Source organism: Haloactinopolyspora alba, assembly GCF_003014555.1.
GTDB classification, from domain to species: domain Bacteria; phylum Actinomycetota; class Actinomycetes; order Jiangellales; family Jiangellaceae; genus Haloactinopolyspora; species Haloactinopolyspora alba.
Genome location: NZ_PYGE01000009.1, coordinates 57,672 through 114,434 on the forward strand (window position 1 = coordinate 57,672; position 56,763 = coordinate 114,434).

50 protein-coding genes and 1 pseudogene (2 of these 51 running past the window's edge) are annotated in these 56,763 nt (G+C 70.0%); 26 read left to right on the forward strand and 25 right to left on the reverse strand.

The window, feature by feature from the left end:
• The 5 genes from CLV30_RS13480 to CLV30_RS13500 form a co-directional block, all read left to right on the forward strand.
• A protein-coding gene (locus CLV30_RS13480) for an ATP-binding cassette domain-containing protein (RefSeq protein WP_106537872.1) crosses the window boundary here: on the forward strand, nt 1-351 show its 3' end. It extends 444 nt beyond the left edge of the window; only the last 351 of its 795 coding nucleotides appear in the window; its start codon lies beyond the left edge, outside the window; it ends in the stop codon at nt 349-351.
• 149 nt (nt 352-500) lie between these two features.
• A complete protein-coding gene (locus CLV30_RS13485) occupies nt 501-1,670 on the forward strand; it encodes an ABC transporter substrate-binding protein (protein WP_106537750.1) in 1,170 nt (389 codons plus the stop codon).
• A 9-nt stretch (nt 1,671-1,679) separates the two neighbouring features.
• On the forward strand, nt 1,680-2,555 hold the full coding sequence (locus CLV30_RS13490; RefSeq protein ID WP_106537751.1) for a branched-chain amino acid ABC transporter permease: 876 nt from the start codon (nt 1,680-1,682) through the stop codon (nt 2,553-2,555).
• Nucleotides 2,555-4,351, forward strand: coding sequence for a branched-chain amino acid ABC transporter ATP-binding protein/permease (locus CLV30_RS13495; protein WP_106537752.1), 1,797 nt, complete (start codon nt 2,555-2,557; stop codon nt 4,349-4,351). The genes CLV30_RS13490 and CLV30_RS13495 overlap by 1 nt, the downstream gene beginning before the upstream one ends.
• Nucleotides 4,348-5,070 (forward strand): ABC transporter ATP-binding protein, encoded by a 723-nt coding sequence (locus CLV30_RS13500; RefSeq protein WP_205740848.1) that lies wholly within the window; start codon nt 4,348-4,350, stop codon nt 5,068-5,070. The genes CLV30_RS13495 and CLV30_RS13500 overlap by 4 nt, the downstream gene beginning before the upstream one ends.
• 284 nt (nt 5,071-5,354) lie before the next feature.
• On the opposite strand, the gene CLV30_RS13510 is transcribed toward CLV30_RS13500, so the two are convergent.
• A complete protein-coding gene (locus tag CLV30_RS13510; protein ID WP_106537754.1) occupies nt 5,355-6,347 on the reverse strand; it encodes a sigma-70 family RNA polymerase sigma factor in 993 nt (330 codons plus the stop codon).
• Between the two features lie 494 nt (nt 6,348-6,841).
• Here CLV30_RS13510 and CLV30_RS13515 point away from each other — a divergent pair, with 494 nt between their 5' ends.
• Genes CLV30_RS13515 through CLV30_RS27550 form a run of 3 tightly spaced genes read left to right on the forward strand, consistent with a single transcriptional unit; the run spans nt 6,842 to nt 11,639 of the window.
• On the forward strand, nt 6,842-7,765 hold the full coding sequence (locus tag CLV30_RS13515) for a sugar phosphate isomerase/epimerase family protein (RefSeq protein WP_205740849.1): 924 nt from the start codon (nt 6,842-6,844) through the stop codon (nt 7,763-7,765).
• Nucleotides 7,753-8,901, forward strand: a complete 1,149-nt coding sequence (locus tag CLV30_RS13520) for a Gfo/Idh/MocA family protein (protein WP_205740850.1) — start codon at nt 7,753-7,755, stop codon at nt 8,899-8,901. The genes CLV30_RS13515 and CLV30_RS13520 overlap by 13 nt, the downstream gene beginning before the upstream one ends.
• Nucleotides 8,898-11,639, forward strand: a complete 2,742-nt coding sequence (locus CLV30_RS27550; RefSeq protein WP_106537755.1) for a glycoside hydrolase family 38 N-terminal domain-containing protein — start codon at nt 8,898-8,900, stop codon at nt 11,637-11,639. Before CLV30_RS13520 ends, CLV30_RS27550 begins: the two co-directional genes overlap by 4 nt.
• Nucleotides 11,640-11,874: 235 nt before the next feature.
• On the opposite strand, the gene CLV30_RS13530 is transcribed toward CLV30_RS27550, so the two are convergent.
• Genes CLV30_RS13530 through CLV30_RS13550 form a run of 5 tightly spaced genes read right to left on the reverse strand, consistent with a single transcriptional unit; the run spans nt 11,875 to nt 17,368 of the window.
• Nucleotides 11,875-13,086: a CehA/McbA family metallohydrolase gene (locus tag CLV30_RS13530; protein ID WP_106537756.1), complete on the reverse strand. Its 1,212-nt coding sequence runs from the start codon at nt 13,084-13,086 to the stop codon at nt 11,875-11,877.
• The gene (locus CLV30_RS13535; RefSeq protein WP_106537757.1) at nt 13,083-14,198 is read right to left on the reverse strand and encodes an ABC transporter ATP-binding protein; all 1,116 of its coding nucleotides are present in this window, start codon (nt 14,196-14,198) and stop codon (nt 13,083-13,085) included. The genes CLV30_RS13530 and CLV30_RS13535 overlap by 4 nt, the downstream gene beginning before the upstream one ends.
• Nucleotides 14,198-15,019, reverse strand: a complete 822-nt coding sequence (locus tag CLV30_RS13540) for a carbohydrate ABC transporter permease (protein WP_106537758.1) — start codon at nt 15,017-15,019, stop codon at nt 14,198-14,200. The genes CLV30_RS13535 and CLV30_RS13540 overlap by 1 nt, the downstream gene beginning before the upstream one ends.
• The gene (locus CLV30_RS13545) at nt 15,016-15,963 is read right to left on the reverse strand and encodes a carbohydrate ABC transporter permease (protein ID WP_106537759.1); all 948 of its coding nucleotides are present in this window, start codon (nt 15,961-15,963) and stop codon (nt 15,016-15,018) included. Before CLV30_RS13545 ends, CLV30_RS13540 begins: the two co-directional genes overlap by 4 nt.
• A complete protein-coding gene (locus CLV30_RS13550) occupies nt 15,941-17,368 on the reverse strand; it encodes an extracellular solute-binding protein (RefSeq protein ID WP_106537760.1) in 1,428 nt (475 codons plus the stop codon). The genes CLV30_RS13545 and CLV30_RS13550 overlap by 23 nt, the downstream gene beginning before the upstream one ends.
• Nucleotides 17,369-17,641: 273 nt before the next feature.
• Here CLV30_RS13550 and CLV30_RS13555 point away from each other — a divergent pair, with 273 nt between their 5' ends.
• Both CLV30_RS13555 and CLV30_RS13560 read left to right on the forward strand, forming a co-directional pair.
• Nucleotides 17,642-18,385: a GntR family transcriptional regulator gene (locus CLV30_RS13555; RefSeq protein WP_106537761.1), complete on the forward strand. Its 744-nt coding sequence runs from the start codon at nt 17,642-17,644 to the stop codon at nt 18,383-18,385.
• 160 nt (nt 18,386-18,545) lie between these two features.
• Entirely contained in the window at nt 18,546-22,625 is a 4,080-nt protein-coding gene (locus CLV30_RS13560; RefSeq protein WP_106537762.1) for a ThuA domain-containing protein, read from the forward strand.
• Between the two features lie 246 nt (nt 22,626-22,871).
• Here the strand turns inward: CLV30_RS13560 and CLV30_RS13565 are convergent, their stop codons facing one another.
• On the reverse strand, nt 22,872-24,674 hold the full coding sequence (locus CLV30_RS13565) for a bifunctional metallophosphatase/5'-nucleotidase (RefSeq protein ID WP_106537763.1): 1,803 nt from the start codon (nt 24,672-24,674) through the stop codon (nt 22,872-22,874).
• A gap of 295 nt (nt 24,675-24,969) precedes the next feature.
• Between CLV30_RS13565 and CLV30_RS13570 the strand changes: the two are divergent.
• Nucleotides 24,970-25,068, forward strand: a pseudogene (locus tag CLV30_RS13570) (transposase); the annotation flags it as partial.
• A gap of 503 nt (nt 25,069-25,571) precedes the next feature.
• Complete coding sequence (locus CLV30_RS13575) at nt 25,572-25,949, forward strand: PDDEXK family nuclease (protein ID WP_106537764.1); 378 nt, start codon at nt 25,572-25,574, stop codon at nt 25,947-25,949.
• Nucleotides 25,950-26,047: 98 nt separating this feature from the next.
• Here the strand turns inward: CLV30_RS13575 and CLV30_RS13580 are convergent, their stop codons facing one another.
• A complete protein-coding gene (locus CLV30_RS13580; protein WP_106537765.1) occupies nt 26,048-26,845 on the reverse strand; it encodes an IclR family transcriptional regulator in 798 nt (265 codons plus the stop codon).
• Nucleotides 26,846-26,987: 142 nt separating this feature from the next.
• Between CLV30_RS13580 and CLV30_RS13585 the strand changes: the two genes are divergently transcribed.
• Genes CLV30_RS13585 through CLV30_RS13630 form a run of 10 tightly spaced genes read left to right on the forward strand, consistent with a single transcriptional unit; the run spans nt 26,988 to nt 36,980 of the window.
• Entirely contained in the window at nt 26,988-28,448 is a 1,461-nt protein-coding gene (locus CLV30_RS13585; RefSeq protein WP_420841997.1) for an FAD-binding oxidoreductase, read from the forward strand.
• Between the two features lie 6 nt (nt 28,449-28,454).
• Entirely contained in the window at nt 28,455-29,678 is a 1,224-nt protein-coding gene (locus CLV30_RS13590) for an FAD-binding oxidoreductase (protein ID WP_106537767.1), read from the forward strand.
• Between the two features lies 1 nt (nt 29,679).
• On the forward strand, nt 29,680-30,942 hold the full coding sequence (locus CLV30_RS13595; protein ID WP_205740851.1) for a (Fe-S)-binding protein: 1,263 nt from the start codon (nt 29,680-29,682) through the stop codon (nt 30,940-30,942).
• Nucleotides 30,939-31,799 carry a phosphoenolpyruvate hydrolase family protein gene (locus CLV30_RS13600; protein ID WP_106537768.1) on the forward strand — a complete coding sequence of 287 codons (861 nt, stop codon included), beginning with the start codon at nt 30,939-30,941 and terminating at the stop codon, nt 31,797-31,799. Before CLV30_RS13595 ends, CLV30_RS13600 begins: the two co-directional genes overlap by 4 nt.
• Entirely contained in the window at nt 31,799-32,224 is a 426-nt protein-coding gene (locus CLV30_RS13605) for a cupin domain-containing protein (protein WP_106537769.1), read from the forward strand. Before CLV30_RS13600 ends, CLV30_RS13605 begins: the two co-directional genes overlap by 1 nt.
• 3 nt (nt 32,225-32,227) lie before the next feature.
• Nucleotides 32,228-33,091 carry a branched-chain amino acid ABC transporter permease gene (locus CLV30_RS13610; protein WP_106537770.1) on the forward strand — a complete coding sequence of 288 codons (864 nt, stop codon included), beginning with the start codon at nt 32,228-32,230 and terminating at the stop codon, nt 33,089-33,091.
• Complete coding sequence (locus CLV30_RS13615) at nt 33,088-34,176, forward strand: branched-chain amino acid ABC transporter permease (protein WP_106537771.1); 1,089 nt, start codon at nt 33,088-33,090, stop codon at nt 34,174-34,176. Before CLV30_RS13610 ends, CLV30_RS13615 begins: the two co-directional genes overlap by 4 nt.
• 30 nt (nt 34,177-34,206) lie before the next feature.
• Nucleotides 34,207-35,520 (forward strand): ABC transporter substrate-binding protein, encoded by a 1,314-nt coding sequence (locus tag CLV30_RS13620; protein ID WP_106537772.1) that lies wholly within the window; start codon nt 34,207-34,209, stop codon nt 35,518-35,520.
• Nucleotides 35,501-36,283 carry an ABC transporter ATP-binding protein gene (locus tag CLV30_RS13625; protein ID WP_106537773.1) on the forward strand — a complete coding sequence of 261 codons (783 nt, stop codon included), beginning with the start codon at nt 35,501-35,503 and terminating at the stop codon, nt 36,281-36,283. Before CLV30_RS13620 ends, CLV30_RS13625 begins: the two co-directional genes overlap by 20 nt.
• A complete protein-coding gene (locus tag CLV30_RS13630) occupies nt 36,273-36,980 on the forward strand; it encodes an ABC transporter ATP-binding protein (protein ID WP_106537774.1) in 708 nt (235 codons plus the stop codon). Before CLV30_RS13625 ends, CLV30_RS13630 begins: the two co-directional genes overlap by 11 nt.
• A gap of 20 nt (nt 36,981-37,000) precedes the next feature.
• On the opposite strand, the gene CLV30_RS13635 is transcribed toward CLV30_RS13630, so the two are convergent.
• A complete protein-coding gene (locus CLV30_RS13635; RefSeq protein ID WP_240723312.1) occupies nt 37,001-37,759 on the reverse strand; it encodes an IclR family transcriptional regulator in 759 nt (252 codons plus the stop codon).
• A gap of 134 nt (nt 37,760-37,893) precedes the next feature.
• On the opposite strand from CLV30_RS13635, the gene aceB reads away from it, so the two are divergent.
• Nucleotides 37,894-39,504, forward strand: a complete 1,611-nt coding sequence (gene aceB / locus CLV30_RS13640; protein WP_106537775.1) for a malate synthase A — start codon at nt 37,894-37,896, stop codon at nt 39,502-39,504.
• 102 nt (nt 39,505-39,606) lie between these two features.
• On the opposite strand, the gene CLV30_RS13645 is transcribed toward aceB, so the two are convergent.
• The 6 genes from CLV30_RS13645 to CLV30_RS13670 form a co-directional block, all read right to left on the reverse strand.
• Nucleotides 39,607-40,422 (reverse strand): serine hydrolase domain-containing protein, encoded by an 816-nt coding sequence (locus tag CLV30_RS13645; protein WP_106537776.1) that lies wholly within the window; start codon nt 40,420-40,422, stop codon nt 39,607-39,609.
• A gap of 51 nt (nt 40,423-40,473) precedes the next feature.
• Nucleotides 40,474-41,706, reverse strand: coding sequence for a Cmx/CmrA family chloramphenicol efflux MFS transporter (locus tag CLV30_RS13650; protein WP_205740853.1), 1,233 nt, complete (start codon nt 41,704-41,706; stop codon nt 40,474-40,476).
• 79 nt (nt 41,707-41,785) lie between these two features.
• A complete protein-coding gene (locus CLV30_RS13655) occupies nt 41,786-42,364 on the reverse strand; it encodes a TetR/AcrR family transcriptional regulator (protein ID WP_165358627.1) in 579 nt (192 codons plus the stop codon).
• A gap of 109 nt (nt 42,365-42,473) precedes the next feature.
• A complete protein-coding gene (locus CLV30_RS13660; RefSeq protein ID WP_106537778.1) occupies nt 42,474-43,298 on the reverse strand; it encodes a hypothetical protein in 825 nt (274 codons plus the stop codon).
• Complete coding sequence (locus tag CLV30_RS13665) at nt 43,295-43,861, reverse strand: RNA polymerase sigma factor (protein WP_106537779.1); 567 nt, start codon at nt 43,859-43,861, stop codon at nt 43,295-43,297. The genes CLV30_RS13660 and CLV30_RS13665 overlap by 4 nt, the downstream gene beginning before the upstream one ends.
• 76 nt (nt 43,862-43,937) lie before the next feature.
• Nucleotides 43,938-45,974: a M3 family metallopeptidase gene (locus CLV30_RS13670; RefSeq protein WP_106537780.1), complete on the reverse strand. Its 2,037-nt coding sequence runs from the start codon at nt 45,972-45,974 to the stop codon at nt 43,938-43,940.
• A gap of 87 nt (nt 45,975-46,061) precedes the next feature.
• Between CLV30_RS13670 and CLV30_RS13675 the strand changes: the two genes are divergently transcribed.
• Nucleotides 46,062-47,024, forward strand: a complete 963-nt coding sequence (locus CLV30_RS13675; RefSeq protein ID WP_106537781.1) for an aldose 1-epimerase family protein — start codon at nt 46,062-46,064, stop codon at nt 47,022-47,024.
• A 4-nt stretch (nt 47,025-47,028) separates the two neighbouring features.
• Here CLV30_RS13675 and CLV30_RS13680 read toward each other — a convergent pair whose 3' ends face one another.
• Genes CLV30_RS13680 through CLV30_RS13695 form a run of 4 tightly spaced genes read right to left on the reverse strand, consistent with a single transcriptional unit; the run spans nt 47,029 to nt 50,336 of the window.
• Nucleotides 47,029-47,847, reverse strand: a complete 819-nt coding sequence (locus CLV30_RS13680; protein WP_106537782.1) for a hypothetical protein — start codon at nt 47,845-47,847, stop codon at nt 47,029-47,031.
• A complete protein-coding gene (locus CLV30_RS13685) occupies nt 47,844-48,395 on the reverse strand; it encodes a hypothetical protein (RefSeq protein ID WP_106537783.1) in 552 nt (183 codons plus the stop codon). The genes CLV30_RS13680 and CLV30_RS13685 overlap by 4 nt, the downstream gene beginning before the upstream one ends.
• A complete protein-coding gene (locus tag CLV30_RS13690) occupies nt 48,392-49,264 on the reverse strand; it encodes a hypothetical protein (RefSeq protein ID WP_106537784.1) in 873 nt (290 codons plus the stop codon). Before CLV30_RS13690 ends, CLV30_RS13685 begins: the two co-directional genes overlap by 4 nt.
• A 43-nt stretch (nt 49,265-49,307) precedes the next feature.
• Entirely contained in the window at nt 49,308-50,336 is a 1,029-nt protein-coding gene (locus tag CLV30_RS13695) for a hypothetical protein (protein ID WP_106537785.1), read from the reverse strand.
• Nucleotides 50,337-50,358: 22 nt separating this feature from the next.
• On the opposite strand from CLV30_RS13695, the gene CLV30_RS13700 reads away from it, so the two are divergent.
• Complete coding sequence (locus CLV30_RS13700; RefSeq protein ID WP_106537786.1) at nt 50,359-50,619, forward strand: WXG100 family type VII secretion target; 261 nt, start codon at nt 50,359-50,361, stop codon at nt 50,617-50,619.
• A 15-nt stretch (nt 50,620-50,634) separates the two neighbouring features.
• Here the strand turns inward: CLV30_RS13700 and CLV30_RS13705 are convergent, their stop codons facing one another.
• The 4 genes from CLV30_RS13705 to CLV30_RS13720 are packed head-to-tail and all read right to left on the reverse strand — an operon-like array spanning nt 50,635 to nt 53,516.
• Nucleotides 50,635-51,504, reverse strand: coding sequence for a hypothetical protein (locus CLV30_RS13705; protein ID WP_129711012.1), 870 nt, complete (start codon nt 51,502-51,504; stop codon nt 50,635-50,637).
• A 39-nt stretch (nt 51,505-51,543) separates the two neighbouring features.
• Nucleotides 51,544-52,572 (reverse strand): hypothetical protein, encoded by a 1,029-nt coding sequence (locus tag CLV30_RS13710; protein ID WP_106537788.1) that lies wholly within the window; start codon nt 52,570-52,572, stop codon nt 51,544-51,546.
• Between the two features lie 45 nt (nt 52,573-52,617).
• Nucleotides 52,618-52,941 (reverse strand): DMT family transporter, encoded by a 324-nt coding sequence (locus CLV30_RS13715; RefSeq protein WP_106537789.1) that lies wholly within the window; start codon nt 52,939-52,941, stop codon nt 52,618-52,620.
• Nucleotides 52,938-53,516, reverse strand: a complete 579-nt coding sequence (locus CLV30_RS13720; protein WP_106537790.1) for a TetR/AcrR family transcriptional regulator — start codon at nt 53,514-53,516, stop codon at nt 52,938-52,940. Before CLV30_RS13720 ends, CLV30_RS13715 begins: the two co-directional genes overlap by 4 nt.
• A gap of 198 nt (nt 53,517-53,714) precedes the next feature.
• On the opposite strand from CLV30_RS13720, the gene CLV30_RS13725 reads away from it, so the two are divergent.
• Nucleotides 53,715-54,209: a DUF3145 domain-containing protein gene (locus CLV30_RS13725; protein WP_106537791.1), complete on the forward strand. Its 495-nt coding sequence runs from the start codon at nt 53,715-53,717 to the stop codon at nt 54,207-54,209.
• 252 nt (nt 54,210-54,461) lie between these two features.
• Here CLV30_RS13725 and CLV30_RS13730 read toward each other — a convergent pair whose 3' ends face one another.
• Together CLV30_RS13730 and fabF are read right to left on the reverse strand one after the other, a co-directional pair.
• Nucleotides 54,462-55,919: an acyl-CoA carboxylase subunit beta gene (locus CLV30_RS13730; RefSeq protein WP_106537792.1), complete on the reverse strand. Its 1,458-nt coding sequence runs from the start codon at nt 55,917-55,919 to the stop codon at nt 54,462-54,464.
• Nucleotides 55,919-56,763 carry the 3' portion of a beta-ketoacyl-ACP synthase II gene (gene fabF / locus CLV30_RS13735; RefSeq protein ID WP_106537793.1) on the reverse strand. It continues 415 nt past the right edge of the window, so the window shows 845 of its 1,260 coding nt (coding positions 416-1,260); its start codon lies beyond the right edge, outside the window; the stop codon is at nt 55,919-55,921. Before fabF ends, CLV30_RS13730 begins: the two co-directional genes overlap by 1 nt.

Here is a 56,763-nt window from a genome sequence, read left to right on the forward strand (position 1 = left end):
CAGCCCGTGGGCCAGTTGTCCGGCGGACAGCGGCAGTGCGTCGCGATCGCGCGGGCGGTGTACTTCGGGGCCCGCGTGCTGATCCTGGACGAGCCGACGGCGGCGCTGGGCGTCAAACAGTCCGGTGTGGTGCTCAAGTACACCGCGATGGCCCGTGACGCCGGGCTCGGCGTCGTGTTCATCACGCACAACCCGCACCACGCCCACCTCATCGGCGACCACTTCGTCGTGCTGAAGCTCGGGCGGACGAACCTGGACGCCGGCCGCGCGGACGTCACGCTGGACCAGCTGACCCAGGAGATGGCCGGAGGTGACGAACTGGGCACGTTGGAGCACGAACTCCGGCGATGAGCGACCCCCCATGATCATCGGCACTTTTCCGCTCATACGGCGGACAAGTGCCGATGATCATGGGGAGGAGGGGAGCGGTGAAATTCTGGCGATGATGTCGGCCGGGACCGCTATGCTGTGCCGCGCCCTAATCGAGGAGGAGGCGACGGATGCGGTGGTTCCGGACGGCAGCAGTGGCAGCGGCGGCGGTGACGCTGGCGGCATGTACGTCGGCGGACGAGACCAGCGCCGGACCGGAGGGTGAGCTCGTCGGCAGTGGCACCGGCGACGAATGCACCATCGACTCGCCGGTTCCGGTCGGCGCGGTGCTCAGCCTGACCGGTGCGGCGGCCAGCTACGGCGAGACGCAGCGCAACGGCCTGGAGCTGGCCGTCGACCAGCTCAACGAAGCCGGCGGGGTCACCTACGAGCTGACCGTCGAGGACGACCAGACCGACCCCAAACAGGGCATCACCGTCTTCGAGCAGTTCACCGGCTCCGACCCACAGAGCGTCATCATCGGCCCGACGCTGTCCAACACGGCCAAACAGACCGACCCGATCGCGCACGAGGCCGGCACGCCGGTGCTGGGCATCTCCAACACCGCCGAGGGCATCACCGAGATCGGCAACTACGTCTTCCGCGACTCGCTGACCGAGTCCGCGGTCATCCCCGAGACCGTCGCCGCCGCCACCGAGGCCTACGGGCTGCAGGACGTCGTCGTCATGTACAGCAACGACGACGCGTTCACCGAGTCCGGCTACGAGGCGTTCGCCGCGGCACTGGACGAGGTCGGCGTCGAGGTCAGCGAGACCATCACCTTCTCCAAGTCCGACACCGAGTTCCGTGCGCTGCTCGAGCAGGCGGCGTCGTCCGACCCGGACGCGCTGGTCGTGTCGGCGCTGATCGAGGCGGCGGTACCGCTCGTCACGCAGGCCCGCGAGGCCGGCATGCAGATGCCGATCATCGGCGGCAACGGTTTCAACAGCCCGCAGCTGATGGCCGACGCGGGTGACGCGGCCGAAGGGGTCGTCGTCGGTGCCGCCTGGAACTCCACCGCGGACGACCCGCTCACCACGGAGTTCATCCAGTCGTACGAGGACGAGTACGGCGCCCAGCCGGACCAGTTCGCCGCCCAGGCCTACGCCGGGATGACCCTCGTGGACAGCGCGGTGCGTGCCGGGTGCTCGGGGGAGCGGGAAGCGATCCGCGAGAATCTGGCCGGGCTCAGCGACGTGCCGACCGTGCTGGGTGAGTTCTCGTTCACCGACGGGCGCGACGCCGAGCACCCGGCGGTCGTCCAGGTCGTCGAGGACGGCTCGTTCGCGGTCCTCGAGTAGGTCGCGCGCATGCAGCAGATCGTCAACGGCGTCTTCACCGGTTCGATCTACGCCCTGTTCGCCATCGGGTTCACCCTGGTGTTCGGCATCCTGCACCGGCTGAACCTGGCCCACTCGGCCGTGTTCGCCGCGGGCGCGTTCATCGGCATCGAACTGGCCGAGAACGCCGGCATGCCGATCTGGCTGGCGATCCCGTCGGTCCTGGTCGCCGGGGGCGTGCTCGGCCTGGTGATCGAGCGGCTGGCGTTCCGGCCGCTCGGCGGACGGCACGACGCGCACTTCGCCGGCCTGATCTCCTCGATCGCTGTCGGCGCGATGTTCCTGGCGTTGCTGCAGGCGCGGTACGGCCCGGACACCCGGCGTTTCGCACCGGACACGTTCCCCCAGCATCGTTACGACGTGCTCGGGGTCAGTGTGTCCTTGCTGCAGCTGACCGTCGTGGCCGTGTCGCTGGTGCTCATGGTGGGGCTGTCGGTGCTGGTGGCGCGGTCGCGGCTGGGCCGCGCGATGCGGGCGGTGGCCGAGAACCCGCACGCGGCGCGGGTGCTGGGCATCAACGTCGACCGGGTCACCGCGGCGACGTTCGCGCTGTCGTCCGCGCTCGGTGCGGTGGCGGGTGTGCTGTTCGCGTTGAGTGTGAACAGCGCCCAGCTCAGCATGGGTTTCAACATCGAGCTCAAGGGCCTGGCGGTCATCATCGTCGGCGGCATGGGGTCGTTGAAGGGCGCGATGGTGGGCGGGCTGGCTCTGGGGCTGATCGAGGTGTTCGCGGTCACCCAGATCGGCTCGTCGTGGCGGGACGTCATCGCGTTCGGGTTGCTCATCGCGATCCTGCTGGTGCGCCCGCAAGGGCTGTTCGGCAGCCGCAAGGTCCGTGAGGTCTGATGTTCGCCGACTCGTCGACGACGTTCACGCTGATCGCGCTGACGGGCGTGTTCGCGTACTCGTTCTACGCGGTGCTGGTCGCCGGACAACTCAGTCTCGGCCAGGCCGGGTTCGCGTCGCTGGCCGCGTTCGCGTCCACCCAGGCCGTGCCGGACGAGCCGATGTTCGGGGTCGTCCCGCCGCTCGCGGTCGGCATCGTCGTCGGCATGGTCACCGGTGCCTTCGCGGCGTTCGTGCTCGGCCTGCCGGTCACCCGGCTGCGTGGTGTGTTCCTCGCGATCGCCACCCTCGGGTTCGCCGAGATGATCCGCATCGTGCTGATCAACCAGAGCTGGACCGGTGGTGCCCAGGGGCTGAGCGTTCCCAAGCTGGTCGGCCCGCCGGAGGCGTGGATCGCCGTCGGCGTGATCGGGTTCTGGTTCCTCCGCCAGGGTGGTTCCAAGCTGGGCCGGGCGCTGGCAGCCATCAGGGAGGACGAGCTGGCGGCGAAGGCCATGGGCATCGACGTCACCCGGTATCGGCTGGCCGCCTTCGTCACGGCGGGCGCGGTGGCCGGCCTGTTCGGTGTGCTGTGGGTGCACTTCTCCCGGTTCGCCGACCCGAACGAGTTCAGCTTCGCGTTCGCGGTGGACGGGCTGGTCACCACCGTCGTTGGCGGCTCGACGTTCTTCCTCGGGCCGTTGCTGGGCAGCGGGTTCTTCACCGCCGTCCCCGAGTTGCAACGTGCGGTGGGCATAGAGGCTGGCTGGCTGCGGCCGTTCATCGCCGGGGTGTTGCTACTGGTGGTGGTCCTGTTCCTGCCGGACGGATTCGGCGGGCTGGTGTCGAAGTTGGGCCGCCTCCGGCGGTGGGGAGGTCCCGTCCTCGCCCGCGGCTCGCTCGTCCCTCGCTCGCCGATGCCCGACCGCACCATGGACGGGACCTCCCCACCGCCGGCACTGCCCGCGCCGAAACTCCCACCGCCGGGCGACGAGGTCGTGCGGATGTCCGGGGTCAGCAAGGACTACGGCGGGGTGCATGCCGTCCGCGACGTCGACCTCGAGATCCGTGGCGGCGAGATCCTCGGGCTGATCGGCCCGAACGGCGCCGGTAAGACGACGCTGGTGAACATCCTCACCGGGATGACCGAGCCGAGTGCCGGCGAGGTCAGGGTGCTCGGTGTCCGTCTCGGCGGTTCGGTTCCCGCGCATCGGGTCGCGCTGGCGGGGGTGAGCCGTACGTTCCAGCACTCCAAGCTGTTCGAGCGGCTCTCCGTGCTCGACAACGTGCTGGTCGGCACGCACCGGGTGGCGCCGTCGACGTTGCTGCGGCGGATGCTCTTCCTGCCGTCCGCCCGGCGCACCGAACGACAGGTGCTCGCGTCGGCACTGGCTCGGCTGGAGCGTGTCGGACTGGCGGAGCGCGCCACGACGCCGGCCGGCGACCTCGCCTACGGTGACCAGCGACGGCTCGAGATCGCCCGGGCGCTGGCAGCGCAGCCTTCGCTGCTGGTGCTGGACGAGCCCGCCGCCGGGATGAACCACGTCGAGGCGGCCGAGCTGTCGGAGCTGATCCGCACGCTGGCCGACGACGGCATCACCGTACTGTTGATCGAACACAACGTGCGGATGGTGCTCGACACCTGCACCAGAGTCGTCGTCCTCGACTTCGGCGAGGTCATCGCATCGGGGGAGCCGGACGTGGTCGCGCGTGACCCGCATGTCGTCGAGGCGTACCTCGGTACCGCCGCCGAGGGTGAGGCCGAGCTGGCCGTCGAGACGAGCGCGCACGAAGCCGACGGTTCGGGGGAGCAGTGACGACCGACGCCTCTCCGGCCCTGCAGGTCGACGATCTCGTGGTCGCGTACGGCCGGGTGCAGGCCGTGCGCGGGGTGTCGTTCACGGTGCCGTCGGGCGGGCTCGTCGCGCTCGTCGGGGCGAACGGCGCCGGCAAGTCGTCGATCCTGAACGCGCTGGCGGGACTGGTCCGGCCGCGATCCGGGTCGGTGCGTTTCGGCGGTCGTGACGTCACGCGGCGGCCCGCTCACGAGTTGGTGGCTGCCGGGCTCGTCCAGGTGCCCGAGGGGCGTGAGGTACTCGCCACCATGACCGTGGACGAGAACCTGCGGCTGGGCGCGTGGCACCGGCGTAGCGACGCCGACGAGCGCATCGACGAGATGTACGGGCGGTTCCCGGTGCTGGCCGAGCGGCGCGCCCTGCAGGCCGGAGCGTTGTCCGGCGGTGAGCAGCAGATGCTTGCCATCGCCCGGGCGCTGGTCGCCGGGCCTAGCGTGCTGCTGATGGACGAACCGTCGATGGGCCTCGCGCCGAAGATCGTCGACGAGGTGTTCGCCGTGATCGCGGAGATCCAGGCGGCCGGGACGACAGTGGTGCTGGTGGAGCAGAACGCGCGCCGGGCACTGCGGGCCGCCACCTACGGATACGTGCTCGAGAGCGGCACCGTCGCGCACGAAGGCCCTGCCGACGACCTGCTCGCCGACCGCCGTGTGATCCAGGCCTACCTCGGCATCGAGTAGCTCACCGCGAGCGGTCGGAGATCGACGTGGGGTAGTGCCAGGTCCCCGTCCTCGCCTGCGGGTCGCTCGTGCCTTGCTTGACGCCCTCGATGATCAGGTGACAGCAGGGCCGGTTCTGCCGCCGAGACGTCACCTGATCGTCCAGTGTCCGGATGCTGGAGTCGATCAGGTGGACGCGGAAAGCGAAATGCCGCGCGCACTTATACCTGTGGTCACCTGATCGCCGCGTCACTGACGATCAGGTGACGAATTGGCGATCAGGTGACGGCAGGAGGCGCCGACGTTCAGCTGGCCCAGGCCATGAGCGACTCGTTGCGGCGCGGGTCCCGCAGCAGCATCAGCGCGTGCTTCTCGAGCTGGCGCACCCGTTCGCGGGACACGCCGACCTCGTCGGCGACGTCCTGCAGCGTGTGCTCGTGGCCGTCCTCGAGCCCGTAGCGCATGCCGATGATCTTCGCCTCGCGTGTGGGCAGCGAGTTCAGCACCGTGCGCAGCTGGTCGGTCAGCGCCTGCCGCTCGACCAGCTCGCTGGCCTGGATGACGTCGTCGTCCTCGATCAGTTCACCGATGTTGGACTCGCCGTCGTCGCCGATGGGTGTGTCCAGGCTGAGCGGGTCGCGCGAGACCCGGCGCAGCTCGCTGACCTTCTCGACCGGAAGGCCGGCCTCTTCGGCGACCTCCTCGACCGTCGGGTCGCGGCCCAGCAGGCGCTGCAGGTCGCGGTCGATGCGGTGCAGCTTGGCGACGGTCTCGGACACGTGTACCGGGAGCCGGACGGTCCGGGTCTGCTCGGCCAGGCCGCGCTGGATGGCCTGCCGGATCCACCACGTCGCGTAGGTGGAGAACTTGAAGCCCTTCGCGTAGTCGAACTTCTCGACCGCGCGGATCAGGCCGAGGTTGCCCTCCTGGATGACGTCGAGGAACGGCAGCCCGCGGCCGGAAAGCTTGCGCGCGACCGAGACGACCAGGCGTAGGTTGGCACGGATCATGTGATCGCGCGCGGAGTGACCGTCGCGGACGATGGCCTCGAGCTCACGGCGGTCGTTGTCGGACAGCTGGTTCCGGCGCTCACCCGCATCGGAGTTACCGGCGAGTAGCTGCTCCGCAAACACGCCGGCTTCGATACGCTTGGCGAGCTCGACCTCTTCCGCGGCCGTGAGCAGCTGCGTCGAACCGAGCTGTGCGAGATACCGACCGACCAGGTCGGGCTCGCCCTCGGAACGCGCGCTGTCACTGCGCCGCGGCTTGTCAGTGCCGCCGCCGGTCCGTGCTGCCATGCGTCCCCCTCGAGGTGTATCGTCGTCCCGGGACAGTACCCGGAAAGACTGGCGAACATACGTTCTCAACGCTCGAGACGTGCCAGAGATTCCGCGCAACCCTCTCAGCGTGCAACGATCTGGTCAAGCCAAACCGCACGCGCCGCAACTGGTGTGCGCACACGTCCCTGATGCGCGGGTCGTCGAACGACCTGGGCGACCCTGCCCAGCCGATCGTGCCCTGTGCGAACGGCAGCAGAGCCACACCCGCTGCCTGGGTCAACGCCTGCCTGTCGATGTCTATTCCCGGCGCGAGTGCGATGCGTCACGTCCTCGCAGAAAACACGGAAACGTGCGATCGCGGAACGTCCGTGACGTCTGTGCCAAGCACGGAGACTTCGGCGCCTCGGCATCCCGGACCTGGGTAGCTATGGCAGGCTGACTGTACGTACGGTTGTCAGGACAAAAGACGCATGTTCGCGACCCGCCAGGTGTGCCGGTCGCCGAGCTGCACCGTGACCACGACCAGTGAGGTGGCCATGAAGGGGATTGCCGGTGCGCCGGTGAGTTTCGGTGTGTTCGAGCTGACGGCGGACCAGCCGCTGCCGGAGCCCGAAGAGATCCTTGCTCCGTTGCGGGACGCCGGGTACGACGGCATCGACCTCGGCCCGGTGGGCTGGCTCGGCCGCGGTGAGCAGCTGCGGCAGCGGCTTCGCACCCACGGCATGGCGCTCGCCGGAGGCTGGGTCGATCTGCCGCTGACCGACGACGAGGCGTTCGCCGCGGCGCTGCCCGGGCTGGACGAGACGCTCGAGGTGTTCGTCGCGGCGGCGGAGGCGGACCGGGACCGGCTGCCGTTGCCGACCCTCGCCGACGCCGGTGACGAGATCCGGCGGGCCAACCCCGGCGGCGGGCCCGGTATCGGGCTCGACGAGGCCGGATGGGACCGGCTGACGCGGAACGTGGCGACCGCAGCCGACCGTGTCCGCAGGGCCGGGCTCGAGCCCACCTTCCACCACCACGCGTGCACGAACGTCGAGACCCCGGACGAGATCGACACGTTCCTGGCCCGCACCGACGTCGGGCTCACCCTCGACACCGGACACCTGATCATCGGCGGCGGCGACCCGGTGGACGGCTGGCGGCGCTGGAGCGACCGGATCAACCACCTGCACCTCAAGGACGCGCGCACCGACGTGCTGGCCCAGGTCGTCAAGGAGCGCGCGGGGATGCGCGCGGTGTGGGAGAGGCGCGCGTTCGTCGAGCTCGGCGCCGGCGACCTCGACGTGGCCGGGTTCATGGACGCGGTCGTCGCGGACGGGTTCGACGGCTGGTGCGTCGTCGAGCAGGACGTGGTGCCGTCGCCGTCCGACCCGCCCGGTAAGGCGGCCGACGACCAGCGGGCGAACCGTGAGGCGCTGCGCCGGTGGCTCCCGTGACCGACCGGATGCGCGTCGGTGTTGCAGGGCTCGGCGCGGTCGCGCAGTCGGTGCACCTGCCGTTGATCTCTCGCCGCTGGGATCTGTTCGAGCTCGCGGCGGTGTGTGACCTGTCGTCATCGCTGCGCGACGCCGTCGGCGGCCAGTACGGTGTCGGGCCGGAGCAGCGCTACGACGACGTTGACCGGATGGTGGCCGAGGCCGGCGTCGACGGCGTGCTGCTGCTCACGTCCGGATCGCACGGCGACGCCGCGTTGAACGCGATCAGCCGTGGCGTCGGCGTGTTCTGCGAGAAGCCGCTGTCGTTCACGGTCGAGGAGGCGGACCGGCTGGCCGCGGCGGAAGCCGCACTCGGCCGGCCGGCACTGCTGCTGGGGTACATGAAGGAGTACGACGAGGCGGTGTGGCGACTGCGCGAGCGGCTTGCCGGGGTCGGCGGCGTCCGGGCGGTGGACGTGACCGTGCTGCATCCGACCGGCGAGGCGCAGCTGGCGTTCGCGAACCTGCGTCCGGCGCCGACCGACGTCGACACGACCGCCCTCGGCGCGGTCCGGTCCGAGCAGGCCCGCCTGCTCGACCAGGCGCTCGGCGGTGACGTGACGGAGCGGACCCGCGACCTGTACGCCAACGTCGTGCTCGGCAGCCTGGTACACGACACGTCGTTGCTGCGGGCCCTGTTCGGCGGGCTGGTGTCCGTCGAGGACGCCCGTACCTGGCCGGACGACGCGTATCCGCCGTCCGTCGAAGTGACCGGTGAGCTGCCCGGCAGCGTGCGGGCGCGGATGAGCTGGCACTTCCTGCCGGACTACCCGGCGTACCGGGAGACGCTGACGGTGCACCACGCGAGCGGCTCGCTGAGCGTCACCTTCGGGACGCCGTACCTGCTGAACTCGCCGACGACACTCGAGATCGTCGAGTCGGGGTCCGGCGGCGGCGAACTGCGCTCGACCTACACCTCCACCGGGGAGTCGTTCGAGAACGAGCTGGTGGACTTCCACCGGATGGTGACGGCAGGCGAGGCGCCCCGCGCCGGCGTCGCCGAGGGCCGCGCCGACATCGTCACCAGTCAGCGCATCATCCGGGTGCTGGGGGAGCGGCACGCGGAGAAGCTGCAGGGGGAGGCGGCGACCGCATGAGCGGCACGCCCGAGATCGTCCTGGTCCCGCACACGCACTGGGACCGCGAGTGGTACGAGCCGTTCCAGGTGTTCCGGCAGCGGCTGGTCGAGGTCGTGGGCGACGTCCTCGACCGGGCCGAGGCCGACCCGGAGTTCCGTTTCACGCTGGACGGCCAGCTGGCGGCGGTCGATGACTACCTGGAGATCCGGCCGGAGCACCGCGAGCGGGTCGAGGCGCTGGTGCGCGGTGGGCAACTGGCCGTGGGGCCGTGGCACATCCTGCTGGACGAGTTCCTGTGCTCCGGCGAGACCATCGTCCGCAATCTCGAGATCGGCTGGCGGGGCGCGTCGTCGCTGGGCGGGGCGATGCCCGTCGGCTACCTGCCGGACATGTTCGGGCACACCGCGCAGATGCCGCAGATCCTGGCGCGCGCGGGCATCCGGCACGCCGGGCTGTGGCGCGGAGCGCCGGGGCGTCTCGACCGGCACGGGTTCCGGTGGGAGGCGCCCGACGGCAGCGCCGTGCGGGTGGAGTACCTGTTCGACGGCTACGGCAACGCGCTCGACCTGTTCGCGCTGCCGTCCCGGCTCGGCGAGGCGGTCCGAGAGTACCGCCAGAGCACGCGGGACTGGTACGGCGACGACCCGGTGCTGGGGATGCTCGGCACCGACCACTCAGCCCCGCGCGCGGACCTGATGGAGCTGGTCCGCGGCGCCGGCGACGCACGGCTCGCGGTGGCGACGCTGCCGGAGTACGTGACGCGGTTCGACCCGGACGACGATGCTCTGCCGGTCGCCTCGGGCGAGCTGCGTAGCCACGCACGCGGCAACATCCTGCCCGGTGTCGTCTCGATCCGGGTCGGTCTCAAGCAGGCGATGGCCGCCGCCGAACGCGTCGTCGGCGACGCCGAGACGGTCGCGGCGCTTCACTCCGACGAGGACTTCACCCGGTTCTTCGAGGTGGCCTGGCGGCGGATCGTCGAGTCCACCGCACACGACTCCGTCACCGGGTGCGGCGTGGACGAGACCGCGGATCAGGTGGAGTCCCGCCTGCACGAGGCCGCCCAGATCGGGCGGGCAGTACGCGGAAGCGTGCTGCGCACGGTCGCCGCCGGCGTGCCGGCCGACGCCCACGCCGTCGTCAACACCGTGCCGTGGCACCGGAACGCGCTGGTCGAGCTGGACGTCGCGGCGCCGGAGACGGACGCCGCGGTGACTGCCGAGACAGCCGACGGGACGACGATGCCGGTCCAGGAGCTGGGGCGCTCGGACACGGTGCTGGGCGACGAGACCCTCGATGCCGGAGAGCTCGACCGGGTGCTGCGCCGCATCCACGGCAGGGAGCTGTTCGGGCAGCAGATCGACGGATACACGCTGCGGCCGGGCTTCCTGGAGTTCACCGTCGCGCAGGTGCCGTCGACGCCGGAGTTCGACCTGGCGACGCTGCGCGCCGAGCTGGAGGCGGCGGCCGCGGAGTCGCCGGACCGGTGGCGGGTGCGCACGATCGCCGAGCCGCGCCGCCGAGTGCTGGTCTCGGCGCCGGTCGACGCGTCCGGGCAGGTCGCCGTGCGGGCGGTGCAGGGCGCGTCCGCGGACGCGCCGGCGGCCGGGCGGCCGGCGGGCGGCGTGCGCGTGGACGGCGAGACCATCCGCTCCGACGACGTGCGCGTCGACGTGAGCGTGGACGGCACCCTGACGGTGCACGGCGCCGACGGGACCGTGCTGCGCGGTGTTGGCAGGCTCGTGTCCGGCGGCGACCGCGGCGACAGCTACAACTACGGGCCGCCGGCATCCGACCGGCTGGTCGAGACACCGTCGACCGTCGACGTCTCGGTCGTGGAGTCCGGACCGCTGCGCGGGGTGCTGCGGGTGGTGCGCGAGTACGACTGGCCGGTGTCGCTGTCGGCCGATGTCGACACCCGGTCGTCGGAGACCGTGCGCGTCCCGGTGACCACCCTGGTGGAGCTCCGTTCCGGGGAGCCGTTCATCCGCGTGGACGTGTCGTTCGTGAACCCCGTCCGCGACCACCGGCTCCGGCTGCACGTGCCGCTGCCGTCGCCGGCCGCGGAGTCGGCAGCGGACGGCCAGTTCGCGGTGGTCCGTCGCGGCCTGGAGTCCGAAGGCGGCTGGGGCGAGTACCCGCTGCCGACGTACCCGGCGTCGTCGTTCGTCTCCGCGGGGGAGGCGAACGTGCTGCTGGACCACGTCACCGAGTACGAGCTGGCCGCCGACGGAGCCGAGATCGCGTTGACGCTGCTACGTGCCGTCGGCTGGATGAGCGTCAACCTGCATCCGCTGCGCGACGAGCCCGCCGGGTCGGAGTTCGCGGTCCCGGGGGCGCAGTACGTCGGCCGTGAGGTGCGCACGCGGCTGGCGGTGCTGCCGGGCGCCGGCGGCTGGGCGCCGGCCGACGTCGTGCGCTGGGCCGCCGAGTTCCGGCACGAGCCGCTGGTGATGTCCGGGGCCGCTGCGCGCGGTGGTCCGCTGCCGGCGGCGGTCCTGGGCCTGTCGGTCGACGGCGCCGGTGTGGACGTGTCGTCGGTGCGGCCGATCGGCGACGAGGCGGAGGTCCGGCTGGTCGCGATGACCGACGAGCCGACGACGGCGACGCTCACCGGCGCGTTCGGTTCGGTGCGGCGGACGGATCTGCTCGGCCGCGACCAGGAGCCGCTGGACGTCGGGGGCGCCGGCGGTGGCTCCGGACGGGCGGAGATCACGCTGTCGCCCTGGGAGATCGCCACCCTCCGCCTGTCCTGACCGTCGCTGCCATGGTCGCGGAGATGATCAGGTGACCGTTCGGCGTGTTTTCGCGTGCGGTTGTCACCTGATCCTTTTCCGACCACTATTCGGACACGATCAGGTGACTGGAGCTCCGGCTACGCCGGATATTCGTCACCTGATCGTCGGATTCGGAACGATCAGGTGACGGATTGACGATCAGGTGACCACAGCCGGGACGGTCGCGGAGTCAGGGGCTCAAGGGCTCAGGGGGTCAGGGGGACAACGCGACGACGGACGCGAGCGGCGTCTCGAGGCGGTGTGGGCCGTCGGCGGCGGGGAAACGCGCCGCTTCGCCGCGCACCACTTGGCGGCGGCCGTAAGCGTCCACGAGCAGCAGGCCGTCGGCGTCCAGCGCGACGAACTCGTCGTCCACACGCAGCAGCACCGGATCACCGATGCCCGCGGCGACTGCCGTGCGACCGTGCCGCAACGCGTCCAGTGCCGAGTCCGTCGACGGCGACTCCGCGGCCACCCAGGTCACCGGCTGTGCGAGCGGCCGCCCGTCGGCCGGGGTGTGGAAGTCGCTGCCGCCGACGGGCACGGTGCCGAGACCCCAGGCGCTCCACCAGGCCAACGGCCCGGTCCAGCTGCGGTCCAGCCAGCTCCAGTGCCAGATCTCGGCCAGCGGCGGGCGCACGTCCAGCGGCTGGTGCCACGCGCAGTCGCCGGCCAGCGGGTGGTTGATCGACAGCAGGCCGCCGGCGTCGTCGACCTGGCGCACCCACTCCGAGGCCGGGCGGCGGAAGTCCACCCAGCCGATCGCGCCGAACGCGTTGGCGTGTCCTCGGTCGGTGGTGACCTCCTGGCCGGGCAGCAGCTCGACGCCGTAGCGCGCACCGGCGGCGGGCAGCGACGCGTGGTGGCTGACCGTGTTGTGGTCGGTGACGGCGAGGACGTCGAGGCCGGATCCGGCGGCGAGCGCCGCGAGCTGCGAGACGCCGAGTGCGCCGTCGGAGTGCAGCGTGTGTGCGTGGAAGTCGCACGCCCACCATGTCCGGCCGTCGTCGGCGGGCAGCGCACGACGCGGCGGGCGTTCCGGAACGGGAGGCGCGAGCGGTTCGGGGTCGAGTGGCGCCGCGCCGTCCAGCTTGATCTCGACCTCGACGTCGAGACCTTCGGCCGGCACCCGGTGCAGCCCCAGCACGACGGCCCAGGTGCCGGGCTCGGGTTCGCCGGGCAGATACCCGGGCGTGGCGACGTTGGCGGCGATGGTGAACCGCGACCGGGCGCCGCCGGACCACCCGCGCCAGCCCGCCGGCGCCGTGCAGCCCAGGTCGACGACGCCGGCGTCGCGGCGGTGATCCAGCTGGACGTGCACCAACGACGTGCCGGCGGCGACCTCGAACGGCAGCTCCAGGTACGGCGACGTCGCCCGGTCCTCAGGACCGACGTGGACGGTGTGCCGGACGTGCCGCGCGCTCACGAGCGGTCCGCGGCCGCACCGACGGCGGTGGTGGTCGGCGCGACGATGCGTTCCTCCGTCTCCGCGTCGAACACCAGCGTCCGCTGTGCCCGGGCGCGGACCCAGCCGTGCGTGCCCGGAGTGGGTTCGTCGTCCTCGTCGACGATGACCTGGAACAGCGTGCCTTGGGCGTCCACCGTGACCAGTACGGATGCTCCGAGGTTCTCGGCGACGGTGACCTCGCCGGCCACGGCGTCGTCGACAGCCGTGCTCGACCAGGACAGGTACTCGGGCCGGGCGCCCCACACGACCTGCCGGTCGTTGGCGACGGCGCCCTCGAGGCCGGACGGCAGCGGCAGTGACGCGCCGGCCAGCGACACCCGCCCGTCCTCGATGACGGCGGGGTGCAGGTTCATCGGTGTCGAGCCGACGAACCCCGCGACGAACGTGTCCGCGGGATACGAGAACACCTCACGCGGCGTGCCGATCTGGTGGATGCGGCCCTCGCGCATGATGGCCATCCGGTCGGCCAGCGCCAGCGCCTCGGCCTGGTCGTGGGTGACGAAGACGGTGGTGACGCCGAGCTCGCGCTGGAGCGTCGTGAGGAAGGTCCGCGCCTCGAGCCGCAGTCGCGCGTCCAGGTTCGACAACGGCTCGTCGAACAGGAACACCTGCGGGTTGCTGGCCACCGCGCGCGCCAGCGCGACGCGTTGCTGCTGACCGCCGGACAGCTGCCCCGGCCGGCGGGCCATCAGCCCGTCCAGTGACAGCCCGTTCCCGACGTCCTCGGCCTTGGCCAGCCGCTCGCCGCGGTCCACCTTCTGGATCTTCAGCGGGTACGCGATGTTGTCGGCGACGGACATGTGCGGGAACAGTGCGTAGTCCTGGAAGACCATGGCCACCTGGCGTTTGCCGGGCGGCAGGTCGGTCACGTCGCGGTCGCCGATGTGCAGCCGGCCGTCGGTCGCCGTCTCGAGCCCCGCGATGGTGCGTAGCAGAGTGGTCTTGCCGCACCCGGACGGGCCGAGCAGCGCGAAGAACTCGCCGTCGTCGATGGTGAGGTCGAGCCCGTCGACCGCCCGGACACTGCCGGGGAACTCCTTGACCAGGTGGTTGGTGGTGATCGCCGCCATCAGCGCTTGATCCCTCCGTGGAAGCGGAAGCCGTAGCGGCGGTTCACGAACAGGTACATGGCCACTACCGGGATGGAGAAGAGCAGGGAGAACGTGGAGATGAGGGCGAGGTTCGGCTGCCCGCCCTCGGTGTAGAAGGTGAACATCGTGACCGCCGCCGGTCGCTTCTCCGCCGAGCGCAGCAGGATGAACGGGACGAGGAAGTTGCCCCACACCTGCACCACCGCCCACACGGAGATGGTGGCCAGCCCGGGGCGCGCGATCGGCACGACGACCTGGCGCAGGATCTGCAGCGACGACGCCCCGTACACCCGCGCGGACTCCTCGTACGAGCGCGGCGTGGAGTCCATGAAGTCCTTGAGGATGAAGATCGCGGTCGGCAGCAGCCCGCCGGCGAGGACGAGGACGACGCCGAGCTGACGGTCGATCAGCCCCAGCTCGGAGATCAGCAGGAACGTCGGCACCATGGCGGCGGTGCCGGTGACGATCGACGACAACAGCAGCAACGTGTACAGGAGCGTGTCGCGGCCGGGGATGCGCACCCGCGACAGCGCGTACGACGACAGCGCGGCCAGCGTCAGCACGATGGCCACCGTTCCCGCGGCCAGGATCACCGAGTTCCACAGCGACCGCAGCGCGTACGGGTTGTCGACGAGCTCGCGGAAGTTCTGCAGCGTGAACTCCGGCCACGCCACGGTCAGCGACGGTGCGCTGTCGAACGGCGCGCTGGCGAGCCACAGCAGCGGGAGCGTGAAGAACGCCAGCACGAACGCGACGAAGACGTACCGGCCGATCACGCCGAGGGACTGACGCACGCTCATGGTTTGCGCTCCCGCAGCAGTCGCAGGTACACCGACGCGATCACCAGGTTGATCAGGATCATGATCAGCGAGAGCGCGGCGCCGCGGCCGAGGGCGCCCTCGTTGAGAGCGACCCGGTAGATGTAGACGCCGAGGATCTCGCTGCGTCCCTCGGGACCGCCGCGGGTGATCAGGTACGGGGTGAACACGTTGAACGTCCACAACGTGATGAGCAGCGTGTTCGTCAGGATGTGTCCGCGGATGTTCGGGAAGACGACGTCGCGCAGCGTGGCCAGAGTGCCGGCCCCGGACATCCGCGCCGTCTCGAACTGCGACGGCGGGACGGACGCCAGCGCGGAGCTGAACAGCAGCATCGAGAACGCGGTGCCGTTCCAGATGTTGAAGATGATGATGGACTGCATCGGGTACTCGAGCAGCCACGCGGTGCCCTCGGTGCCCAGCAGCGCGTTCAGGGTCCCGTCGTGCCGGGACAGCAGCGCGATCCAGAGGAACGCGATGACCGACGCGGGAATGATCCACGCCAGCAGCACGACCGTCTCGAGCAATGAGCGGATCGACGGCCGGAGCCTGCGGGTCGTCCACGCCAGCGAGAAGCCGAGGACCGACTGCCCGACCACCGCGGAGAAGAACACGAACAGCAGCGTCAGCAGCAGCGAGTTGTGAAACGACGGGTCGGTGAGCGCGTCGAGGTAGTTGTCCAGCCCGACGAACTCCGGCTCCACCGCCGCCAGTCCTGTCAGCCGCCAGTTCGTCAGCCCGAGGTACAGCGTCCACAGCGCGGGGAAGATCAGGAAGATGCTGATCAGCAGCAACGCCGGCGCCACGAAGGCCGCGGCGCGCCCGCGGCCGAGCCCCGCCGCGTCGGTGTCGTCGATTCGTGGGCGCCGCCGGGACCGTTCGGAGGGTCCCGGCGGCGCGGGATCAGTCTGCGATGGCGCCGTCATCACCGATGATGCCCTCGAGCTCACTCTGGTACGTCGACGCGGCCTCGTCGGGCGAGGTGCCGGAGACGACGCTGGCGGTCGCCTCCTGCAGCGCCACCGACACCTGCGGGTACGCGGCCAGCGACGGCCGGTAGGCGGTGATGGGCAGCACCTCCTCGGCGACGAAGGTGAGCATCGGGTCGTCGGCGAGGGCGGTGGCGTTCACGTCGTCGCGCGGGGTGATCCGGGCCGAGCCGGCGAGCATCGCCTCGAACGCCTCCGGCGAGTTCATGAACCGCAGCAGCTCCCATGCCTGCTGCGGGTACTCGGTGTTCGGGTTGAGCACGCGGCCGGTGCCACCGGACATGCTGACGAAGTCCTGCCCGTTGATGCCGGCTCCGGGCTCGCGGGCGGGGATCTTCGCCCAGCCGACGGCCTCGTCGCGGTTCTGCATCGGGGCGATGCCGCCGTCCGGGTTGATGACCGATCGCCAGAGGTAGTCGCTCTCGATGAGCATGCCGAGCTCACCGTTGGCGAACATCTGGAACGAGGTGTCGCGGCCCTGGGCCTCCTGCTGGATCAGCGGGTCACCGAGCGGCTGGTCACCGCCGTACACGTCGGCGTAGAAGCCGAGCGTCTCGGTGACGCCCTCGGATCCGCCGGTCCACTCGCCGTCGTTCCACACCAGCTCGCCGGTGCCGGCCAGCAGCGGCAGGAACCCCTGCATGGTGGTCGCCTCGCCCATCGCGGTTCCGGCGTTGATCTGCAGCGGGGTGACGCCGTCGAGCTGCTGCAGCTGCCTCGCGGCGTCGAGGATCTCCTGCCAGCTGGTCGGCTGCCAGTCCGCGGGCAGCCCTGCCTGGGCGAACAGCTCCTTGTTGAAGTAGATGACGCGGCCGTCGGTGCCCAGCGGGATCCCGTACTTCTGGTCCTCGAACGACATCGCCTGCTGCACGGCCTCGGGGATCTGCTCCCAGCCGTCCCAGTCGTCGACGCCTTCGCCGGCGACCTCGGTCAGCGGCTCGATGTAGCCCGCTTCGGCGAACTCGCCGGTCCAGATGCCGTCGATGCCGATGATGTCGGCTCCGGAGTCGGACTGCAGGTCAAGGGCGATCTTGGTCTTGTACTCCTCGTCGTCGACGCCGTTCGCCTCGAACTCGACCGTGACGTCGACGCCTTGCTCCTTCTTCATGGCGGTGAACTCCGGGATCACCCAGTCGGTGATCCAGGTGGCCTCTTCGGTGTTCTTGCCGCCCTTGATGGCGTTGGACGTGATGGTCAACGTGACCTCGGTGGCGTCGGCGTTCCGGCTCGGGTCGCCGCCACCACCACCGCCCCCGTCGTCGTCGCTACCGCAGGCGGCCAGGACGAGCGCCGATGCGAGGAGCCCGGCGGCGGCCCCGCCCAGCCTGTTGGTGCGCCTCATCGAATCCTCCAGAGCAGAAACGTCACTGGTTCTGCTGTCAGATTGTCATGACCTATTAACTGACGCTAGACATCGAGGCAACGTTTGACCCAACTGCAATGTCCTCGTCCTCGTCCGACGGATCCGGTCACCGGCGGCGGGTGTGCCGGCGTTCGCCGACGTGACCAGCGGCGTCGGGCCGCAAGCAGGGGCCGTGCCGGTCGCGTCCGACGCCGGAGCAGGGGTCAATGTCCTAACATACTGATGTCCGCTGTTGAATGATGAGGGGGTCAGGTGCCTGAAGGCATCCCGCGGCTCGTTGTCGACCGCACCAGCCCGGTCCCGCTGTACTTCCAGGTTGCGCAGCATCTGGAGCAGCTGATCGAGTCCGGTGCCTACCCGCCGGGGACACGCCTGGACAACGAGATCGATCTGGCCGACCAGCTCGGCCTGTCCAGGCCGACGATGCGCCGCGCGATCGAGTACCTGGTCGACCGCGGGCTGCTGGTGCGCAAGCGCGGCGTGGGCACCCAGGTGGTGCAGCCCAAGGTCCGCCGCCCGGTGGAGCTTTCCAGCCTCTACGACGACCTGCGCGACAGCGGCAAGCAGCCGCGTACCGACGTGCTCTCGTTCGAGGTCCAGGAGCCGAGCGAGGTCGTGGCCCAGGCGCTGGGGCTGGACGACAGCGCCGAGGTCTACGTGATCCGGCGGCTGCGGTACGCCGCGGACGACCCGTTGTCGATCATGACCAACTACGTGCCGACGACGCTCATCGACCTCGATGCCGACGTGTTGCGACGCTCCGGTCTCTACGAGGTCATCCGCACCGCGGGCATCACGCTGAAGATCGCGACACAGTCGATCGGCGGACGCGCCGCCCGTGCTCCGGAGGCGCGGCTGCTGGCCGAGAAGCCGGGCGCCCCTCTGCTGACGATGACCCGCGTGGCCTACGACGAGGCGGGACGCGCGGTCGAGTACGGGTCGCACGTGTACCGCGCGTCGCTGTACACCTTCGAACTGACCCTCACCACCGCTTGACATTCAGCACGTCGGTCCAGAAGTCAGGCGTTCTCCATAGTGCGGATATTCTCCGCTGTTTGGATAACTTGACAAAATTCCGACACGCGATCATCGTCATGATGACGATTTACTGGCAGGTCGTCGGTCCAGCATCCGCACGAGTGATGGTGAGGGGACTATGCGACTGTTGTTCCGGTACGCGCTGTTCATGGCGCTGTTCGCGCTCGTGGCCCAGGGAATTCCCGGTGTGGCCGCGCCGACCGCCGCAGCCCAGGACGAAGAGCAGGACCAGGTTCTGTTCTTCCACCGCACGACGGGTTTCCGGCACGATTCCATACCGACGGCCATCGCCACGGTAGAAGCGCTGGGCGCCGAGAACGGCTTCTCGGTGACCGATACGCAGGATGCGTCGGTATTCACCGATGAGCAGCTCGAACAGTACGACGCCGTCATCTTCTACACCGATGGCGAGAACACGCTCAATGCCGACCAGCGCCGAGCATTCGAACGGTATATCCATCGTGGCGGCGGTTACGTCGGACTCCATTCGGCGACGAACATGGATAAGGCCGACTGGCCCTGGTACAAGGACCTGCTCGGTGGTGCGCAATTCCGCAGTCACCCGTCCGGGGACGGCCAGTTCCAGGAGGCCACCGTCCGCGTCGAGGACGGCTCGCACCCGTCGACGTCCGGGTTGCCGGCCGAGTGGACACGCGAGGACGAGTGGTACAACTTCACCGCCAATCCGCGCGAGAAGGTGCACGTCCTGGCGACGCTGGACGAGTCGACCTACGAACCGGGCCCGGACGCCATGGGCGAGGACCACCCGATCGCCTGGTGCTCGAACTTCGACGGTGGACGCGTCTGGTACACGGCGCTCGGGCACAAGAGCGAGTACTACGACGAGCCACTGATGCGTGAACACCTGCTCGGCGGCATCCAGTGGGCGACCGGAGCGGCCGGAGCCGAGACCGACTGCGGCGAGCCGCGCGACGGTGTCCCCACCGGAGCATCGTTCGAGAAGGTCGCACTGGACGACAACACCGCGAACCCGATGGAGCTGGCGGTCGCGCCGGACGGCCGGGTCTTCTACGTCGAGCTCGGCGGCGCGGTGAAGATCTACGACCCCGACTCGGGTGCGATCGAACAAGCCGCGCAGATCCCGGTGCATCGCGGCAACGAGAACGGCTTGCTGGGCATCGCGCTGGACCCGGACTTCGAGACCAACCAGTGGCTCTACCTGTTCTACAGCGCGCCGTCGCCACAGGTGCAGCACGTGTCCCGGTTCACCGTGGACGGCAACACGCTGGACATGGCTTCGGAGAAGGTGCTGCTGGAGATTCCGCACCAGCGCGAGGTCTGCTGCCACTCGGCGGGCTCGATGGCCTTCGGTCCGGACGGCAACCTGTTCTTCTCCACCGGCGACGACACCGCGCACTTCGCGTCGCAGGGCTACGCACCCATCGACGGGCGCATCTACGACCAGTACGAGAGCGAGGACGCCAAGCGCTCCTACGACGCGCGGCGGAGCTCGGGCAACACCAACGACCTACGCGGCAAGATCATCCGGATCACGCCGGAGGACGACGGCACGTACTCGATCCCGGAGGGCAACCTGTTCCCGCCGGGGACCGAGAACACCCGCCCGGAGATCTACACGATGGGTCACCGCAACCCGTTCCGGATCGCCGTCGACGACGAGACCGGCTGGGTCTACGCCGGCGAGGTCGGGCCGGACGCGAACAGCGACGACCCCGACCGCGGCCCGCGCGGCTACGACGAGTTCAACCAGATCCGCGAAGCCGGCAACTACGGCTGGCCGTACTGCATCGCCGACAACCAGCCCTACCGGGAGTGGGACTTCGCGACCAGCACCCCCGGTGAGCTGTTCGACTGCGAGAACGGCCCGGCGAACGACTCGCCGTTCAACACCGGACTCGGCACCGTCCCGCCGGCCGAGGACGCGTTCATCTGGTACCCGTACGGCGAGTCGCCGGAGTTCCCGGAGATTCCCACCGGCGCCGGGCGTTCGGCGTACGCCGGCGACGTCTACCACTACGAGGAAGGGTTGCTGGGCGACGGGCAGTTCCCGGAGTACTACGACGACGGTGTGTTCATCATGGACTGGTCGCGGAACTGGATCGGTCACGTCACGCTGGACGAGAACGGCGACTACGCCGGGTTCGAGCGGTTCATGCCCGACACCCTGTTCCGGAGCCCGCACGACATGGAGTTCGGCCCGGACGGCGCGATGTACCTGATCGAGTGGGGCATCGACTTCAACTATGCCGGCGAGAACGTCAACCCCGACTCCGGCCTCTACAAGATCAACTACGCCGAAGGCGCGCGGACCCCGGTCGCGAACGCCGAAGCCGACCGCGACAGCGGCCCCGCGCCGCTCGAGGTGGCATTCACCGGCGACGGCAGCCACGACCCGGACGGTGACGAGCTGACCTACGCCTGGGACTTCGGCGACGGGGCGACCTCGGACGTAGTGAACCCCACGCACACCTTCTCCGAACCCGGCGAGTACACGGTTCAGCTGACGGTGACGGACCCGTCCGGGCGTTCCAGCAGTTCCAACCTCACCATCACGGCCGGGAACTCACGCCCGGAGGTGACGATCGAGGCCCCGGCCGACGGGCAGGTCTTCACCTGGGGAGACGAGATCCCCTATCGCGTCTCGGTGACCGACGCGGAGGACGGCACCGGTGGTGAGATCGACTGCAGCCGGGTGACCGTCCAGCAAGGGCTCTTCCACGACGAGGGCGGTAACGCCCACGTGCATCCCGGCACGTCGCAGACCGGCTGCGAGGGCGTCATCGCCACTCAGCCGGACGCCGAGCACGGCGAGGGCGCGGACGTCACCGCGCTGATCACCGCCAGCTACACCGACCTCGGCGGTGACACCGGCGCGCCCGAGCTGACCGGTGGTGTGTCGCACTTCCTGCAACCGCATCGTAAGGAGGCCGAGCACTTCAGCGCCTCGTCGGAGGTCGGCGTCACCGAAGCCAACGACGAGGAGACCGGCGGCGTCGACGCGATCACCGGCGCTGACGGAGCATGGGCGGCGTACGAGCCCTTCAGCCTCGACGGCGTCGGCGACGTGACACTGCGCGCCGCGGCCATGAGCGACACCACGGTCGAGGTGCGCCGCGACGGGCCCGACGGCGAGCTGCTGGGCACCGCACAGGTCGAAGGCTCCGTGGACATCGGCCGGGTGGCCGGGCCGGAAGGCTTCGGCAGCGCGGTGCAGCTCAACGGGTCGAGCTCGCTCGAGCGTGTGGACATGCCCGCGGGAGTCGTCAGCGATGTGCAGGACTTCACCATCTCCGCCTGGGTGAACTGGAACGGCAACCAGACGTGGGCGAGGATCTTCGATCTCGGCTCGGGCACGGACAACTACATGTTCCTCACCCCCAGCGCGGGCGGTACCGGCAACCTCCGCTACGCGATCACGACAGGTGCGGGCGAGCAACAGATCAACGGCTCGCAGCCGCTGCCCACCGACGGGTGGCAGCACGTCGCGGTCACGCTGTCCGGTGACACCGGCACGCTGTACCTGAACGGTGAGCCGATCGGGACCAACGAGAACATGACGCTCAGCCCGTCGGATCTGGGTCAGACGCCGCAGAACTGGATCGGTGATTCGCAGTGGTCGGCCGATCCGCTGCTCGACGGGTCCGTCGACGATTTCGCCATCGCCGACCGCGCGCTGACGCCGGCCGAGGTCCAGTCCCTGATGGACACGCCCGGCGGCGACGTGGGCGGCGGCAACGTCGCCTGGTACCAGTTCGACGAGGACGGCGGGCCCACCGCGGTCGACTCCTCGGGCCAGGGCAACGACGCGAGCATCGCGGTCGCCGACGATGCCGCGGTCTGGCAGGACGTGACGGTCGACCTGGCCGCCACCGAGGGGACGTTCCCGCTGCACATCGTCTTCCCGGACAACGAGTTGCGGGTGAACTGGATGAAGTTCGGCGAGGCGGACGTCGAACCGGGCCGGTGCCCCGCGCCGGACACCCGGGAGACGGTCGTCGTCGGTGACGTCGACAGTGGCGTGCCGAACTACGTCACCGGCACCGACGCCTGTACGGTCAACGACCTGATCGACGAGGAAGGTGACTGGGCCAACCACGGAGCGTTCGTCCGGCACGTGGGCGAGGTGACCGATCAGCTCGTCATGGACGAGGTGATCACCCGCCGCGAGCGTGGTGCGATCGTCCGAGCGGCCGGCGCGAGCGACATCGGCCGCTAACGGCTGCCCACCTCAATGGTGTTCGTGCGGCCCGAGCCCTCTGCGGCTCGGGCCGCACGACGTGAGCGATTGAGGCTCTTCGACCCGATCCGTGGGTGTGGTGATCGCGCCGTGCTGCCTGGAGCGTTCCCTGTCGCGAGTTCGCTGGCGGCGCGGCGACGCACGCACAGTGACCGGATGCGACCAGTCCGCCGCGGCGAAGGCCGCATCCGGTCAGCGTGAAGTTGCTATCGGTTCCGGAGTTATCTACTCACCGGCGCTGATGAGGTCCACTCGGTCCGTTGCGGGCGCGACGACGCCACCTGGAACGGTCGGCAGGTAATTGCGGAAAGCCGCACGTGCCCTGCCGTGACGCTCCGGATCGGCGTAATCGGCGAACGCAGGGTGACCCCGTCGTCCGTATGCCATCGGAACCGTGGCGGCCACTCGGTACGTCTCGTCGGAAAGGATCGGTTCACCGTCGAGCGTCAAGCTTCCAGGGACGACCTTGCTGCCGATCGGCTGCGAGTCGTCGTATGCATAGTGAACATTGTCGGATACGGCCAGCGGCTCGAACCGGACGGCTCCATCGGCTGCCGCACTCCATTGCTGCTCGAGGACGTTCGTCAGCTGAGCGCCGGTCAGGGCTACGGTGACGATGCCATCGTCGGCCCTGTTGGCCGCCCGGGCGTCTCCGTAGGTGATCAGACCATCGCGGTCCCCCGCAGCATCGTCGGCTTCGTAGGTCAGATCAGCACCATAGCCTTGACCCGACTGCGTGCCGGCGACCGCGAGATCGGCATAGCCATCCTTCTCGGCTTTCGCGTTCGCGTCAGCAAGGTAGGAATCGGCGATGAGGTTGCCCAAGGCGCTTTCGCCGGAGGCGTCTCGTTCCTTGGTCACATCTTCGCGGATCTCGGCTACTGGCGTGCTGAGTGTCTCTGGAACCTTGCCGACCCAGTACTCGACCATGGCGGCCACCTCAGCATCGTCCTCGATGTCACGAGTGACGGCGTGATTCTCCGACGTCAGAGTCTCACGCAGCACCTCGCCGGTCATCGGATCGAGCTGCATGTTGATCTCATTGACGATCCTGCCGAAACTACTTGCCATGAAGATCGGGCGCGGATCGCCCTCGGGGTCGTCCACGATGCAATTGAAGGAGAAATGCCGATGTCCCATCGATACCGCATCGATCTCGGCCGAGAGATTCGCGTTGATGTCGCCGACCAGATCGCCCGCCTGGCCACATTCGTTGTAGCCCGGCTTGTTCGGTAGCCTGGGCGGCCCGTCATGAAGATTCAGGATCACGGCCTCCACACCGCGTCCGCTCAACTGCTCGGCGAATCGGTTGGCCGTCTCGGCGATATTCAGGGCTTCGAGTTCGGGATGATAAGAGAGCGGCAGGCCCGGACGGTTCGGCGAGATGGTGAGACTGATGAATCCGACGGAGTGCACTCGGCCGCCATCGCTTCGAACCTTTTCGACATGGACCCCTGGGAGTATCGGCTTCTCCTTGTCGGCGGTGACGACGTTCCCCGTGTAGAACGGAAATTCAGCCCCTTCGAACAGCTCGCCGGTCGAGTCGGTGAAGCAACTGTCGAGGCCTACCGTTCCGAAACATTTTCCCTTCGCCATATGGTCCTTGATGAAGTCGACGGAATAGTCGAGTTCATGATTGCCGACTCCGGTGACGTCGAGGCCCATCATGTTCATCAGTTCGATGGTCGGCTCGTCGCGATGAATCGTCGTCTCCGTGGGCCAGCCGGCGAAATTGTCACCCGTGCTGTACAGTATCGAGTTTTCCTGTCCGGCTTCGAGCCGATCGACATGAGCGGCGAGATTGGCGGCACCGCCGACCCATATCACGTTTCCGTCGGCATCCGTCACCGTGCCGCTACGGGCTTGCTTTGCTTCGTGAAGTGCTCCGTGAAAGTCGGTGATGGCCAGTAACTGGACGTCCACGGGACCTTCCTCGGGCGCCGCGTTCGCCGGTGCTGCAATGAGGCCTGCCGCTGCCAACCCCGTGAGTGTCAAGGTGGCGCCCAGCCGTTTACGATTTGTTTCCATAGATTTCTCCAGGAGCTGGTACCGGAACGGCCCTCGTTATGGAAAATGCACAGTCAATACGCCGTTGTGGGCTGCCACGAGAGCATCTGGAACATTTCACAGTGAAGCATAGCGAATTGTGGCGGTCAAACCCGGAAACAGCGACTCGCCCCTTTATCGGGCTCTTCACAGTCGAGGGTGTAGCGAGCGTGTGATTCCTCGCGGGCGGGTGCTTGACGCTACCTTCGCCTGTGCTGACAGGACCACGTTCTGCCGGCTCGACGGGCTCGGCCTCGATGTCGTCGGGCAGCGCCTCGAGACCGCCACCACCGAGGAACTGCCCGACGCGGTCGCGGTCATGGACCCCTTCCACGTGGTCCGCCTCGCCGGCGACACGCTGGATCAGTGCCGTCGCCTCGACCGCGGCTGCCGCGATATCCACATCCGTCGCGATGGGCCGAGGTTGTCCACAGATCCGTGGTCGGGCCTGTCGGTGCCCGCCTTCCGGGCACACGATGCTCGGCGTGAGCATGCCGGACGAACTGTGCCGCTTGGCTGAAGCCCAGGACGGCCTCGTGACCAGGAAGCAAGCGCTGGCATGTGGCATGAGCACCGACGCCCTCCGCCACCTTCTCGGTGCCGGGCGGCGCTGGCAGCGCGTTGTCCGAGGTGTCTATGCCACGTTCACCGGGCCGCTCGGTCCACGTCACCGGGTTCGCGCGGCACTACTGCATGCCGGACCGTCCGCGATGGTCACGGGCGGCTATGCGTGTCGTGCCTACGGGATGCGATACGTGCCTGCGGACGCACCACTTGTCCTGCTGGTGCCGGACACGCTTTCCAGGACAGCCACCGCTCTCGCGCAGCTTCGACGGGTCGGTGGCCCTCGGCCAAGCCTGCTGGAAAGGCGCGCGCCTGGTGCGCCTGGCGCTCGACGACACCCGCGTCGGCTGCCACTCGGCACCCGAATGCGAGCTCCGGGACCTGGTTCGCACGTCGACGTTCCTCCCCGAACCGGCGTGGAACAGGCCGCTTCCGGGCACGTCGGACGGTGTCGTGATCCCGGACGCCTGCTGGCCCGAAGCTCGCGTCGTGGTGGAGATCGACTCGGCCGAGTGGCATCGGATGGGTGACCTGGTCGAGCAGACCGAGCGGCGCCGGGCGCGCTGCGCAGCGCTCGGATGGACCGTCCTCTCGATCTCACCGCGGCGACTGCGCGAGGACCGGATAGCCGTGCTCAGCGAGATCGAATCCGCCGTGCTGGCCGGATTCCGGCGAGGCGCGGTAGCGGTGTGAGGTTGATGCTGCAGCGATGTGGGGTTGGTGGGGTTCGAGCCCAAGTAGGCCCACATCGCTATGGCCAGTAACTCCACATCGCTATGGTGCGGAGGGTTTCAGGCGGGTGCGATCTCGGTCTCGCCGTCGCCCTGTCCCGCGCGCAGCGACGCCGACAGTGCGGCGGCGATCCGGGTCATCTCGGCGATGAGCCGGTCCTGGTGGCGGGTGTCGAGACGCGCGGCCGGGCCGGAGACCGACAGCGCCGCCACCGGCTTGCCCACGACGAAGACCGGCACCGCGAGGCAGCGGACCCCTTCCTCCTCCTCGCCGGCGTCGGCGCCGTAGCCCTGCCGTGAGACGTTGTCGAGCTCGGTGAAGAAGGTCTCCCAGTCGGTGATGGTGGCTTCGGTGCGCTTGGGCAGGCCGGTGCGTCGGATGATCTGTTCGGCATCGGCACGAGGGCTGAACGCCAGCAGCACCTTGCCCACGGCGCTGGAGTGCGGCAGCACCCGGTTGCCCACCTGAGTGAACATCCGCAGCCGGCGCGGCGCCGCGACCTGGGCGATGTAGACGACGTGGTTGCCGTCGAGCACGGCCAGGTTGGCGCTTTCCTGGCTGATCTCCGCGAGCTCGGCGAGATGCCGCTGCGCCCAGATGCCGAACAGTCTGGTGTAGGGCTCGCGCAGCTTCAGCACGCTGGGCCCGAGCAGATACCGCCGCGACTCCGGGTCCTGCCGGATGTAGCCGCGCGCGCCGAGCGTGGCCAGGAGCCGGTGGACCGTGGCCAGCGGCAGGCCGGTGTCCTGGATCAGCCCGGTGAGTCCGAGGGCGCCGTCGGAGCGCGCGAGGGCTTCGAGCACGTCGAGTGCGCGCTCGACCGACTGCACGCCGCGGGTGGGCTTGGAGTTGTTCATCGTCGATCCTCCGGATCGGGGTATCCGCTGCTGGCGAGCGGAGCGTTGCGGATGGCGATCGAGCTATTGACCGACCTGACGCACGTCCGTAACATCCTATCCACTCTAAAGCAGAGTATATCCATCTAGTGGATAACGGTGCATGCCGATGGCGATCGAAGATCTGCGGCAAGAACTGACGGGCCTTCTCGGGGACCGTGGTCTGCTGACCGAGTGGACGCAGCGCCGCACGTACGAGTCGGACGGACTGACCGGATACCGGATCGTTCCCGCGCTGGTCGCGCTTCCGGAGGACGTGCAGCAGGTGGTGGGTGTGGTCCGCGCCTGTGCGCGTCACGGCGTGCCGCTGGTTCCGCGCGGTGCCGGCACCGGGCTGTCCGGCGGAGCGCTGCCGCACGCGGACGGCGTGCTCATCGCGTTGTCGCGGATGCGCCGGATCGTCGAGGTCGATGCCGCCAACCAGCGCATCACCGTCGAGCCCGGCGTCACCAACGCGCAGGTCAGCCGTGCGGTGGCCGAACACGATCTCTATTACGCGCCGGATCCGTCCAGCCAGGTCGTGTGCTCGATCGGCGGCAACGTGGCCGAGAACTCCGGCGGCGCACACTGCCTGAAGTACGGCTTCACCACCCACCACGTCCTCGCCTGTGAGGTGGTGCTGCCGGACGGTGAGGTCGTCGAGCTCGGCGGCCCCACGCTCGACGCGCCCGGGTACGACCTGCGCGGAGTGTTCGTGGGGTCGGAGGGCACCCTCGGCATCGTCACCAAGGTGTCGCTGCGGCTGCTGCGCCGTCCGGACGCCGTGCGCACGCTGGTCGCCGACTTTCCGAGCCCGTCCGCGGCCGGTGATGCTGTTAGCGCGAACATCGCGGCCGGCATCGTCCCGGCGGCCGTCGAGATGATGGACAACCTCGCCATTCAGGCGTGCGAAGCCGACGCGCACGCGGGCTTCACGCTGGACGCCGGTGCCGCGCTCATCGTCGAGCTCGACGGACCGGCCGCCGAGTGCGATGCGGCCTTCGCCGACGTCACCCGGCTGTGCAACGAGAACGGCGCCACCAGTATCCGCATCGCGGGCGACGCCTCTGACCGCGACCTGATCTGGAAGGGACGCAAGGCGGCGTTCGCCGCGATGGGCCGGCTCTCGCCGGACTACTTCGTCCAGGACGGCGTCATCCCTCGGACCAGGCTGGGGGAGTGCCTGGCGCGCATCGACGAGATGGCGGTGGAAGCGGGCCTCCGGGTGGCGAACGTCTTCCACGCCGGCGATGGAAATCTGCATCCACTGGTGCTGTACACCGCGGCCGATCCGGAACAGGCCGAACGCGCCGAGACGCTCTCACGTCAGATCGCCGAGCTGTGCGTGTCCTTCGGCGGTTCGCTGTCCGGCGAGCACGGGATCGGCGCCGACAAGGCGTGCTCGATGCCGACGATGTTCACCGCGGACGATCTCGCGGTCATGGACCGGGTCCGGGCGGCGTTCGACCCGCACGGGCGGTGCAACCCGGACAAGGTGTTTCCCACGCCGCGGCTGTGTGGCGAACGTCCGGGGCCGTACCGGCCCCATCCGCTCGAGTCGGCCGGCGTCATCGAGCGGATGTGAGCGCGGATGACTTCCACGCGGAGCGCTTCGCCCGTCGCGGCCGCGGCGGTGCACCGGCCCGGCGACCTGGCCGCGGCCCGCGACGCCGTGCTGGCCGCACGCGAGGCCGACGCGAACATCCTGGTTCACGGCGCCGGCACGAAACTCGGCTGGGGCGGCCGTCCGGCTCCAGGTCGAAACTGGCACGTGGTCGACACCCGAGGGCTGAACCGACTGGTCAGGCACGACGCGGGGGACATGACCGCGTCCGTGCAGGCCGGCATGCCGCTGCGCGAACTCCAGGCGCAGCTGGCGCACGCCGGCCAAGAGCTCGCCGCCGATCCGTCGCGTCGTGCCAGGGGCGCGACGGTCGGCGGCGTCTACGCCGCCGGTGACGGCGGGCCGCGCAGGCATCACCACGGTGGTGTCCGGGATCTCGTCATCGGCACCACCGCGGTGCTGGCCGACGGCACCGTGGCCCGTAGCGGCGGCGACGTCATCAAGAACGTCGCCGGCTACGACCTCGGCAAGCTGTGGTCCGGGTCGCTGGGCACGCTGGGCCTGGTCGTGGAGATGACCGTCCGGCTGCACCCGCTGGCCGAGGCCGCACGCGCGGTGCGGGTACCCGCCGCGGCCGACGTCGCCACGGCCATCGTGCTCGACCTGCTGGCGAGCCCGGCCGAGCCCGTCGCCGTGGAGTGGTCCGGCGGCGCCGGCGGCGGTGCGCTGCTCGTCGGCGTCGAAGGGCGCGCGGCCGCGGTCGACGCACAGGTGGCTTCGGTGGCGGCGGTCGCGCGGCGGCACGCGGCGACGGTGGAACCCGTCGACGGTGAGCCGGACGTCTGGGACGCCTGGCGGGAGGCACACGCCGGAGAACCCGGAGCCACGGTCGCGCGGGCAGCCACCAGGCCCGGTGACCTGGCGGCGGCCGCCGACGCCCTCGACGTGGCGGCCGACGGCACGTCGGTCGGGACGACACTGCACAGCCACGCCGGGCTCGGTCTGCACGACGCCGTCCTGCGTGGTGGCGACGCTGCCGAGCACGCCGCGGTGGCGGCGGCATGGCGCGAACGGATCCGTGCCATCGGCGGGTCCGTGGTGCTGCGCGATCGACCAGCCGGTGTCGACGAGCACGTCGACCCGTGGGGCGATCCAGGATCCGGGCGCCTGCTCGAGCTGATGCGCTCCGTCAAGTCGGCTCTGGACCCCGAGCGCCGCTTCGCGCCCGGACGCTTCGTGGGAGGGATCTAGCGTGGACCGCGAACGGATCGACGACTGCGTGCACTGCGGCTTCTGCCTGCCGGCCTGTCCCACGTACAGCCTGTGGGGCGAGGAGATGGACTCCCCGCGCGGCCGGATCCAGCTGATGAAGACCGCCCTCGACGGGGACACCCCGATCGACGCCACCTGGGTGGGGCACATGGACGCCTGCCTCGGCTGCATGGCCTGCGTGTCCGCGTGCCCGTCCGGTGTGCGCTACGACGAGCTGATCGAATCGACCCGCGCCACGATCGAGGAGGAGCACCGGCGCCCGTGGCGCGACCGCCTGTTCCGGCGGCTGCTGTTCACGGTCTTCCCGGGCCGGCGGCGGTTGCGCGTGGCCGCGGCCGCCGCCTGGATCCATCAGCGGCTGGGCATCGCCGGCCTGTTGCGGCGCACCGGGCTGCGCGACCGGCTGCCGCCGCGGTTGCGGGCGCTGGATGCCGTGACACCGGCGGTGCGGGCACGGGACCTGGTGCGCCGGACGCCGCACGTCACCGCCGCGGTCGGCGAACGCCGCCGGCGGGTCGGGTTCGTCAGCGGGTGTGTGCAGGAGGTGTTCTTCGGCGCCGTCAACGCGGCCACGGTGCGGGTGCTGGCGGCCGAGGGGTGCGACGTGGTGACGCCGCCGGCGCAGGGCTGTTGCGGTGCGCTCGAGCTGCACGGCGGCCGCGAGGAACCCGCGCTCGCGCGGGCTCGCGCCCTGGTCGACGTCTTCGCCGAGCTGGAGGTCGATGCCGTCGTCGTGAACGCCGCCGGCTGTGGTTCGGCGCTGAAGGACTACGGACGTCTGCTCGCCGACGACCCGCGCTACGCCGAGCGCGCCGGTGAGTTCGCCGCGAAGGTCCGCGACGTCACCGAGATGCTGGCGGATCTGGAACCGCGGACCGAGTACCGCCCGGTCGAGACGACCGTCGCGTACCACGACGCCTGCCACCTCGCCCACGCCCAAGGGGTCACCGGCGAACCGCGGACCGTGTTGCGACGGATCCCCGGTGTCGACCTGCGCCCGATCCTCGACGAGGGGCACTGCTGCGGCTCCGCGGGCATCTACAACCTCGTCCAGCCGGAGGCCGCCGATCAGCTCGGAAGCAGCAAGGCGCAGGCGCTGGCGGCCACCGGGGCCGACGTCGTCGTCACGACGAATCCGGGATGCGCGCTGCAGATCGGGCGCTGGCTCGAACGCCCGGTGCTGCATCCGGTGCAGCTTCTCGACGCTGCCCTGGGGAACACGAGGAGTCTGGAGGCCCGATGAACCGTGACGAAGCCCTGGCCCGGCTGCGGGCCGTGGTCGATGCCGGCGGAGCCCTGATCGGTGCGGGCGCCGGCACCGGGCTGTCGGCCAAGTGCGCCGATGCCGGTGGCGGCGACCTGATCATCATCTACAACTCGGGGCGTTATCGGATGGCGGGGCGCGGCTCGCTCGCCGGCGTGCTGGCCTACGGCGACGCCAACGAGATCGTCGTCGACATGGCGCGAGAGGTGCTGCCGATCGTGCGCGAGACCCCGGTGCTCGCCGGCGTGTGCGGCACCGACCCGTTCCGGCGGATGGACGTGTTCCTGCCGGAGCTGAAGCGGCTCGGGTTCGCCGGCGTGCAGAACTTCCCGACGGTCGGGCTGATCGACGGCGTCTTCCGGGCCAACCTCGAGGAGACCGGGATGAGCTACGACCTCGAGGTCGAGATGGTCCGGCTCGCGCGCGAGCTCGACCTGCTGACCGCGCCCTACGTGTTCACGCCCGACGAGGCCACGGCGATGGCCGGCGCCGGAGCCGACATCGTCGTGGCGCATCTGGGCCTGACGACCTCGGGCACCATCGGCGCGCGGACGGCCGTCTCGCTCGACGACGCCGTCGAACGGGTGCAGGCGATGCGTGACGCCGCTGTCGCCGTCGACCCGCAGGTCATCGTGCTGTGCCACGGCGGGCCGGTCGCGACGCCCGACGATGCCGCCCACGTTCTCGAGCGCACGCACGGCGTGGCCGGGTTCTTCGGCGCCTCGAGCATGGAGCGGCTGCCGACCGAGACCGCGATGACCGACACGATGCGCCGCTTCAAACAGCTCCGTCATGCGACCGGGAACGCGACCAGGGAACACGGAGGGACAGCGTGATGAAGCTCAGCCAGGTCGATCCGCACAGCCGCGCCACCATGACGTTCGACTGGGGTGCGGTGAAGTGGTTCGTGCAACCGGGCACGACGCCCGGCGCGACGCTCTCGTTCGGCGAGGTCGTGCTCAACCCGGGGCAGGGGCACGACCGGCACAACCACGAGACCGCCGAAGAGGTGCTGTACGTGTTGTCCGGCGCCGGCGAGCAGATGCTCGACGATCAGGAGCCGTTCACCGTCCACCCCGGCGACGTGATCCACGTGCCGAAGGGGATGTTCCACGCCACGCTGAACACCGGGTGGGCGCCGATGCGGCTCGTCGCGATCTACAACCCCGGCGGCGCGGAGGAACGGGCACTGGCCCAGCTGCCGGACTTCGCCGAGGTGCCGGCCGGAAGCGTGCCGACCTACGTCCGCCCGGGCGGGTAGCCGATGGGACAGGTCATCACGATCGGCCTCAACGGGCTCACCGTCGCCGCTCTCTACTTCCTGGTGGCCAGCGGCCTGACGTTGATCTTCGGGATGATGCGGGTCGTCAACCTGGCGCACGGCGCCTTCTACCTGCTCGGCGGGTACGTCGCGTTCAGCGTGATGGACTCCACGGACAGCTGGGGGCTGGGCCTGGCCGTCGCGTTGCTGACCGTCGGGCTGCTCGGCGTGCTCATGCACCAGGTGCTGCTGCGCGCGATCGAGCAGGAGGACATGAGGGTCGCGCTGGTCACGATCGGGGTGTCGCTCGTGCTGGCCGACCAGATGCTCGTCCAGTACGGCGGGGTGGCGTATTCGATCGCCCCGCCCGAGGCACTGCGCGGCGGCGTGGACATCGGGGTCGCGGACATCGTCTACCCGCGTTACCGGATCTTCGTACTCGTCCTGGCGGTGGCGGTCGGCCTCGCGCTGTGGCTGTTCATGAGCCGGACGCGCTTCGGCATGATCATCCGGGCGGGTGTCGACGACCGGGACATGGTCGCCGCCACCGGCATCAACGTCCGGGCCGTGTTCGCCGTGGTGTTCTTCGTCGGCTCCGCGCTCGCCGGGCTGGCGGGCGCCGTCGGCGGTGGGGCGTTCTCGTTGGCGCCGGGGACCGACGTGGAGTACCTGCTCTACTCGCTGATCGTGGTGATCGTCGGCGGGATGGGCAGTGTGGCCGGCGCCGCGATCGGGGCGTTGCTGGTCGGGCTGGTCTCCCAGTTCGCCCTCGGCTATCTGCCGGCGATGGCCTCGGTGATGACGTTCGCTCTGATGATCGTGGTGCTGGCGGTACGCCCGCAGGGGCTGATGGGCAGGCCGGCATGACGTGGGCGCGCGCCAATGTCCGGATCCTGGTGGCGATCCTGATCGTGATCGCACTGGTGGCGTTCCCGTTCGTCGTCCCACGTCCGCAGTTCTGGGTCGTCAGCGTCGGCATCCGCTCGCTGTGGCTGGGCATCGTCGCGCTCAGCCTGATCTGGCTGTCCCGGTACACGGGGATGCTCTCGCTGGGGCAGATGACGTTCTGGGCGGTGGCGGGCTACGGCGTCGCGATCATGAGCACGCAGAACGGTGTGCCGTACAGCATCTCGATCCCGGTGGCGATCGCGCTGGCGACGGTCGTCGGAGCGCTGGTGGGGCTGATCGCGGTGCGCACCCAGGGCGTCTATTTCCTGATGTTGACCCTCGCGACGTCGCAGCTCGCGTTCTACCTGGTGCTGAACGCCGCGTCGGTCACGCGGGGCTACGTGGGCATCGGCAACATCGACCGGCCGGAGTTCCTCGGGCTGTCGATGTCGGACCGGAACGTCTTCTACTTCGTCGCGCTGGCTCTCGCGGCCGCGGTCTCCGCACTGGCCTGGTATGCGACGCGGACCCCGTTCGGCCTGGCGTTGCAGGGCATCCGGGACAGCCCCGAACGGATGCGGGCGCTGGGCTACAACGTCTACCTGCACCGGGTGGCGGCTTTCACGTTCGCGTCGTTCATCGCGGCGGTCTCCGGTGCGTTGGCCCTGTTCTACCACGGGCGGATCACCCCTGGCGCGATCGACCTGATCCGGTCGATCGACGTCCTGATCGTGTCGGTCCTGGGCGGGATCCATTCGCTGGCCGGCGCCTTCATCGGTGCGCTCGGCCTGACGACGCTGCAGAACTTCGCCCAGGAGGGCTACATCCAGGTCCGCCGGATCACGTTGACCGGAGTCGTCTTCGTCGCGGTGTTGCTGTTCTTCCGCGGCGGCATCGTCGACCTGCCCAACCAGCTCCGCGAGTACCGCAGATCGGCGAGCAGGCAGTGGGCACGATTCCGCTCCCGAAAGCACGACGGCCGTACGGATCGGCCGTCTGGAGCAGATGTGAGTGACTCCGCGGGCGGCGCCGACGGGCGGGATCGGCAACAGCTGCCTCGCTGAGGCGAACAGTCCAGGAGAAGGGTGACACGCATGACGAAACGCATCTCGTTGTCCGCACGCAGGCTGGGTGCCGTACCACTCGCGTTGGCACTGGGGCTCGCCGCATGCGGGCAGACCGACGACGGCGGCGGTGGCATGGGCCAGCCGGAGCTCGATGGCGGGGACCAGGCGGAGGCCGACACCGAGGCCGAGGGCGACGAACTGGTGATCGGCCGGATCAGCGCGTTGGAAGGCGCCTTCGCCGCCGGGGCCGAGGACGGCGAACGAGGGGTCCAGATGGCGCTCGAGGAGTTCGGGCACGAGGTTGCCGGCCGGCCGATCAGGACGATCGTCGAGAGCTCGGACACCACACCGGAGACGGTCGTCGAGCGTGCCAGGAAGCTGGTCGAGCAGGACGGCGTCGACATCATCCACGGGCCGCTGTCCGGCTCGGAGGGGGTCGCCCTGGCCGACTACGCGAAGACCGTCCCGCACGTCACGTTCGTGGACGCCGCCTCGGGCGGAACCGAGACGACGCTGCGTGATCCGGCGGAGAACTACTTCCGCTGGCACTCGGACGGGGCGATGTGGACGGCGCCGATGGGGCCGTACGCGGTCGAGGAGCTCGGCTACGACCGGGTGGTGACGCTGGCCGAGGATTACTCGTTCCCGCACTCGCAGGTCGGCGGTTTCCTGAACGGGTACTGTGCCGCGGGCGGAGAAGTGGCGGAGACGTTCTGGGTGCCGCTCGGAGAGAGCGACTACAGCTCGGTGATCGCGTCCATCCCGGAGGACATCGACGCCATCTACGTCGCGCTCGGCGGATCGGACGCCGTGGACTTCCTCAGTCAGGCCATCAACTTCGGCATCGACAAACCGATCATCGGTGGTTCGATCCTGGTCGAGGAGACGGTGCTCAGTTCCGAAGGGCAGATCCGCGACGCCGCCCTCGGGACGGTCGCGTCGGGGGTGGTGCCACCGCCGGCCGCGGACGTCGCCGGCTGGCAGGACTTCGTCAGCCGTTACCAGGAGATGTTCCCGAACGGTTTCGACAACCCGTCGCATTTCGCCGCGCTCTATTACAACGGCTTCAAGGCGCTGCTGCTGGCGCTCGAGGAAGTGAACGGCGTCGTCGAGGAGGACGACGGCGAGGCGTTGCGGGCCGCGATGAGCGATCTGCAGTGGGACTCGCCGATCGGCCCGCTGGCACTGAACGAGAACCGGCAGGCCGAGGGTGACGTGTTCATCTACGAAGTGGTGGAGGGCGACGACGGCGGGCTGACCACGGAGCTGCGCGACGTCGGTGAGGACATACCGCAGCCGGAGGTCGTGTGGGAGCGGCTTGATGGCTGCCCGGCGCCGTGACCCGGCGCACGCGGGCCGGATCCTGAGCACGCGTGCGCTGACGAGGCACTTCGGTGGCGTGCATGCCGTCTCGGACGTCGACCTGGACGTCGGGACCGGCGAGCGGGTCTCCGTCATCGGCCCGAACGGTGCGGGGAAGTCGACTCTGTTCAACCTGGTGGCCGGTGAGTTCCGGCCGAGCGGGGGACGGGTCGAGATGTTCGGTGCGGACATGACGCGAGCGTCGATCCAGCAGCGAGCACACCGGGGGCTGGCCCGTACGTTCCAGACCTCGAAGCTGTTCACCAGCATGACCGTGGCGGACAACCTCTACCTGGCGTTGTGCGGCCGCCCGGGCTCGGTGCGGCGGTTGCGCGACGCCCGTCGCGACCACGAGCGCATCGGGCGCGCCCGCGGGTTGGCCGAACGCGCGGGACTCGGCGCCGAGTTCGGCGTCGAGGTCGGGGAGCTGTCGCACGGGCAGCAGCGGCAACTGGAGCTGGCGATGGCGCTGGCGGCGCAGCCGGCGCTGCTGATGCTCGACGAACCGGCGGCCGGCCTGTCCCCGTCCGAGCGCGGGCAGCTGACGACGGTGCTGCGCGAGCTGAGCGCCGGCGTGACGCTGCTGCTGATCGAGCACGACATGGACATCGCGCTGGTCATCGGGGAGCGGGTCGTCGTCATGTCCGACGGCGCGAAGGTGCTCGAGGGTTCGCCGTCGGAGATCCGGTCGAGCGAACTGGTCCGGCGCATCTACCTGGGAGGCACGCTCGATGTCCGATGACCACCGGTTGACGGTCCGGGACCTGGACGTCTACTACGACCAGGTCCACATCCTGCAGGGTGTCTCGTTCGACGTCGGTGCGGAACCGGTGGCGATGGTCGGGCGCAACGGGATGGGCAAGACCACTTTGGCCAAGGCGCTGGTCGGGTTGCACCCGGCCGGCGCCGGCTCGGTCACGTTCGACGGGCGGGAACTGCTCGGCGCGCGCCCGTACAAGGTCGTGGGGGCCGGCATCGGGTACGTGCCGCAGGGCCGTCGCATCTGGCCGGCTCTGAGCACCCACGAGCATCTGCGTATGGTCGGGGCGAAGCCGGGCTCACGGTGGACCGTGGACGCGGTGTACGACCTCTTCCCGCGGCTGGCCGAACGCCGGCGCGTCGGCGCGTCGAAACTCTCGGGCGGGGAGCAGCAGATGCTCGCGATCGGACGGGCGTTGCTGACGAACCCGCGGATGCTGGTGATGGACGAGCCGTCGGAAGGGCTGGCGCCGTCGGTGGTCGAGCAGCTCGTCGGGACGTTGCGGACGTTGGTCGACGAAGGACAGCGGGTCTTCCTGATCGAACAGAACCTCGGATTCGCCACCGAGGTGGGCGAGCGCGTCCTGGTCATGGTCAACGGACGGATCGCGGCCGACATGGGCGCCGACGAGCTGCTCGCGGACGAGGAGAAGCAGAACCTCTACCTCGGGGTCTCCTGATGCGCCGGGCGGCCCCGGGGTCAGGGCCCGATCGACGCGGCGAGTGCGGCGGCGGCGTCGCGCAGGACCGGCACCACTCTGCCGCCGGCGTCGGCGTCCACCCGGGTGTCCGGGCCCGAGATCGACAGTGCGGCCGGCGTGGGTGCTCCGGGCACCGGGACCGCGTAACACCGCACGCCGACCTCCTGCTCGCCGTCGTCGACGGCGTAGCCCTGCTCGCGGATGGCGTCGAGCTCGCCGGACAGGTCCTCGAGATCGGTGATGGTCCGCGGCGTCTGGCGTGGCAGCCCCGCGCGCTCGACGACGGTGTGCACGGCTTCGTCGGTGAGCTGGGCGAGCACTGCCTTGCCGACTCCGGTCGAGTGCATGTGGACACGTCTGCCCACTTCGGTGAACATGCGCATCGAGTGATGCGACGGCACCTGAGCCACGTAGACGACCATCTCGCCGTCGAGCATGGCGAGGTTGGCCGTCTCGCCGAGCGCCTCCACGAGGCCGGCCAGGTGCGGGCGAGCGGACGCTCCGAGCGCTCGGCCGGCTGTCTCGCCGAGCGGGACGAGGCGCGGGCCCAGTGCGTACCGGCGGGACGGCAGCCGCCGGACGTACCCGCGTCGCACCAGCGTGGCGACCAGCCGGTGGATGGTCGGCAGCGGTAGCCCGGACGCGGCGGCCAGCTGACTCAGGCTCGTCTCGCCGTCGGCGTCGGCCATCAGTTCGAGGAGGTCGAGCACCCGGTCGACGGACTGGACGCCGCCGTGGGCGGACTGTTCGGCTGCCACCGGCCGCACCTTTCGACGGATCGAGTTCGGATGGTCGCTGCGATCTTACGTGCAGGTCGCGGGACGGGGCATTGTGATTCCACGACACGGAAGTTAGTATCCACAAAGCGATAAACGACGAGAGGTGGTCGCCCATGTCGGACGTCGAGCTGACCGGACCGGTCGTCGAACGGAGCGAGGAGGTGCTGACCCCGGACGCCCTCGAGTTCGTCGCCGCGCTGCAGCGGCGGTTCGCGGCGCGTCGGGACGACCTCCTGTCGGCACGGGCCGAACGGCGCCGGCAGGTGATGCAGACCGGGCGGCTCGATTTCGACCCGGCGACGGCGGGCGTGCGCGAGAGCGACTGGCAGGTGGCTCCCGCCCCCGCCGACCTGCGAGATCGACGTGTCGAGATCACCGGGCCGACCGAACGCAAGATGGCCGTCAACGCGCTGAACTCGGGCGCCAAGGTGTGGCTCGCCGACCTCGAGGACTCGAACACCCCGCACTGGGGCAACGTCGTCGCCGGCCAGGTCAACCTGTATGACGCCGTGCGCCGGACACTCGCGCACGTCGGCCCGGACGGCAAGCAGTACCGGCTGCGTGCCGACGGCGAGCTCGCGACGATCGTGATGCGTCCGCGCGGCTGGCATCTCGACGAACGCCACGTGGTGGTCGACGGGGCGCCTACCGTCGGCGCGCTCGTCGATTTCGGGCTCTATTTCTTCCACAACGCGAAGGAGCTGCTCGAGCGGGGGAGCGGGCCGTACTTCTACCTGCCGAAGCTGGAGAGCCACCTCGAGGCCAGGCTGTGGAACGACGTCTTCGTCGAAGCGCAGCGGCTGCTGGACGTGCCGCGCGGCAGCGTCCGCGCGACGGTGCTGATCGAGACCATCCCCGCGGCCTTCGAGATGGACGAGATCCTCTACGAGCTGCGCGAGCACGCCTCGGGTCTCAACGCCGGCCGGTGGGACTACCTGTTCAGCATGATCAAGTACTTCCGGGACGCGGGAAGCGAGTTCGTGCTGCCCGATCGCGCGACGGTGACCATGACGGCTCCGTTCATGCGCGCCTACACCGAGCTGCTGGTCAGCACCTGCCACCGCCGCGGAGCCGTCGCGATGGGCGGGATGGCCGCGTTCATCCCCAGCCGGCGCGATCCGGAGGTGAACGAGCGGGCGCTGGCGAAGGTCCGGGCGGACAAGGAACGCGAGGCGGCCGACGGGTTCGACGGCTCCTGGGTCGCGCACCCGGACCTGGTTCCGGTCTGCCGCGAGGTCTTCGACTCGGTGCTCGGTGACCGGCCCAACCAGGTGGAGCGGCAGCGCACCGACGTGACGGTGTCCGCCGACGAGCTGCTGAACGTCGCTGCCACCGGGGGTGCGATAACCGAGGCCGGCGTGCGTGGCAACGTGTCGGTCGCGGTGCAGTATCTGGCGGCATGGCTCGGCGGCAACGGCGCGGCAGCCATCTCCAACCTGATGGAGGACGCCGCCACGGCCGAGATCGCGCGGGCCCAGATCTGGCACTGGAGCCACAACGCCGTCACGGCCGACGGTGTCGTGGTCACGCCCGAGTACGTGCGGACCGTCCTGGACGAGGAGCTCACCCGTATCCGGGACGCGTACGGAGATGCCTACGACGAACCACGTTTCGCCCAGGCGCGCGAGGTGTTCGAACGGGTCGCCCTGGCCGACGAGTTCGCCGACTTCCTCACGATCCCCGCCTACGACCTCATCGACACCACCACACCCGCCGTGGATTGACCACGTTCACCATGGAACTCCATGCGTCACCACCCCTGCAGGCCTCGTGACGCGTGCGAAAGCCTCGTGGTGGCCCGGGGCGGCCGCGCGGCGGTGGACGGGTCAGCCGCGCAGCTCCGCGACGACGGCGTCGTTGAACGGAGTCCACGCCTCGGCCGCCCACGGGCCGAAGTCGCGGTCGGTGAGTGCCACGCACGCGGCGCCGAGCTCCGGGTCCACCCACAGGAAGGTGCCGCTCTGGCCGAAGTGGCCGAACGTCCCGGCGGAGTTGGTGGTGCCGGTCCAGTGCGGCGACTTCGCGTCGCGGATTTCGAAGCCCAGGCCCCAGTCGTTCGGCTTCTGGTGCCCGTACCCGGGCAGAACGCCGGAAAGGCCGGGAAAGGCGACGCTGGTCGCCAGGTCGAGCGTCTCGTGGTGCAGCAGCCTGGGTGCCTGTAGCTCCGCGGCGAACGCGATCAGGTCGTGCAGCGACGACGACGCCCCCGCGCCGGGCGAGCCCTGGAACGTGGTCGCGGTCATGCGCAGCGGCGTGAGCAGACCGTCCTGGACGTACTCGGCGAACGGGATTCCCGACCGCTTGGCGACCGCGTCGGCCAGCTGCTCGAATCCGGTGCTGGAGTACAGCCGGCGCTCCCCGGGAGGGGCGACGACTTTGTGCTGGTCGAAGGCGAGCCCGCCGGTGTGTGCGAGCAGATGCCGGACGGTGGCGCCTTCTGGTCCCGCCGCGTCGTCGAGCCCGATGGCGCCCTCCTCGACGGCGAGCAGTGTGGCGTAGGCCGTCAGCAGTTTCGTCACCGACGCGAGCGGGTACACCCGGTCCGCATCGCCGTGGTGGCCCAGCACGGTCCCGTCACGTGACACGACGGCGGTGGCCGCGTTGTCGACGGGCCAGCTGTCGATCTGTCGCAGACTCTCCATGCCGTCGACCCTAGACGATGCCCGTTCCCATGATCATCGGCACTTTCCCGCTCATGTGGCCGGTAAGTGCCGATGATCATGGGAATGTTCGTGCCGCCACGCCGCGGTGGCGAGGGCCAACGCCGTCCCGGTGAGCGCCACGGCCACCCATACCGGCGCGACGTAGCCCCACCCGGCCGAGATGACGGCGCCGCCGGCCCACGGCCCTACCGTGTTGCCGACGTTGAAGGCGGACGTGTTCACCGATGCCGCGAGCGTGGGGGCGTCACCGGCGACGACGAACACGCGCGCGTTCAGCCCGGGCGCGATCGAGAACCCGGTGAGCCCGACGGCGACGATGGCGACCACCGCGGCGACCGGGTGCCCCGACACGACGGCCAGCACGACGAGCGCCGTCGCGAGCGCGATCAGACTGCCGAAGATGTTCGTGAACAGGCCACGGTCGGCGACGCGGCCGCCGATGGTGATGCCGACGAAAGTGCCGACGCCGAACAGCGCCAGCACGAACGGCACCGAGTCCTCCGGCACGCCGGCGACATCGGTGAGCAGGGGAGCGAAGTACGAGAACGCGGCGAACACCGCGGCCTGGAACGATGCGGTCGTCGCCAGTGCGAGCCAGATCCGGCGGCCGCGGAAGACGCGCAGCTCGTCGCGTACGCGCACGGACGGGACGTCGCCGCCCTGCGTGCGCGGGATCACCGCCATGACACCCACGGCCGCCAGAGCGGCGAGCGCGGCGACGGCCCAGAACGCCGCGCGCCAGCCGAGCTCCTGGCCCACCCAGGTGCCGGCCGGGACGCCGAGGACGTTCGACAGGGTCAGCCCGCCGACCAGTACGGCCAGCGCTCGCGCCGTGCTGCCGACGGGCGCGAGGCGTACCGCGACCACCGAAGCGACTGCCCAGAACGCGCCGGTCGCGACTGCGCTGACCACGCGCGTGACCATGAGCACCGAGTAGGAGGGTGCGAGCGCGCCCACGACGTGTCCGGCGACGAACACCGCGAGCGCGCCCAGCAGCGTCAGCTTGCGCGGTAGGCGCAGTGTGGCGACGGCCATGGTCGGAGCCCCGAGCGTCATGCCGATGGCGAACCCGGAGATCAGCAGCCCGGCGTCCGGGATGGACACGCCCATGTCCCGCGAGATCGTCGGCAGCAGGCCGGCGAGCATGAACTCGGTGGTGCCGAGGACGAAGATGCTCAGGCCGAGGAGGTAGACGGGACGTGGCACCCGTTCCTTCGACGGAGCCGGGGTGGCGGGCTCCGTGGGGGCGGCGGCGTCGGGCACGGTGCGGCTCCTAGTTTTGGATCATGTAGTTCAAAATATGGGCGCGCTCGACGGTGATCGGCGGCCGGGCGGGGTCGGGTCAGAGCGAGTCGACGAGGGCGTCGACGATGTCGGTCAGGTGTTCGCGTCGCGCGGTCACGCGGCCGACGACGTGGATGCCGGTCAGCGCGCTGTGCGTAAGGCGCGCGAGAGCGTGGGCGTCCCGGTCCGCGGCGATCTCGCCGGTGCGCTGGCCGCGTTCGATCAGCGCCCGCATCGTCTCGACGATGGTCTCGAAGTCGTCGCGCACCAGAGCCGCGACGTCGTCGTCGGAGTTGCCGACCTCCACCGCGGCGTTCAGCGCCAGGCATCCACGGCGCCCGGGGTCGGCGAGCTGGGCTTCCAGTGCGTCGGTGAGGAAGTCGCGGATGATCGGCCGCACCGGGCCGGTCCGCTCGACCAGTTCGGCCTGGGCGCTGCGGGTGCGGTCGCCGTAGCGGCGCAGTGCTTTGCCGTACAGCTCACGTTTGCTGGTGAACGTGTTGTAGAGGCTGCTGCGCCCCACCCCGGTTCCCTCGCAGAGGTCGTCGGTGGAGGTCGCGGTGTAGCCGCCGTCCCAGAAGACGTTCATGGCCGCGTCGACGACGGTGTCGGGGTCGAACTCTCGCGGGCGTGCCATGGCGTCGACGCTAGCAGTTATGGAACTAGCTGTCCAAAACAATCCGGCGCGCATCCGATGGCCCGGTGGACGGGGCGAGTCCGGCGGACGGGCGAGGCCGTAGGGCCGATCACCGTAGGTCGAGGCGGAGTTCTGCGGTGCTGCCGTCCCGATAGGTCACGTGGAGGCCGACACCGGCACCGCCCGCGCCGTCGAGCTCGTCGCCCGGAAACCACAGGGCGAAGCGTCCCCCCGAGACCGTGGCGACGACCTCACCATGGCTGGCGCTCCGGTACGACACGCCGGTCACCTCCGAGCCGACGATGCCCGCGGCGACGGAGAGCTCGCCGGCGTCGGCTTCTCCAGCACCCAGATCGGTGGCCACGACGTCGCGTGGGCCGGGCGCGGTGTAGGCGGCCGGAGCGCCGATGGAGCCGAACCAGTCCCGGAACAGCGGTGCCGACTCGTCGGTGATGCACGTGGCGGAGAAGCCACCGGTGCCGGCGAATGTCACCAACGTCCACTCGCCGCGCCGTTCGGCGATCGCCAGTTCGGCGCGCCGCAGGTCGTCGCTGAAATCCGGAGCGGTGCCACCCGCCTGCGCGGGGCCGTCTTGTTGAGCGTCACGGCAGTCGCCCGCAGCGTCGGCAGCGTCCTCGGACGAAACACTGCTCGGTACGGCGGTCCACGTGGCGAACGCGTCGTCACCGCCCGTCAGCGACGGGATGACGACGAAGACCGTCCCGGCAGTGACCACCGTTGCCGACGCGACTGCCACCACACGGACGCCACGGCGCGACCGGGCCTTCGCCGGTTCGTGATCGTGACGCTGGCCGGGGTCGGTCGCGAGGATGCGCTCCAGCGTCGCGCGGGCACCAGGGGTGTGCGGATCGACATCGGAGTCGGCGGGGTCGAGGGTCCGCAGCGTGGCGAGCGAGTCGGTGGTCCGGGTCATGACGATGGCTTCCTCTCGGGAGTGCCGCCAGGCGTGGACGAGGGTCGGGGCAGATGGTCGAGCTGCAGTCGCAATGCCCGGCGGGCTCGGCTCAGCCGCAGCCGGAACGCCACCGGAGAGACGCCCAGGACCGCGGCCGCCTGTGGAGCGTTGAGCCCGTCGAGCACGGACAGGGCCAGTGCTTCCTGGTGCATGTCGGACAGCCGCTGCCATGCGCGCGAGACGTCGACCTGGCGGCTGACCAGCTCCGCGTCGACGTCGGTGATGGAGCCCGACGGGACGTCCGCCAGACGTACCGTGAGTGCCCGCTGCCGTTCCGCGCCGCGATTCGTGTTGAGGATGACTCCGCGGGCGATGCCGAAGAGCCAGGCTCGCGCGTCGTCCCGCCGCGACGGCAGGTCCTCGAGGCGCTTCCAGGCGGTGAGAAAAGACTCCGCGACCACGTCTTCGGCGTGCGTGGACGGGACTCGGCGCTGCGCGAAGCGGAGCAGATCGGCGTACGTCGCTTCGTAGAGTGCGGTGAAACGGGACTCGCGGTCCCCAGTCGGCGACTGGCTGCTCATGCCCGTTACCTGTCCACCACGACCCCGAGTGTGTCGCGGATCCGGGGTCCGGAGCGCACGAGCTACGCGGGGCGGCTCAGTCGGCGCCGTCCAGGCCGCGACGCTTCAGCAGCGGCTCGATGCGCGGCTGCGCCCCACGGAACTCGCGGAAGGCCACCATCGGGTCGACACTGCCGCCGCGGGACAGCAACGTCCGGCGGAAGTGCTCGCCGTTCTCGCGCAGCAGGCCGCCGTTCTCCTCGAACCACTCGACGGTGTCGGCGTCGAGCACCTCGCTCCAGATGTAGGAGTAGTACCCGGCGCTGTAGTCGCCGTCGAAGATGTGCGCGAAGTAGGTCGTGCGGTAGCGCGGCGGAATCGTGTCGAGCGCGACACCGGCCCGTTGGAGGGCGGCTGCCTCGAACCCGGAGACGTCGTCGACGTGCTGGCCGTTCGCGGTCTCGTGCCAGGCCAGGTCCAGCAGCGACGCGGCGAGGTACTCCGTCGTCTTGAACCCCTGCCCCCATTCCCGCGAGTCGAGCAGGCGGCGCACCTGCTCCTGCGGGAGCGGCTCGCCGGCGCGGTAGTGCCGGGCGTAGTTCTCCAGCACCTCGGGGTGGACCGCCCACATCTCGTTCACCTGCGACGGGAACTCCACGAAGTCGCGGAAGACGCTCGTGCCGGAGAACGTCGGGTAGGTGACGTCGGAGAACAGGCCGTGCAGCGAGTGGCCGAACTCGTGGAACAGCGTCCGGACCTCGTCGAAGGTCAGCAGCGCCGGCTCGCCGTCGGGAGGACGCGGGATGTTCAGGTTGTTGACGACGACGGGTTTGGTCCCCAGCAGCGTCGACTGGTCGACGAAGGTGTTCATCCAGGCGCCGCCGCGCTTGGAGTCGCGGGTGAAGAAGTCGCCGAGGAACAGCCCGAGCGGCGTGCCGTCCTCGTCGAACACCTCGAACACCCGCACCTCGGGGTGGTAGCCGGACAGGTCGGTGCGCTCGGTGAACGTGACGCCGTACAGCCGGCTCGCAGCGTAGAAGACGCCGTCGCGCAGCACCCGCTCCAGTTCGAAGTACGGACGCAGCTGTGCGCCGTCGATGTCGTAGGTGGCGCGCTGGACCTGCTCGGAATAGAACGACCAGTCCCACGCCCGCAGTTCGATCTCGTCTCCGACGGCTTCCTGCAGTCGCGCGGCTTCCGCGCGCGCGTTGGCGACGGCCGCCGGCGTCAGCCTGGCCAGCATGTCGTGCACCGCCCCGGGGCTGCCGGCCGTGCTGTCCTCGAGCACGTAGGTCGCGTGGTCGGGGTAGCCGAGCAGTGCCGCCCGCTCGGCGCGCAGCGTCACCATCCGCGCGGCGATCTCGCCGTTGTCGTGCTCGTTGCCGTTGGCGCCGCGTTCGACGGACGCCCGGTGCAGGCGTTCGCGCAGGTCACGGTCGGTGAGCGAGGCGAGCGCCGGCTGGTTGCTGGGCAGTACGAGGGTGAGGACGTACGTGCCGTCGAGACCGCGGTCACTGGCCGCCTGCGCGGCCGCGGCGACGGCGTCGTCGGAGAGCCCGTCGAGCTGCGACGGGTCGTCGACGACGACGGCCGACGCGTTGGTGTCGGCGAGCAGGTTGTTCTGGAACCGCGTGGACAGCGTGGAGAGCTCCTCGTTGATCTCGCGCAACCGTGCCTGCTGCTCGTCGCCGAGCGCCGCGCCGGCCCGGACGAAACGCAGGTGCAGCCGTTCGAGCAGCCGGCGCGACTCCGGGTCGAGGGCGGAGGTGTCGTCGTTCGTCAGCGCCGTCACCCGCTCGAAGAGCCGGCGGTCGAGGTGGATCGCGTCGCTGTGCGCCGCCAGGGCGGGGGAGACCTCCTGCTGGATGGCCTGGATCTCCGGCGACGCGTCCGAGCTCGCCAGGTTGAAGAAGACGGCGGCCACCCGCTGCAGCGTCTGCCCGGACCTCTCCAGCGCGACGACGGTGTTCTCGAACGTCGGCGGGTCCGGGTTCGTGGCGATCGCCTCGACCTCGGCGCGCTGCTCGCTCATGCCCCGCTCGAACGCGGGCCGGTAGTGCGCGTCCTCGATCGTCTCGAACGGCGGCAGCTGATACGGCAGGTCGCTGACGGTGAAGAACGGGTTGTCGGCCATCGGGCCACGGTAGCCGAGCGGCGCCGCGGAGAGGCCGCGAGGTCGCCTCCCGTCCGCGCCCACGGGCCGACCTGGGAGGATGTCGGCATGGATGATCGCGTGGACGACGGGGACGCCGGCTCACGGCCGCAGTCGGCGGGCGTGCAGCACGAGCTGGCTCTGACGGGCGGGCCGACCAGCGTGCGCGCCGTCGTGTCGGCGGTCGGAGCGAGCCCGCGGGTGCTCACGGTTGACGGCGTCGACCTGGTGGAGTCGTATTCGCCGCGGCGGCCCCCGCCGATGGCGGCCGGGGTGGTGCTCGTGCCCTGGCCCAACCGCGTGGACGGTGGCCGGTGGCACCTCGGCGCCGTGGAGCAGCAACTCGAGATCAACGAGGCGCACCTCGGGCATGCGATCCACGGGCTGCTCCGCGACACCAGCTACGAGGTGGCGGAGCGCGACAACGACCGCATCACGCTCGCCGCTACCGTCGAGCCGGCACCCGGATACCCGTTCCGGCTGGACACGCGGGTGCATTACCGGGTCGTCCCCGACGGGCTGGCGGTGCGGCACGAGATCCGCAACACCGGGCCCGCGACGGCGCCGGTCGCGCTGGGTACGCACCCGTATCTGCGGGTGGGCGACGTGCCGGCCGGCGAGCTGACCGTGACGTTGCCGGCGGCGCGAGCGTTGAGCCTGGACGAGCGGAACATCCCGACCGGCGCGTTCGACGTCGACGGGACGAGCTACGACCTCCGGGGTGGTGCGCCGGTCCGCGACGCTGTGCGGCACGCGTCGTTCGGCGCCCTGGACGTCGTGGACGGCGAGATCACGCACACGCTGAGCGCCCCGGACGGCCGTGCGCTCGACGTCGTGGCCGAGCCCGACTTCGGCTACGTGCACTTCTTCGTCACGGACGACTTTCCGACCGAGCGCGGGCCGACGACGGCGGTGGCGATCGAGCCGATGACCGCGCCGCCGGACGCGTTGCGCTCGGGCGAGGCGGTGCGCTGGCTGGCCCCCGGTGAGACGTGGTCGCTCGGCTGGCGGCTGCGACTGCGGAACGGATGACGGCTCAGCCGTCGAGCGCGTTCGCCACCGTCCGGACGATGCCGTCCCACAGCGCCAGCGACGGAAGTGCGTGCAGCGTCACCCGGTCGCCGTCGGTGACGACCTGACGGTGCCCGGACGCCCCGGCGTCCAGCACCATGAACGAATCGTTGGTCGGGCTGACGGTGAGTCCCCAGGTGAACAGAGGCTGGCTCCAGATCTCGGCGAGCCGCTCGTGCGCGCCGGACGGTACGGCGACCGTGTGGTCGACCAGCCGCCGGGTGAACGGTTCGGCCGGAACCTCGAGCGTGGCGGGCGCGAGGACGCGTCGCGGCGTGACCAGGGCCCATCGGGCGGCGGCGAGGATCGGCTGTTCTCGCGGCACGATCTGCAGGCTGAGCTCGCGTCCCGGGGACGTGTCGTGGCCGGCGAGCGCCTCGGCGGTGGGCTCGACGTCCCTCCACGGCGCGTCGGTGCAGAACAGCACAGCGCAGGACGGCCCGATCCAGGCCCGGAAGTGACGCGGCGCATGCCCGACCGCCGCCTCGATGTCGATGGTGCACAGCGGTTCGCGGACGGCGTCGACAGCCGGCCGGATGTGCTCGGGAACCGAGCCGTCGTCGGCGAGCAGCTCGAAGCGCCGCAGCCGTTCGGTCTCGTCCCGCAGTGCGGAGTCGACACGGTCGAGGGGCACCGGGTCGACGGCGGCGTCGAGCCACGCCTTCAGCCCTTCGGGCGTCAGCCACAGCCGTTCGGCGCTCTCGAACCGGGCCCGGAGCTGCTCCTGGACCTGCTGCTTACGTTGCGATTCGAGGCCCAGGGGCGACGGTCCGGCGCCGCTCATGCGGGGTCACCGGCGGGGGTGGCGAGCCGGCTGGCGACCGACAGCCCCGCGGCGGCGTGCGCGAAGACGTCGGCAGCCCACAGGTACTGTTCGACCGAGCTCGTGCCGGTCATGCTCGTGGCGATTCCTGCATCGTCAAGAGCCCAGTATTGCTGGGCAACCAGTGTGTGCATGCCCTCTCGGTAGCCCGTGATGACCCGGCGGCCCTCGAACCCGCCGACCCAGAGCGGATCGATCGCGATCACGTGCGCGTCGGTCAGGTTCGCGCGGAGCCCGGCGACCATCGTGCGCGTGTACTCCGCGATGTCGCGCTGCTGTTCGACCGGCTGCTCGACCGTGACGACGATCGACGGTCTGAAGTCGCCCTCGCGCTCGGCCGCCGGACTGAGCATGGTGAGGATCGCCGGGGCCTGCGGGTCCGCGTGGACGGCCCATCCGTCGGGAACCAGCACTTCGAGCCCGGTCGGCGGCACCGACGTGCTGTCCCACTCGCTGGCCGAACGGAACGCGGCGGGGTCGTGCGGTTCACCGAGGTCGTCGGCGCTCATGTGGTCGTCGTCCTTTCTACGCGGCTGAAGCGGCCGTCCACCGTCTGACGCATCCGCCGTGGCCTCGTGCCCCGGGCGAGCCGGCGCCGGACCTGATCCGGGTCCTGGGGAACCAGCAGATCGAGTGCACCGTGGCCGGGCACGGTCCCGAGCCTGACGACGGTGCCGTCGTCGCCGGCGGTCACGGCGGAACCTCCGGTGTCGGCCGGTGAGTGGAGCACGGCGAACCAGTTGTCGTGGTGGCGCGCGTCCTCGGCCGGGGCCTGGACGAAGGCGGCGAGGTCACCGTCGACCAGCAGTTCGCCCTCGACCTCGGCCACGGTGCCGGTCACCACCCCGGTGTGACGGTCCGGCAGCGGCCCGCGCAGCCGACCGGGCAGCCGGAGCCGGGGACGGACGTGCAGCCCGCCAACGGACAGCGCGTGCCATTCGCTGCTCGCGACCGGCGCGCTCCGCTGCCACACGACGACGTCGTGCCCGTGATCCATGGCGAGCACGTCGGCCCGCATACGCGCGTCCGGGTTTCCGGCGCGGTAGAGCTTCGAGTTCTTCAGCAACTCCCGGCGCCAGCGCGGCACCAGCGCCGGCGGCATCCAGACGAAGAAGCCCAAACCCGCGACGACCAGCAGCAGACCGACGGCGCCGACGGTCAGTCCCAGCGTCTCGGCCGACTGGCGAAGCACGCCTCCGGCGACCACGCCGAGCAGCCCGGCGGCGACCCAGCCGACGGCGAAGGCCCCGTATCGGGTTCCGACACCGCGATAGGTCCAGGACCGGTACCGCCCGCGGTAGGCCGCCAACGCGGGAGCGGCCAGCACGCCGGTGAACAGGACCACGATCACCAGGCCGCCGACGGCATCGGCACTCATGACTCTGCCTCGGCTCTCGGACGGCGACGTACGGTGACGGTCATCAGAATACCGAGTTCCACGCGCCGGACACGGCATCACCGATGCCCTCGCCCACGTCCTTGACGAACTCCCCGGCGTCGGCACCGAACTCCTTGACGGCCGAGCCGATCTGCGCTCCGCCCCAGGCGCCGGCCACGCCACCGATGATGCCTCCGACCACGCCGCCGATGGCCGTGCCCGGACCGGGGAAGAAGCTGCCGATGGCGGCGCCGGCGATTGCTCCGCCCTTGGCTCCGGCCCAGCCTCCGGCGAGCGACGCCCCGGCGGTGACGGTGCCGGCGCCGGTGGAACGGGCGATGTGATCGCCGGTCGTCATGTCCGGGTGGTACCGGGCGTCCTGTTCCCACTGGCTGGTGAAGTTGCTGTAGAAGGCGAGCCCGGTGCCGACGCCGACCAGGCCGCGCGAGCCCCATTTGGCCCAGCCCGGAGGACGGATCGGGGTGTTGCGCAACCGGCCGCGTCGTTGTGCGTCGTCGCCGAAGTTCGACGGCGGCGTCGCGACGTTGCGCAACGCCATGTCGTCCGCGACGGACTGCGGCAGCAGCAGGCCGCTCGGGCGCTGCACCAGCGGGGTGCCCCGGTAACTGCCGGCCGACGGAAGGGTGCTGCGGACGTTGCTGGTCAACGGAACCTGAGTTCCGGGAGCGGCCACGTAGTAGCCACGGCCGTAACGCTCGAGCAGCGCCTGCGGGATCCCGATGGTGAAGGCGCCGGTCTCGTTCGAGTACGGGTCGGCCAGGTTGCGGTAGTTGGGGAGCCAGTACTCGAACATCTTCATCTGTTCGAGGTCTTCGATCGGCTTCTGGTTGACGACGAAGTCGATCGCCTTCCCCTGGGCTCTTCCGGCCTCCTCGACAAGGTCGCCGGCGATGCTCTCGGCGCGCGAGCGTACCGACGGGCCACCGCCGAGTAGGTCGGCGACGTCGTCGATGGTGCTCTGCGCATCGATGCCGATCTGCGTGATCGCGTCGCAGGCGTCCACCGTTTTCGCGCTCATTTTCATGAGCCGGTCCGGGTCGATCTCGGCCACGTGGCCACGATAATGGGTGGCCATGGGTGATCAACAGCGGCTGCGGGACGCGGCGACGAAACTCCGTGGGTACTCCGGTGATCTCACCTCCGAGATCGACACACTGATCCGCAAGTACCCGGAATCGGACAACATCTGGACCGGCCCGGCGGCCGACACGTTCTACGGGACACGCGATGACGTGCGACGCCGCCTCGAGACACTCGCCGGCGACCTCGACGACCACGCCGACGCGCTGGACGACAAGGCCGACTCCACCGGAGAGGAGCCCGAAGGCGAGTGACGCGCGCCGCGGCGCTCAGGTGGTCGGTGCCTTCGGCACCCGGCTCCAGCGACTGTCGATGGTGTTGCGCACTCGGCGCCGCTTCGTGCCACGGGCCAGTGCTCGCCGGACCCGCGCCGCGTCGTCCGGAACCAGCAGCTGCACCGGTCCGTGCCGAGGAACGGTCCCGAGTGCGACCACGCTGGACCCGGATTCGGCTCCGGGAGCGACGTCGTCGGGGCCGACCGGCTCGCGGAGTACCGCGAACCAGTTGTCCCCGTGCTCGGCGTCCTCGGCGGGGGCTTGGACGAAGGCGGCGAGTTCCCCGTCGACGAGCAGTTCGCCGGTGACCTCGACAGGCGTATCGGTCACCGCTCCGGTCACCCGATCGGGCAACGGTCCGTGCAGGACGCCTGCGAGGCGAAGGCGAGGCCGGATGTGCATGCCGGTGACGGCGAGCGCGGGCTTCTCGGACTCGTCGGTCGGGGCGGTGCGACGCCATGCGACGAGCCGGCGCCCGCCGTCCATGTCGAGCACATGTGGCTGCAGAGCGGACTCGGGGTCTCCGTTGCGGTAGAGCTTCGCGTTCTTCAGCAGTTCACGTCGCCAATGCGGGACGAGGAACGAAGGCATCCAGGCGAAGAATCCCATCCCGGTGAAGACAGCGAGCAGCGCCGGAACACCGACAGCTGTGCCGATGGATTCGAACCGCTGAAGTATCAGCCCGCCGATCAGCACCCCGTAGAGTCCGATGCCGATCCAGCCGGCTGCGAACGCGCCGTACCGCGTCCCTAGTCCGGTGTACGTCCAGGATCGGTAGCGACCACGATAGGCCTCGACCGACATCCAGACGGGCCCCGCCACGAACGCGGTGACGATCAGCACAGGAACGACGATGCTACTCATACGCAGTCATACTCTGCGACGTAGCGTCGGCCTCGGTCATCAGAACACCGAGTTCCAAGCATCGGAGGCCATATCGCCGACGCCTGCGCCAAGGTCCTTCACACCCTCGCCGAACTCAGCTCCGAACTCCGAGACAGCTGAACCCACCTGGGAACCGCTCCAAGCACCAACCACGCCGCCGACGATCCCACCAACGACTCCTCCCACGGCCGTTCCCACGCCGGGGGCGATGAAGGTACCGATCGACGCGCCGATCATGGCACCCCCTTTGGCTCCTGCCCAACCACCAAGAACCGACGCGCCGGCGGTGATTCCGCCGGCGCCGGTGGCGCGGGCCAATTGGTCGCCGCCGGACATCTCGGGGTGGTGCAGGGCGTCCTGTTCCCATTGACCGGCGAAGCCGTCGTAGAACGCAAGGCCCGTGCCGATACCGGTCAGGCTGCGCGCGCCCCACTTCGCCCAGCCGGGCGGCCGGATGGGCGGGTCGCGTAGCCGGCCTCTGCGTTGTGCGTCATCGGGGACGTCGTTGTCGGCGAGGAATTGACGGAGTACGAGGTCGTCGGCGGTGGTTCGAGGAATGAGCAGGCCGCTCGGGCGCTGCGCGAACGGTCTGCCGTGGTGGTTGCCGGCTGCCGGAAGGGCGCTGCGGACCGTCTCCATCCGCGGGATCTCGAGGTCGGGTGTGGCCGTGACGTAGCCCCGGCCGTACCGAGCGAGCAGTGCTTGCGGCAGCCCAATGGTGAAGGCGCCGGTCTCGTTCGAAGAGGGGGCGGCCAGGTTGCGGTAGTCGGGGATCCAATAGCCGGCCTCCCGCATCTGCTCGAGGCCCTCGGTGGGCTTCTGGTTGAGAGCGAACCCGACCGCCTTCCCGTGAGCCCTGCCGGCCTCTTCGGCGAGGTCGCCGGCGATGTTCTCGGCCCGTGAGCGGGCGGACGGGCCACCGCCGAGCAGGTCGGAGATGTCGTCGATGGTGTTCTGCGCCTCGGTGCCGATCTGCGTGATCGCGTCGCAGGCATCGACGGTCCGCGTGCTCATCGTCATGAGCTCGTCTGGGTCGATCGCGGCCACGGAACCACGGTAGTGGGTGATGACGACGCCGTGATCAGCGGTGGATCAGTGCGGGCGGCCGACCTCGACCAGCAGTACGCCGGCCGCGATCAGCGCGATGCCCAGCATCATCGACACTGTCAGCGCGTCGCCGAAGATGAACTTCGCCAGGATCGCCACCGCGGCCACGCCCGTCGCCGCCCAGATGCCGTACGCGACCCCAACGGGCATGCCCTGCTTGAGGATGATTCCGAGCAGGCCGAACGCCGCGACGTAGCCCACGATCATCAGCACCGTGAAACCGAGGCGGGTGAAGCCTTCCGAGGCACGCAACGACATCGTCGCCGTGACCTCCGCGGCGATGGCGCCGCCGAGCAGCAGCCAGGTCATCCGTCGCCTCCGTCCGACGTCGTCGGTGGAGCAGGGGCGGGCCAGACGGCCGCGAGGATGCGCTCGAGCTGGTCGGTGTCGAACCGGTCCGGGTCGACGAGGTTGCTGAGCCACAGGCCGTCCAGGGCGAGCCGCGCGACGACGGCTCGGACGTCGCCGGGCTCGCTCTGCGCGGTGTCGATCCGGTCGAGCTCGCGCTGCAGCTCGGCCCAGGACGCCGAGACGCCGGGGTCCTCGGCGAGCGCCGCGACCAGGGCGGCGTAGTCGTGCTCACCCGGCGTGGCGGAGCATTCGTCCAGGTAGACCTGGAGCCGGTCGGCCGGCGTGGCCGGGGCGTCGTGCGTGTCGTCGCCCAGCAGCAGCGAGCGCAGATGGTCGACGTCCTCGTCCAGCAGCGCACGGATCAGGTCGAGCTTGCTGGGGAAGTGGTACATGAGGCCGCCGCGGCTGACGCCCGCTTCGCGGACGACGGCGTCGACGGTGACGGCGCCGGGGCCGTCACGTCGGGCGACCCGGCCGGCGGCCTCGATCATCGCGGCGCGACCGGACGGGCGCCCGCCAGTGCGAGTTCTCATGCCGCTAACTGTACCGTACGTACGGTACAGTTAGCGCGCTTCCGAGGCGGCCGGACGTGGACGTGTGATCGCGGGATGAGGCCCGCGAAGCGACTCGCCTGGCGGTCAGGGCGGGCATAGTGCACAATGGTGTTGTTCACCGATCCGCATCGGTTGAGGTCGCAGGGGAAGGCGTCCCTCGAACCGTAGGAGGATCCGGTGACGACACGTGGCGTCCTGTACGTCCACGCCGCTACGTCGGCGTTGTGCCCGCATATCGAGTGGGCCGCCGCCGGCGTCCTAGGCGTGCGCATAAAGCTTCAGTGGAGCCCGCAGGCGGCTTCACCCGGCACCTATCGTGCCGAGCTGTCCTGGCAAGGGGCGGCTGGCACGGGGGCGAAGCTCGCGTCCGCGTTGCGCGGGTGGATGCACCTGCGTTTCGAGGTGACCGAGGAGCCCAGCATGGGCCACGAGGGCGCCCGGTACTCCTATACCCCGAATCTCGGTGTCTTCCATGCCGTGACGGGTGTGCACGGCGACATCATGATTCCCGAGGACCGCATCAAGTCCGCCGTCCTCAGGGCGTCGCTGGGCGAGGTCGACCTCGAGGACGAGCTCCGTCGGCTGGTGGGAGCGCCGTGGGACGACGAGCTCGAACCGTTCCGGTATGCCGGTGACGGCGCACCGGTGCGATGGCTCCACCAGGTGGTCTGAGCTGCGACGATGCTTCTGCATTTGCGCTTTACCGTGCATTTCGGTGGCCGCGTACGTCCGTGCCGACAAGGGCTTCACAACGAGCCAACGGCCGGGTATGGTCACCATCAGGCACAGCGCCGAAAGACGTGGCCGCTCCGGCATCGGTGATATTCCCCGGCCCGGTGATCGGGAACTACAGCGGCCTCACCACATGCGAGCGCCCCGGACTCCTCGGAGCCCGGGGCGCTCGATCGTGTGCGCCGTGATGAACTACAGCGGAATGTTGCCGTGTCCTCCGCGACGGGCCGGCGCCTCGGCGATGGCGCTCGCCAGTGCCGAGCGGGTGGCGTCGGGCTGCGCGACCTCGTCCACCACGCCGAGCTCCATCGCCCGGTCGACGCCGCCGGCGATCTGCTCGTGCTCTTCGGCCAGCTCGGCCTCGACCTGCGGGCGCAGTTCCGGCGCCACTTCGGCCAGCTTGCGCCGGTGCAGGATGCGCACCGCGGCGACGGCGCCCATGACGGCGACCTCCGCGGTCGGCCAGGCGACGACCCGGGTGGCGCCCAGGGCACGCGAGTTCATCGCGATGTACGCGCCGCCATAGGCCTTGCGGGTCACCAGCGTGACCCTCGGAACGGTGGCCTCGGCGAAGGCGTGCAGCAGCTTGGCGCCGCGGCGGACGACGCCGTCCCACTCCTGACCGACGCCGGGCAGGTAGCCGGGCACGTCGACGACCACGACGAGCGGCACGCCGAACGCGTCGCACATCCGCACGAACCGGGCGGCCTTCTCCGCCGACGTGGAGTCGAGGCAGCCCCCGAGACGCAGCGGATTGTTCGCGATGACGCCGACGGTGCGGCCGCCGAAGCGCCCCAGCGTGGTGGTGATGTTCGGCGCCCACTTCGGATGCAGCTCGAGGCCCGTGTCGTCGTCGAGCAGGTCGGTGACGATCGGATGCACGTCGTAGGCGCGTTTCGCCGACTCCGGCAGGTTCGCGCCGAGATCCACGTCGGTGATCCCGGCCGGGTCGATCTCGCCCTGCGATCCGAGCAGCGAGCCCAGATGACGCGCACGGTCCAGCGCCTCGCGTTCGGTGCTGCTGACGACGTGCACGACGCCGGAGCGGCGCCCGTGCGGCTCCGGGCCGCCGAGACGGAGCATGTCGACGTCCTCGCCGGTCACCGACCGGACCACGTCCGGACCGGTGACGAAGACCCGGCCCTCGGGGCCGAGGATGACGATGTCGGTCAGCGCCGGGCCGTAGGCCGCGCCACCGGCGGCCGGTCCCAGCACGACCGACAGTTGCGGGATCCGCCCGGACGCCCGGGTCATGATCTCGAAGATCTGGCCGACCGAATGCAGCGACAGCACGCCTTCCGCCAGCCGGGCCCCACCGGAGTGCCACAGCCCGATGATCGGCACACCGTCGTCGAGAGCCCGCTCGTAGGCATCGACGACCACCCTGCAGCCGTCGGCGCCCATGGCACCGCCCATCACCGTGGCGTCGGAGCAGAACGCCACCACGGGCGTGCCGTGCACCGTACCGGTGGCGGCGAGCATGCCGCTGCGGTCGTCCGCGCTGACGAGTTCGATCGAGTCCGGGTCCAGCAGAGCGGAGAGGCGGTGGTTGGGGTTGCGGGGGTCCTGCTCGCGCGGTGGTCGGGAAGGCTCAGCGGGCTTGTCCGCAGTGGCGCGGGTGTCGTCCGGTCGGTCGGCCAGAGCGGTCATCAGGTCCTCCTGAAGGCGAGGACGACGTTGTGCCCGCCGAAGCCGAACGCGTTCGTCAGGGCTCCCGGAGGGCCGTCGTCGAGCTTGCGCGGTTCGGCGCGGACGACGTCGAGATCGATCTCCTCGTCGAGGTCATCGACGTTGATCGTGGGCGGCACCAGACGGTTGTGCAGGCTGAGGATGGTCGTCAGCGCGGCGACGGCGCCGGCACCCCCCAGCAGATGCCCGATCATGGACTTCGTCGCCGTGACCGGCAACGAGCCGGTGTGCTCGCCGAACACGGCATTGAGCGCCACGGACTCGGCGATGTCGCCGACCGGTGTGGACGTGGCGTGACAGTTCACGTGGCTGACGTCGGTGATGTCCATCGTGGCGTCGGCCAGCGCCTTCCGGGTGGCCGCGATGATCCCCTGGCCGCCCGGGTCCGACTGTGCGATGTGATGCGCGTCGGCGCTCATGCCGGCACCGGCGACCTCGGCGTAGATGCGGGCACCACGTGCCTCGGCGTGCTCGGCGGACTCGAGCACCAGCAGCGCGCCACCCTCGCCGAGCACGAACCCGTCGCGGTTCTTGTCGAACGGACGGCTGACCAGTGTGGGGTCGTCGTCACGCTTGGACAGGGCCATCATGTTGGCGAACGCCGCGACCGGCAGCGGCGAGATGACCGCCTCGCTCCCGCCGGCCACCACCACGTCGGCCCGGCCCAGCCGGATCATGTCCAGTGCGTTCGCGATGGCCTCGGAGCTGGACGAGCACGCACTGACCGGCGTGTGCGCACCGGCGCGCGCCCGCAGGTCGAGGCTGACGTTGGCCGCCGGGCTGTTCGGCATCAGCATCGGGATGG

What these genes read in the sequence shown, in the direction of transcription:
- CLV30_RS13720 (WP_106537790.1), bottom strand. Translation starts at nt 53,516, where the DNA reads ATGAGAACTCGCACTGGCGGGCGCCCGTCCGGTCGCGCCGCGATGATC.
- CLV30_RS13615 (WP_106537771.1), top strand. Translation starts at nt 33,088, where the DNA reads ATGACGTGGGCGCGCGCCAATGTCCGGATCCTGGTGGCGATCCTGATC.
- CLV30_RS13560 (WP_106537762.1), top strand. Translation starts at nt 18,546, where the DNA reads ATGCGACTGTTGTTCCGGTACGCGCTGTTCATGGCGCTGTTCGCGCTC.
- CLV30_RS13540 (WP_106537758.1), bottom strand. Translation starts at nt 15,019, where the DNA reads ATGAGCGTGCGTCAGTCCCTCGGCGTGATCGGCCGGTACGTCTTCGTC.
- aceB (WP_106537775.1), top strand. Translation starts at nt 37,894, where the DNA reads ATGTCGGACGTCGAGCTGACCGGACCGGTCGTCGAACGGAGCGAGGAG.
- CLV30_RS13705 (WP_129711012.1), bottom strand. Translation starts at nt 51,504, where the DNA reads ATGAGTAGCATCGTCGTTCCTGTGCTGATCGTCACCGCGTTCGTGGCG.
- CLV30_RS13620 (WP_106537772.1), top strand. Translation starts at nt 34,207, where the DNA reads ATGACGAAACGCATCTCGTTGTCCGCACGCAGGCTGGGTGCCGTACCA.
- CLV30_RS13590 (WP_106537767.1), top strand. Translation starts at nt 28,455, where the DNA reads ATGACTTCCACGCGGAGCGCTTCGCCCGTCGCGGCCGCGGCGGTGCAC.
- CLV30_RS13625 (WP_106537773.1), top strand. Translation starts at nt 35,501, where the DNA reads ATGGCTGCCCGGCGCCGTGACCCGGCGCACGCGGGCCGGATCCTGAGC.
- CLV30_RS13600 (WP_106537768.1), top strand. Translation starts at nt 30,939, where the DNA reads ATGAACCGTGACGAAGCCCTGGCCCGGCTGCGGGCCGTGGTCGATGCC.
- CLV30_RS13680 (WP_106537782.1), bottom strand. Translation starts at nt 47,847, where the DNA reads ATGAGCGGCGCCGGACCGTCGCCCCTGGGCCTCGAATCGCAACGTAAG.
- CLV30_RS13510 (WP_106537754.1), bottom strand. Translation starts at nt 6,347, where the DNA reads ATGGCAGCACGGACCGGCGGCGGCACTGACAAGCCGCGGCGCAGTGAC.
- CLV30_RS13670 (WP_106537780.1), bottom strand. Translation starts at nt 45,974, where the DNA reads ATGGCCGACAACCCGTTCTTCACCGTCAGCGACCTGCCGTATCAGCTG.
- CLV30_RS13715 (WP_106537789.1), bottom strand. Translation starts at nt 52,941, where the DNA reads ATGACCTGGCTGCTGCTCGGCGGCGCCATCGCCGCGGAGGTCACGGCG.
- CLV30_RS13730 (WP_106537792.1), bottom strand. Translation starts at nt 55,919, where the DNA reads ATGACCGCTCTGGCCGACCGACCGGACGACACCCGCGCCACTGCGGAC.
- CLV30_RS13580 (WP_106537765.1), bottom strand. Translation starts at nt 26,845, where the DNA reads ATGAACAACTCCAAGCCCACCCGCGGCGTGCAGTCGGTCGAGCGCGCA.
- CLV30_RS13485 (WP_106537750.1), top strand. Translation starts at nt 501, where the DNA reads ATGCGGTGGTTCCGGACGGCAGCAGTGGCAGCGGCGGCGGTGACGCTG.
- CLV30_RS13690 (WP_106537784.1), bottom strand. Translation starts at nt 49,264, where the DNA reads ATGAGTGCCGATGCCGTCGGCGGCCTGGTGATCGTGGTCCTGTTCACC.
- CLV30_RS13565 (WP_106537763.1), bottom strand. Translation starts at nt 24,674, where the DNA reads ATGGAAACAAATCGTAAACGGCTGGGCGCCACCTTGACACTCACGGGG.
- CLV30_RS13645 (WP_106537776.1), bottom strand. Translation starts at nt 40,422, where the DNA reads ATGGAGAGTCTGCGACAGATCGACAGCTGGCCCGTCGACAACGCGGCC.
- CLV30_RS13610 (WP_106537770.1), top strand. Translation starts at nt 32,228, where the DNA reads ATGGGACAGGTCATCACGATCGGCCTCAACGGGCTCACCGTCGCCGCT.
- CLV30_RS13660 (WP_106537778.1), bottom strand. Translation starts at nt 43,298, where the DNA reads ATGACCCGGACCACCGACTCGCTCGCCACGCTGCGGACCCTCGACCCC.
- CLV30_RS13675 (WP_106537781.1), top strand. Translation starts at nt 46,062, where the DNA reads ATGGATGATCGCGTGGACGACGGGGACGCCGGCTCACGGCCGCAGTCG.
- CLV30_RS13630 (WP_106537774.1), top strand. Translation starts at nt 36,273, where the DNA reads ATGTCCGATGACCACCGGTTGACGGTCCGGGACCTGGACGTCTACTAC.
- CLV30_RS13545 (WP_106537759.1), bottom strand. Translation starts at nt 15,963, where the DNA reads ATGACGGCGCCATCGCAGACTGATCCCGCGCCGCCGGGACCCTCCGAA.
- CLV30_RS13605 (WP_106537769.1), top strand. Translation starts at nt 31,799, where the DNA reads ATGAAGCTCAGCCAGGTCGATCCGCACAGCCGCGCCACCATGACGTTC.
- CLV30_RS13585 (WP_420841997.1), top strand. Translation starts at nt 26,988, where the DNA reads ATGCCGATGGCGATCGAAGATCTGCGGCAAGAACTGACGGGCCTTCTC.
- CLV30_RS27550 (WP_106537755.1), top strand. Translation starts at nt 8,898, where the DNA reads ATGAGCGGCACGCCCGAGATCGTCCTGGTCCCGCACACGCACTGGGAC.
- CLV30_RS13490 (WP_106537751.1), top strand. Translation starts at nt 1,680, where the DNA reads ATGCAGCAGATCGTCAACGGCGTCTTCACCGGTTCGATCTACGCCCTG.
- CLV30_RS13665 (WP_106537779.1), bottom strand. Translation starts at nt 43,861, where the DNA reads ATGAGCAGCCAGTCGCCGACTGGGGACCGCGAGTCCCGTTTCACCGCA.
- CLV30_RS13550 (WP_106537760.1), bottom strand. Translation starts at nt 17,368, where the DNA reads ATGAGGCGCACCAACAGGCTGGGCGGGGCCGCCGCCGGGCTCCTCGCA.
- CLV30_RS13700 (WP_106537786.1), top strand. Translation starts at nt 50,359, where the DNA reads ATGGGTGATCAACAGCGGCTGCGGGACGCGGCGACGAAACTCCGTGGG.
- CLV30_RS13535 (WP_106537757.1), bottom strand. Translation starts at nt 14,198, where the DNA reads ATGGCGGCGATCACCACCAACCACCTGGTCAAGGAGTTCCCCGGCAGT.
- CLV30_RS13655 (WP_165358627.1), bottom strand. Translation starts at nt 42,364, where the DNA reads ATGGCACGCCCGCGAGAGTTCGACCCCGACACCGTCGTCGACGCGGCC.
- CLV30_RS13685 (WP_106537783.1), bottom strand. Translation starts at nt 48,395, where the DNA reads ATGAGCGCCGACGACCTCGGTGAACCGCACGACCCCGCCGCGTTCCGT.
- CLV30_RS13495 (WP_106537752.1), top strand. Translation starts at nt 2,555, where the DNA reads ATGTTCGCCGACTCGTCGACGACGTTCACGCTGATCGCGCTGACGGGC.